At 69.4% G+C, this 57,671-nt stretch carries 51 protein-coding genes (2 of these 51 cut by a window edge); 26 read left to right on the top strand and 25 right to left on the bottom strand.

The window, feature by feature from the left end; translation table 11 throughout:
* Nucleotides 1-1,297, bottom strand: the 5' portion of a protein-coding gene (locus ON41_RS09050) for an acyl-CoA synthetase (RefSeq protein WP_083905228.1). It extends 365 nt beyond the left edge of the window; only the first 1,297 of its 1,662 coding nucleotides appear in the window; the start codon lies at nt 1,295-1,297; the stop codon falls past the left edge of the window.
* 171 nt (nt 1,298-1,468) lie between these two features.
* On the opposite strand from ON41_RS09050, the gene ON41_RS09045 reads away from it, so the two are divergent.
* Nucleotides 1,469-2,329, top strand: coding sequence for an oxygenase MpaB family protein (locus ON41_RS09045; RefSeq protein WP_051161123.1), 861 nt, complete (start codon nt 1,469-1,471; stop codon nt 2,327-2,329).
* Between the two features lie 9 nt (nt 2,330-2,338).
* Here ON41_RS09045 and ON41_RS09040 read toward each other — a convergent pair whose 3' ends face one another.
* Genes ON41_RS09040 through ON41_RS09030 form a run of 3 tightly spaced genes read right to left on the bottom strand, consistent with a single transcriptional unit; the run spans nt 2,339 to nt 5,182 of the window.
* Nucleotides 2,339-3,571, bottom strand: coding sequence for an MFS transporter (locus ON41_RS09040; protein WP_040746805.1), 1,233 nt, complete (start codon nt 3,569-3,571; stop codon nt 2,339-2,341).
* The gene (locus ON41_RS09035; RefSeq protein ID WP_040746803.1) at nt 3,565-4,206 is read right to left on the bottom strand and encodes a GntR family transcriptional regulator; all 642 of its coding nucleotides are present in this window, start codon (nt 4,204-4,206) and stop codon (nt 3,565-3,567) included. Before ON41_RS09035 ends, ON41_RS09040 begins: the two co-directional genes overlap by 7 nt.
* Nucleotides 4,207-4,240: 34 nt before the next feature.
* Nucleotides 4,241-5,182, bottom strand: a complete 942-nt coding sequence (locus tag ON41_RS09030) for an oxygenase MpaB family protein (protein ID WP_040746800.1) — start codon at nt 5,180-5,182, stop codon at nt 4,241-4,243.
* Between the two features lie 348 nt (nt 5,183-5,530).
* Between ON41_RS09030 and ON41_RS09025 the strand changes: the two genes are divergently transcribed.
* From ON41_RS09025 to ON41_RS08970, 12 genes are all read left to right on the top strand, one after another.
* Nucleotides 5,531-5,755 (top strand): hypothetical protein, encoded by a 225-nt coding sequence (locus ON41_RS09025; RefSeq protein ID WP_040746799.1) that lies wholly within the window; start codon nt 5,531-5,533, stop codon nt 5,753-5,755.
* Between the two features lie 2 nt (nt 5,756-5,757).
* Nucleotides 5,758-5,946: a hypothetical protein gene (locus tag ON41_RS09020; protein ID WP_040746798.1), complete on the top strand. Its 189-nt coding sequence runs from the start codon at nt 5,758-5,760 to the stop codon at nt 5,944-5,946.
* 43 nt (nt 5,947-5,989) lie between these two features.
* Nucleotides 5,990-6,826: an MlaE family ABC transporter permease gene (locus tag ON41_RS09015; RefSeq protein WP_040746914.1), complete on the top strand. Its 837-nt coding sequence runs from the start codon at nt 5,990-5,992 to the stop codon at nt 6,824-6,826.
* 1 nt (nt 6,827) lies between these two features.
* A complete protein-coding gene (locus ON41_RS09010; RefSeq protein WP_040746797.1) occupies nt 6,828-7,691 on the top strand; it encodes an ABC transporter permease in 864 nt (287 codons plus the stop codon).
* A gap of 8 nt (nt 7,692-7,699) precedes the next feature.
* Complete coding sequence (locus ON41_RS09005) at nt 7,700-9,082, top strand: MlaD family protein (RefSeq protein ID WP_040746796.1); 1,383 nt, start codon at nt 7,700-7,702, stop codon at nt 9,080-9,082.
* Nucleotides 9,079-10,101, top strand: coding sequence for an MlaD family protein (locus ON41_RS09000; RefSeq protein WP_040746794.1), 1,023 nt, complete (start codon nt 9,079-9,081; stop codon nt 10,099-10,101). Before ON41_RS09005 ends, ON41_RS09000 begins: the two co-directional genes overlap by 4 nt.
* On the top strand, nt 10,098-11,108 hold the full coding sequence (locus ON41_RS08995; protein ID WP_040746792.1) for an MCE family protein: 1,011 nt from the start codon (nt 10,098-10,100) through the stop codon (nt 11,106-11,108). Before ON41_RS09000 ends, ON41_RS08995 begins: the two co-directional genes overlap by 4 nt.
* Before the next feature lie 50 nt (nt 11,109-11,158).
* Entirely contained in the window at nt 11,159-12,211 is a 1,053-nt protein-coding gene (locus tag ON41_RS08990) for an MCE family protein (protein WP_051161150.1), read from the top strand.
* A 2-nt stretch (nt 12,212-12,213) separates the two neighbouring features.
* A complete protein-coding gene (locus ON41_RS08985) occupies nt 12,214-13,368 on the top strand; it encodes an MCE family protein (protein ID WP_040746913.1) in 1,155 nt (384 codons plus the stop codon).
* On the top strand, nt 13,365-14,543 hold the full coding sequence (locus ON41_RS08980; RefSeq protein WP_040746789.1) for an MCE family protein: 1,179 nt from the start codon (nt 13,365-13,367) through the stop codon (nt 14,541-14,543). Before ON41_RS08985 ends, ON41_RS08980 begins: the two co-directional genes overlap by 4 nt.
* A 16-nt stretch (nt 14,544-14,559) precedes the next feature.
* The gene (locus ON41_RS08975) at nt 14,560-15,192 is read left to right on the top strand and encodes an Rv1363c family protein (RefSeq protein WP_051161121.1); all 633 of its coding nucleotides are present in this window, start codon (nt 14,560-14,562) and stop codon (nt 15,190-15,192) included.
* A gap of 160 nt (nt 15,193-15,352) precedes the next feature.
* Nucleotides 15,353-16,576: a TetR/AcrR family transcriptional regulator gene (locus tag ON41_RS08970; protein ID WP_040746787.1), complete on the top strand. Its 1,224-nt coding sequence runs from the start codon at nt 15,353-15,355 to the stop codon at nt 16,574-16,576.
* 71 nt (nt 16,577-16,647) lie between these two features.
* Here the strand turns inward: ON41_RS08970 and ON41_RS08965 are convergent, their stop codons facing one another.
* The 4 genes from ON41_RS08965 to ON41_RS08950 all read right to left on the bottom strand — a co-directional run bounded on the left by ON41_RS08965 (nt 16,648) and on the right by ON41_RS08950 (nt 20,248).
* Nucleotides 16,648-17,556, bottom strand: a complete 909-nt coding sequence (locus tag ON41_RS08965; protein ID WP_246829477.1) for a cutinase family protein — start codon at nt 17,554-17,556, stop codon at nt 16,648-16,650.
* A 28-nt stretch (nt 17,557-17,584) separates the two neighbouring features.
* Nucleotides 17,585-18,826, bottom strand: coding sequence for an oxygenase MpaB family protein (locus ON41_RS08960; protein WP_040746909.1), 1,242 nt, complete (start codon nt 18,824-18,826; stop codon nt 17,585-17,587).
* A 271-nt stretch (nt 18,827-19,097) separates the two neighbouring features.
* Nucleotides 19,098-19,490, bottom strand: coding sequence for a helix-turn-helix transcriptional regulator (locus ON41_RS08955; protein ID WP_051161120.1), 393 nt, complete (start codon nt 19,488-19,490; stop codon nt 19,098-19,100).
* 98 nt (nt 19,491-19,588) lie between these two features.
* Nucleotides 19,589-20,248: an MBL fold metallo-hydrolase gene (locus tag ON41_RS08950; RefSeq protein ID WP_040746786.1), complete on the bottom strand. Its 660-nt coding sequence runs from the start codon at nt 20,246-20,248 to the stop codon at nt 19,589-19,591.
* A gap of 107 nt (nt 20,249-20,355) precedes the next feature.
* Between ON41_RS08950 and ON41_RS08945 the strand changes: the two genes are divergently transcribed.
* Nucleotides 20,356-20,976, top strand: a complete 621-nt coding sequence (locus tag ON41_RS08945; RefSeq protein WP_083905227.1) for a TetR/AcrR family transcriptional regulator — start codon at nt 20,356-20,358, stop codon at nt 20,974-20,976.
* Here the strand turns inward: ON41_RS08945 and ON41_RS08940 are convergent.
* The 6 genes from ON41_RS08940 to ON41_RS08915 form a co-directional block, all read right to left on the bottom strand.
* A complete protein-coding gene (locus ON41_RS08940) occupies nt 20,954-21,550 on the bottom strand; it encodes a dihydrofolate reductase family protein (RefSeq protein ID WP_040746785.1) in 597 nt (198 codons plus the stop codon). The genes ON41_RS08945 and ON41_RS08940 overlap by 23 nt on opposite strands.
* A gap of 150 nt (nt 21,551-21,700) precedes the next feature.
* A complete protein-coding gene (locus tag ON41_RS08935) occupies nt 21,701-23,380 on the bottom strand; it encodes an AMP-binding protein (RefSeq protein ID WP_040746783.1) in 1,680 nt (559 codons plus the stop codon).
* Complete coding sequence (locus tag ON41_RS08930; RefSeq protein ID WP_051161118.1) at nt 23,377-24,279, bottom strand: SDR family NAD(P)-dependent oxidoreductase; 903 nt, start codon at nt 24,277-24,279, stop codon at nt 23,377-23,379. Before ON41_RS08930 ends, ON41_RS08935 begins: the two co-directional genes overlap by 4 nt.
* 4 nt (nt 24,280-24,283) lie before the next feature.
* Nucleotides 24,284-24,907, bottom strand: a complete 624-nt coding sequence (locus ON41_RS08925; RefSeq protein WP_040746781.1) for a TetR/AcrR family transcriptional regulator — start codon at nt 24,905-24,907, stop codon at nt 24,284-24,286.
* Nucleotides 24,908-24,973: 66 nt separating this feature from the next.
* Nucleotides 24,974-25,591 (bottom strand): pyridoxamine 5'-phosphate oxidase family protein, encoded by a 618-nt coding sequence (locus tag ON41_RS08920; protein ID WP_040746903.1) that lies wholly within the window; start codon nt 25,589-25,591, stop codon nt 24,974-24,976.
* 20 nt (nt 25,592-25,611) lie between these two features.
* A complete protein-coding gene (locus ON41_RS08915) occupies nt 25,612-26,199 on the bottom strand; it encodes a TetR/AcrR family transcriptional regulator (RefSeq protein ID WP_040746779.1) in 588 nt (195 codons plus the stop codon).
* A 173-nt stretch (nt 26,200-26,372) separates the two neighbouring features.
* Between ON41_RS08915 and ON41_RS08910 the strand changes: the two genes are divergently transcribed.
* Nucleotides 26,373-27,029, top strand: coding sequence for a maleylpyruvate isomerase N-terminal domain-containing protein (locus tag ON41_RS08910; protein WP_040746777.1), 657 nt, complete (start codon nt 26,373-26,375; stop codon nt 27,027-27,029).
* Here ON41_RS08910 and ON41_RS08905 read toward each other — a convergent pair whose 3' ends face one another.
* Nucleotides 27,030-27,605 (bottom strand): TetR/AcrR family transcriptional regulator, encoded by a 576-nt coding sequence (locus ON41_RS08905; RefSeq protein WP_040746775.1) that lies wholly within the window; start codon nt 27,603-27,605, stop codon nt 27,030-27,032. It abuts the gene before it with no gap.
* 113 nt (nt 27,606-27,718) lie between these two features.
* Between ON41_RS08905 and ON41_RS08900 the strand changes: the two genes are divergently transcribed.
* On the top strand, nt 27,719-28,561 hold the full coding sequence (locus ON41_RS08900) for an alpha/beta fold hydrolase (RefSeq protein ID WP_040746773.1): 843 nt from the start codon (nt 27,719-27,721) through the stop codon (nt 28,559-28,561).
* On the opposite strand, the gene ON41_RS08895 is transcribed toward ON41_RS08900, so the two are convergent.
* Entirely contained in the window at nt 28,551-29,489 is a 939-nt protein-coding gene (locus tag ON41_RS08895; protein WP_157185411.1) for a serine/threonine-protein kinase, read from the bottom strand. The two genes, ON41_RS08900 and ON41_RS08895, sit on opposite strands and share 11 nt — an antisense overlap.
* A 142-nt stretch (nt 29,490-29,631) precedes the next feature.
* Between ON41_RS08895 and ON41_RS08890 the strand changes: the two genes are divergently transcribed.
* Genes ON41_RS08890 through ON41_RS08875 form a run of 4 tightly spaced genes read left to right on the top strand, consistent with a single transcriptional unit; the run spans nt 29,632 to nt 33,865 of the window.
* Nucleotides 29,632-30,996, top strand: coding sequence for a glutamine synthetase family protein (locus ON41_RS08890; protein ID WP_040746771.1), 1,365 nt, complete (start codon nt 29,632-29,634; stop codon nt 30,994-30,996).
* Nucleotides 30,977-31,693 (top strand): gamma-glutamyl-gamma-aminobutyrate hydrolase family protein, encoded by a 717-nt coding sequence (locus ON41_RS08885; protein ID WP_040746769.1) that lies wholly within the window; start codon nt 30,977-30,979, stop codon nt 31,691-31,693. Before ON41_RS08890 ends, ON41_RS08885 begins: the two co-directional genes overlap by 20 nt.
* A 17-nt stretch (nt 31,694-31,710) precedes the next feature.
* Nucleotides 31,711-33,069 carry an aldehyde dehydrogenase family protein gene (locus ON41_RS08880; RefSeq protein WP_040746768.1) on the top strand — a complete coding sequence of 453 codons (1,359 nt, stop codon included), beginning with the start codon at nt 31,711-31,713 and terminating at the stop codon, nt 33,067-33,069.
* A 16-nt stretch (nt 33,070-33,085) separates the two neighbouring features.
* Nucleotides 33,086-33,865: a 3-oxoacyl-ACP reductase gene (locus ON41_RS08875; RefSeq protein WP_373281328.1), complete on the top strand. Its 780-nt coding sequence runs from the start codon at nt 33,086-33,088 to the stop codon at nt 33,863-33,865.
* 50 nt (nt 33,866-33,915) lie between these two features.
* On the opposite strand, the gene ON41_RS08870 is transcribed toward ON41_RS08875, so the two are convergent.
* The 5 genes from ON41_RS08870 to ON41_RS08850 form a co-directional block, all read right to left on the bottom strand.
* Entirely contained in the window at nt 33,916-35,433 is a 1,518-nt protein-coding gene (locus tag ON41_RS08870; protein ID WP_040746900.1) for an amino acid permease, read from the bottom strand.
* A 97-nt stretch (nt 35,434-35,530) separates the two neighbouring features.
* A complete protein-coding gene (locus ON41_RS08865; protein ID WP_246461003.1) occupies nt 35,531-36,934 on the bottom strand; it encodes a lipase family protein in 1,404 nt (467 codons plus the stop codon).
* Between the two features lie 164 nt (nt 36,935-37,098).
* Nucleotides 37,099-37,929: a helix-turn-helix domain-containing protein gene (locus ON41_RS08860; RefSeq protein ID WP_040746764.1), complete on the bottom strand. Its 831-nt coding sequence runs from the start codon at nt 37,927-37,929 to the stop codon at nt 37,099-37,101.
* Nucleotides 37,926-38,453 carry a DUF6879 family protein gene (locus ON41_RS08855; RefSeq protein WP_040746762.1) on the bottom strand — a complete coding sequence of 176 codons (528 nt, stop codon included), beginning with the start codon at nt 38,451-38,453 and terminating at the stop codon, nt 37,926-37,928. Before ON41_RS08855 ends, ON41_RS08860 begins: the two co-directional genes overlap by 4 nt.
* Nucleotides 38,434-38,757 carry a hypothetical protein gene (locus tag ON41_RS08850; RefSeq protein ID WP_040746899.1) on the bottom strand — a complete coding sequence of 108 codons (324 nt, stop codon included), beginning with the start codon at nt 38,755-38,757 and terminating at the stop codon, nt 38,434-38,436. The genes ON41_RS08855 and ON41_RS08850 overlap by 20 nt, the downstream gene beginning before the upstream one ends.
* Before the next feature lie 231 nt (nt 38,758-38,988).
* On the opposite strand from ON41_RS08850, the gene ON41_RS08845 reads away from it, so the two are divergent.
* Together ON41_RS08845 and ON41_RS08840 are read left to right on the top strand one after the other, a co-directional pair.
* Nucleotides 38,989-39,222, top strand: coding sequence for a hypothetical protein (locus tag ON41_RS08845; protein WP_040746760.1), 234 nt, complete (start codon nt 38,989-38,991; stop codon nt 39,220-39,222).
* Nucleotides 39,219-39,524, top strand: a complete 306-nt coding sequence (locus ON41_RS08840; protein WP_157185410.1) for a hypothetical protein — start codon at nt 39,219-39,221, stop codon at nt 39,522-39,524. Before ON41_RS08845 ends, ON41_RS08840 begins: the two co-directional genes overlap by 4 nt.
* Before the next feature lie 42 nt (nt 39,525-39,566).
* Here ON41_RS08840 and ON41_RS08835 read toward each other — a convergent pair whose 3' ends face one another.
* From ON41_RS08835 to ON41_RS08825, 3 genes are read right to left on the bottom strand one after another with little or no spacing between them, the layout of a single operon-like run.
* On the bottom strand, nt 39,567-40,190 hold the full coding sequence (locus ON41_RS08835) for a TetR/AcrR family transcriptional regulator (protein ID WP_040746755.1): 624 nt from the start codon (nt 40,188-40,190) through the stop codon (nt 39,567-39,569).
* Nucleotides 40,191-40,224: 34 nt separating this feature from the next.
* Nucleotides 40,225-40,848 (bottom strand): TetR/AcrR family transcriptional regulator, encoded by a 624-nt coding sequence (locus ON41_RS08830; RefSeq protein WP_040746754.1) that lies wholly within the window; start codon nt 40,846-40,848, stop codon nt 40,225-40,227.
* Between the two features lie 5 nt (nt 40,849-40,853).
* Nucleotides 40,854-42,203: a cytochrome P450 gene (locus tag ON41_RS08825; RefSeq protein WP_040746753.1), complete on the bottom strand. Its 1,350-nt coding sequence runs from the start codon at nt 42,201-42,203 to the stop codon at nt 40,854-40,856.
* Between the two features lie 145 nt (nt 42,204-42,348).
* Here ON41_RS08825 and ON41_RS08820 point away from each other — a divergent pair, with 145 nt between their 5' ends.
* Nucleotides 42,349-43,206, top strand: a complete 858-nt coding sequence (locus ON41_RS08820) for a cyclopropane mycolic acid synthase family methyltransferase (protein WP_085995643.1) — start codon at nt 42,349-42,351, stop codon at nt 43,204-43,206.
* A 6-nt stretch (nt 43,207-43,212) separates the two neighbouring features.
* Here the strand turns inward: ON41_RS08820 and ON41_RS08815 are convergent, their stop codons facing one another.
* Nucleotides 43,213-43,500, bottom strand: coding sequence for a hypothetical protein (locus ON41_RS08815; RefSeq protein WP_040746750.1), 288 nt, complete (start codon nt 43,498-43,500; stop codon nt 43,213-43,215).
* Between the two features lie 299 nt (nt 43,501-43,799).
* Here ON41_RS08815 and ON41_RS08810 point away from each other — a divergent pair, with 299 nt between their 5' ends.
* The 3 genes in view from ON41_RS08810 to ON41_RS08800 are tightly spaced (at most 25 nt apart) and all read left to right on the top strand, a layout consistent with a single transcriptional unit that may run on beyond the window.
* Nucleotides 43,800-44,186, top strand: coding sequence for an AMP-binding protein (locus tag ON41_RS08810; protein WP_051161116.1), 387 nt, complete (start codon nt 43,800-43,802; stop codon nt 44,184-44,186).
* A gap of 25 nt (nt 44,187-44,211) precedes the next feature.
* On the top strand, nt 44,212-57,312 hold the full coding sequence (locus ON41_RS08805; RefSeq protein ID WP_040746748.1) for a non-ribosomal peptide synthetase: 13,101 nt from the start codon (nt 44,212-44,214) through the stop codon (nt 57,310-57,312).
* Nucleotides 57,309-57,671, top strand: partial view of a daunorubicin/doxorubicin resistance ABC transporter ATP-binding protein DrrA gene (locus ON41_RS08800; RefSeq protein ID WP_051161115.1) — the start only. It continues 606 nt past the right edge of the window; the window shows 363 of its 969 coding nt (coding positions 1-363); it begins with the start codon at nt 57,309-57,311; the stop codon falls past the right edge of the window. Before ON41_RS08805 ends, ON41_RS08800 begins: the two co-directional genes overlap by 4 nt.

Below are 57,671 nucleotides of genomic sequence, written 5' to 3'. Positions count from 1 at the left end.
CCACGATCTCCTTGTTGCCCCCGTCGGTGTACCCGGTGAAGCTGAGCCCGCTGGAGACGAAGATCGTGCCGATCCGCCCGGGTTCGGTGATCCGCCTGCGCCTGTCGTCGTAGACGGCGACCCGGCAGCCGACCGGCGGCCGCCCCACCGTGCCGGGCGCCTCGCGCATATCCTCGGGCGTCGCGACCGCGGCCACCGCGACCTCGGTCGAGGCGTACAGGTTGTAGAGCACGTCACCGAACGCCTCCGCGGTCCGGCGGCCGAGATCCGGCGACACCGAGGACCCCGCGGCGAAGATCACCCGCAGCGACGACGTGTCGTATCCGGCCAGTACCTCGTCCCCGAGATCGACGATCCGCTGCAGCATCGTCGGCACCAGAACCAGCGACGCCGCACGGTATTTCGCGATATCGGCCAGTACCCGCCGGGGATCGAACTTGCGCTGCTGGAACACGACCGTATTCCCCAGCGCCCACCCGAGCGTGAACTGCGACAGGCCCGTCCCGTGGAAGATCGGTGCCGCCATGATCATCGTGGCGTCCCGCGGCAGCGGGATCCGGTCCAGGAACTGCGCCGACTGCAGCGGCGACACCTTGTCCCGCGGAGCGCCTTTCGGCATGCCCGTGGTCCCGCTGGTGAGGATGACGGTGCCGCCCGGACGCCGCGGCGGGGACACCGCGGCGGCGGAATGCGCGGCGATGAAGGTGTCGATCGAGGGTGGCAGGGCGGCGCGCGTATTCGGATCGTCCACCCAGGTGAGGATTCGCGGCACCGCCGCCGGGACACCGTCGAGCAGCCCGAGGAACTCCTCGTCCAGCAGGATCGCGCCGACCCGCTCGCGCTCGGCGACGGCGGCCAGCTGCGGCCCGGCGAATCCGGTGTTCATCAGCACGACGCGCGCGCCGAGCTTGCCCGCCGCCAGCAGTGTCAGCACCATCCCGCGATGGTCGCGGCACAGCGCGGCGATGACGGTGCCCGGCCCGATTCCGGCCGCCGCGAGACCCCGCGCGAGCGCGTTCGACCGCGCGTCGAGCTGATCGAAGCTCAGCGCCCCGCGCGCGTCGACGATCGCGGCCGCCGGTCCCCGCTGCCGCCGGGCGTGCCGCAATACCGTGACGAACGGCCCGTACACGCCCGCGTCCCGCATCGTGCGCACGGTGTCGACGGGACGCAACGGATCCACCATGCCGCGCCTGCGCAGGACGGCGGCGGCCGAGAACGAGTCGGACACCGAGCGGAAGGCCGTCACGAGTGAGTGAGATCGTTTCCTCACATACCACCTCTGTAGAGAACTCATCATCGAGTCAATAGTCCTGCATTACAGCAGATTTGCCAGATAAGCGAGCAGATCTGTCGTACAATCAGACTAGAATATACATTAACTTAGCAGCGTCCGGACGACATTGCGCCACCCATCAACGCCTGACATGATGGGATTAGAACCTTCTCATCGACTCGCGGAGTAGTCATGGACCACAGCGCCCGTACCCTGCCGCCCGACGACGCCGCGTCGTCCGGTCCGGATCGCCGCCGGCGCTACATGTCCGGGCCCGCGGCCCTGCTGGGCGGACCGGCCAATGTGATCATGCAGCTGAGCATCGCCCCGGTCGGCCGGGGCGTCGTGGAGAGCACCGTCGAGCGCGGCCGCTTCGATCTGCATCCGCGCAAACGCGGCCGCACCACCCTCACCTACCTGGCGGTGGCGATGCTCGGCACCGACGACGATCGCGACGCGTTCCGGGCGGCGGTCGACACCTCGCATCGCCACGTCCGGTCCACCCCGGACAGCCCGGTGAAGTACAACGCCTTCGACCCGCACCTGCAGCTGTGGGTGGCGGCCTGCCTCTATCGCGGCACCGCCGATTCCCTGGAACTCCTGTACGGCGGCGTGGACGACGATCTCGCCGACGAGTTGTATCGCGACGCCGCCCGGTTCGGGACCACGCTGCAGATGCGCCCGGAGCTGTGGCCGCCCGATCGGGCCGCGTTCGCCGCCTACTGGGACGAGAAGGTGCGCGAGATCGCGATCGACGACGAGGTCCGGCGCTACCTGCTCGACCAGGTGGTCGATCTCGGGCCGTACCGCCCGTTCGAGCGGATCGCCTTCCGGCGGGTGAACCGGTTCTTCACGACCGGCTTTCTCCCCCAGCGGTTCCGGGACGAGCTGGGCCTGCCGTGGGACGCACGCAGGCAGCGGGCGTTCGAGCTGACCATGCGCGCCATCGGCCGCGTCACCGCGGTCCTGCCCCTGCGCTGGCGGCTGCACCCGTTCGAAACCTACCTGTACGACATGCGTCAGCGCCGCGCGCAGGGCAAAAACCTGGTGTGACAACCACTTTCACGCGACACGCAGCCGGCGGTGCCGCACCACGACCGTCAGGCACGCGATCGCGACGAGCGCACCGGCCACGAGCATCACCGGATATCCCGCCCCGGTCGACTGATGCAGGAAGGCCAGCAGCGCGGGCAGTCCGAAGCCGAGATAGCTCACCGAGTAGAAGACCGCCGTCAGCCCGGCCAGATCGTCGGGCCCGGCGAGGCGCTCGATCTCCTGTAGCCCGGCCACCAGGCCGATACCGTTCCCGGCGCCGAGCACGGCCGCCGCGATCAGCGCGAGCCACAGCGCCGGCGTGGCCGCGGCGCAAGCCGCGAGCACCATGCCCGCCGACACCAGGATCAGCGCCAGCACCGCGATCCGCGCCGTACCGGGCCGATCGATGCGCCGGGCGACCGACTGGATGGCGAATCCGCATCCCAGCGTGAGCACGGTGAGCAGGGCCGAGAACGCGATCGCCACGCCGCGCGCCTGCGCCGCCAGCAGCGTCGGCAGCACCGCGTAGGCCGTCCCGACCGAGGCGAACACCCACAGCGCGACCGGCAGCACCACGCCGCGGAACCGGCGGTGCCCCGCCATCGGGATCCGCAGATCGTCGACTAGCCGTCCCGGATTCCGCTGCGGGGCAACCGTTTCCGGCACGCGCAGCACCCAGGCCGCCGCACCCACGCACAGCACGACATTGATCAGGTAGGCGAGCGTGGACGGCAGCGGAGCCCACTGCGCCAGCACTCCGGCGACGCCCGCGCCCAGCGCGAAGCCCGCGGTCAGGCTCATGGCCGAGCGGCGCGCCCCGGTCCCCGCGACCGCCTCCGGCGCGTACGGCGGCTGCGACAGCTCCTTCACCCAGCTGCCGCCCACCGCCATCGCCAGGCCCAGCGCCACCCCGCACAGCACGCGGCCCGCCGACAGCAGGGCCACCGACTCGGCGCCGAACGCCAGCAGCAGCGATCCGGCCGCCGCGACGAGCGGGGCGGGACGCATCAACCGGCGTCGCCCGAACCGGTCGGACAGTGGGCCGCCGATCAGCAGGGCCGGGACAATACCCAGCACGTAATCGAACAGCAGCAGATCCACGGTGGTGACCGACAGCCCGTGGTCCTTGTACATCACCAGCAGCGGCGTGAATTCGTTTCCGCCCCAGGCGATCGCGAACATCGCGGCGGCCACGCCCCACCAGGTGCGGGTGGAGGCCGCCGGCCGGGTCGCTCTCGTGTCGACCGCCGCCGTCACCATCCGGCCGCCTCCACCTGGTGCGCGGTGGACAGGTGCTCCCGCAGCAGGGCGGCGAACCCGTCGGCGTCACCGGCCGCGATCCGGTCGGCCAGCCGGCCGTGCTGTTCGACGATCTGCGCCGCATTACTCGAATGTCGATGCACCACAACGCTGTTCATCCGGCGCTGGCGCTCCCGCAGCGAATCGTAGAACCCGGTGAGCAGCGGATTGCCCGCCGCGACCACGGCGCCGCGGTGGAATTCGGTGTCCAGCGCGGCGAACTCCTCGAGATCACCCGCCTCGGCCAGTTCGCGCTGCCGCTCGATCACCGCGCGCAGGGTCGCGGCCACCCGGTCACGATCGGCGGCGGGCACGGCGCGCGCGGCGGCCGTCTCCACCACATACCGCGCGTGCACGACGTGCTCGGCCTCACCGGCGGGCACCGGAACCACCAGCGCGCCCCGCTTGGGATACAGCTTCATCCACCCCTCGGCCTCGAGCCGCAGGAACGCCTCCCGCACGGGCGTGCGGGACATCCCGAGACCCCCGGCGATCTCCCCCTCGCTGATCAGCTCGCCGCCCGGCAGCGCCCCGCCGAGTATGCGTTCCTTGACCTCGCGATAGGCCCGCTCAGCAGATGAATACGTCTTAGACACAAGTTGTAGACTAGCAACTCCGCCGGTGGCCCCTTCACACGAGCGCCTTCTGCTTGCGGATCCGGCGCTGCACGTCGCGCATCATGGCCTTGGTCCCGGCGAAGCGGATGAACTTGGGGATGAAGCGGTTGACGAATCCCACGAACAGGAAGAGATTCTCGAAACGGCGCTGATCGGCGGCGCTCCACTCCACGCCCATCTGCGCGCGGAAGTGCGGCGGCAGGAATCCGGCGGTCAGGAATCGCAGCAGGCCGCCGAAGGCCACCCGGAAGTACCAGGCGATCATCCGCAGGTGCAGCAGGTCGCCGACGTAGGCGCGGAAGTCGTCGTCGACGATGACCTCCCGGCATGCCGCCACCCAGTACTCGTCGAAATCGGCCCGGGTCTTCGGCCACATGTCCGGATGTACCTGCAACGTGGTGCCGAACGTATCGGCCCCCTGGTAGAACGCCTCGCGCTCCTCCTCGGACATCTTCCCGTGGATGAGCTGGTGCGAGTCCTCGAAGCCGATGTAGATGCAGGCCGCCACGTACAGCTGCAGATTCCGGTCGAAGGCGTTGTACTTCACCTTCGACTCCGGCCGGGACCGGACCTGGCGATGCGCCACGTTGACGGCCTCGCGGAACTCCTTCTTCTCCTCCGGCGTGCCGAGGATGGCCACCGCCAGATACGACGCCGTGGTCCGCAGCCGCTTCCACGGATGCACCATCAGCGCACCGGATTCCACGGTGCTCTCCATGACGCCGGCGGCCACGCCCGGATGGGCGAACTGCATGGCGACATTGGCCGCGGCGCCGGCGAACATCCAGAAGTCGAGCGAGTCCGGCAGTTGCGCCGGGCGGCGGCGCGGGGACCGGTAGGTATCGGGAATGTGGATGCGGGTCTGCTCCAGCGTGAGCGCCGTGCCGCCGGTTGCGTACGAAACGCTCTGCGGCTCTTCGTGGTTCGGCTCCCTGGGCTGCGTCGCCGTGGTCATAGGAGTCCTTTCTCGATACGTCTCGGGCCCCGCGCCGGATCCGGGCACCGGCTATGTTACTCGAAATTCTCGCTTCAGCGGAAGCCATACGCGCGAACTATCCGTAACTTACGACCGCTCCGGCCACGCCGTGTCAGCGGCAAATCCAGGACACATACCGGTTTACCGCACCAGACCTCCTCGCGGAACGACTTCACAAATCAAGAATTACGCGTAACATACGCTGTCGCGGCTCCCGGGGAATCAACGGTGGGGGCGGTGGTCATCAGGCAACGACGCCGGCGTGGGCTCGGCTCGCCGGACGCACGTGCCGGATGCCCTTCCGGTAGGTGAAAGGACTTGCGCCACATGCTCAAACGGCTGGACCGACTCCTCAGTTACGAGATGAAGGTGTCCGAATTCCTGGGCACGCTGATCATCATCGGCATTCCCTACGCCGTCGTCGGGGTGATCTGGACCCTCACGCACACCTCGCACCTGAAGAATCTGCACGGCATCGACGTCGTGATCTCGTTCCTCGGGTCGATCGTGTGCTGGCCGGTGCTGACCTTCTCGAACGTCTGCATGACCTAGTCATGATGGCTCTGGTGTGGCTCATCGACATCCTGGTGATCGGGGTCAAGATCCTCGGTGGGCGGACGAAGGTCAATCCGGTGCTCCGATACGGGCTCTGGGTCGCCGTACTCAGCGTGCTGGTCGCGGGTTTCGCCGTACTCGGCCTGCTGCTGGTCCTGCTGCAGCGCTATCTCGAGGGGCTGGACTGATATGCGAGTGGAGCAATCGACCCGGTCGGCGCAGCCGTGGCAGGTGCACGACGAAGGCGAACTCGGCAAGGTCACCGAGGCGATCGGCGGGCTGTGGCGGCGGCATCCGCAGCGGTCCCTGGAGACCCTGGGGCGGCAGGTTGCGCTGGGCCGCGACGCCTTCGTGCAGCTGTTCGTCTCCCTGGTGCGGGGCAGATTCCCGTACCAGGAGTTCATCAAGCAGTGCGCGTTCATGGCCAATGTGTCCGCCGCGCCAACGGTTTTCGTGGCCATCCCGATCGCGGTCGTGGTGTCCATCCAGGTCGGCGCGCTCGTGAATCAGGTCGGCGCGACGACCTTCATCGGCGCGGTCGCCGGTCTCGGCATCATCCGGCAGGGCGCGCCCCTGGTGTCGGCGCTCATGATCGCGGGCGCCGTCGGCTCGGCGATCACGGCGGACCTCGGCTCGCGCACGATCCGCGAGGAGATCGACGCCATGATGGTGATGGGCGTCGACCCGGTGCGGCGCCTGGTCGCGCCGCGGCTGGCGGCGGCCGTGCTGGTGAGCGTGCTGCTGTGCGGATTCGTCGTCTTCGTCGGCTTCGCGACCGCGTACATGTTCAACGTCTACGCGCAATCGGGAACGCCGGGCTCGTTCATCGGCTCCTTCGCCTCCTTCGCGGTGGCGAACGACCTGATCATCGCGCTGCTCAAGGCGGCGATCTTCGGTGTGCTCACCGCGATCATCGCCTGTGACGTCGGACTGCACACGCACGGCGGCCCGGCGGGGGTGGCCAATTCGGTCAACTCCGCGGTGGTCACCTCCGCGCTGATGCTGTTCGCCACCAACATCATCCTGACCCAGCTGGCCAATACCTTCTTCCCGGCGAAGGTGGTGTGAGGTGGCCAGCTCCTACACCCCGCCCGCGGCCCGGCCGCTGCGCGCCGTCGGGAATGCCGCCCTGGTCCCGGTCCATGCCAATCAGCGCCTCGGCCACCAGGCCGTCACCTTCTTCCAGGCGCTCGCGGCGATTCCCTTCGTCCTGAAGCACTATCGCAAGGAGGTCGCGCGGCTGATCGCCGATGTCAGCTGGGGCAACGGCTCGCTGATCGTCGGCGGCGGCACCGTGGGCGTCGTCCTGGTGCTGTGCACGTTCGGCGGAATCATCGTCGGGATGGAATCGTTCACCGCGCTGAACCTGCTCACCATGAGCCCGCTCACCGGCGCGATCTCCGGCTTCGCCACCACGCGCGAACTCGGCCCGATCCTGGCCACGCTGGCCTTCGCCATCCAGGCCGGCTGCCGGTTCACCGCGCAGCTCGGCTCGATGCGGATCTCCGAGGAGATCGACGCGCTGGAGTCGATCGCGATCCGGCCACTGCCCTACCTGGTCAGCACCCGGATGATCGCCGCGACGATCACCATCGTCCCGCTCTACAGCGTCGGCCTGGCCGCGGCCTACCTGGCCACCAAGATCTCCGTCCTGTTCCTCGGCGGCACCACGACCGGCACCTACGACCACTACTTCTTCCAGTTCCTGCTCGGGCCGGACGTGTTCTACTCGCTGTTCAAGGTGGTCGTGTTCACCCTGCTCGCGACCTTCATCCAGTGCTACTACGGCTATATCGCGACCGGTGGGCCGGAGGGTGTCGGCGCGGCCGCCGGCAAGGCCATCAAGATGGTCATCGTCGTCATGGTCTTCGCGAATCTGTTTCTCACACTGGCCATCTGGGGCATCGACCCCGGCTTCCGGATCTCGGGATAGGGGCGCTCGTGATTCTCGATCCTCGTGGCAGGGGCGCCACCGCCCGCCAGCTGGGCCTGGCGGGTATCGCGATGCTGCTCGCCTTCGCCGCGCTGCTGTACCTGCTGATGCTGCGCTATACGGGCCATTTCACCGAGAAGGTGCCGGTGACGGCGATGCTGACCAGTACCGGCGACGGACTGCCCACGCGCGCCGACGTGAAGTTCCGGGGCATGGTCGTGGGCACCGTCGACACCGTGCAGGTGATGGCCGAGGGTGAACGGCAGCGCGCGGACATCGCACTGAAACCGACTGTTGCGCATACGATCCCGGCCAACGTCACCGCGCGGGTCATCCCGAACAACATCTTCGGCGTGACGGCGATCGAACTGGTCGACAACGGTCCCGCCGCGGCGACGCTCTCCTCGGGCGCCACGATCGCCGAGGACACCTCCGCCGCGACCATCCAGCTCCAGACCACGCTCAACGTATTACGCAACGTGCTCGACAACATTCAGCCGGAGAAGCTCGGACGGGTGCTGGCCACGCTGTCGGCGGCGCTGGATCCGTCGGCGCGAGCGCCCGGCTCCACCATCGAGCGGCTGGACAACTGGCTCACCCAGATCCACGACATCCCCGAAATCGGCGGGCTGCTGGGCAATCTCGGCAATGCCATGACCGCGCTCAGCCGGTCCGCACCCGAACTGGTCGGAGTGCTGTCGGATTCGGTGACCACGGCCCGCACCCTCACCGAGCGCCGGGACAATCTCGTCGCGCTGCTGACGAATGCCGGCGGTGCGGTGGATTCGGTCAACGCGCTGTTCGCCCGCAATCCCGACTCCGGCAAGTTCCTGGTGGGCGGCCTGGACGACCTGTTCGGCGGCCTGGCCAAGGATCCCGACGCGATCCCGTTCACCGCCGCGAACCTGAACACGGCCCTGCACCGGTTGAAGACGATCTTCCGCTGGGGCCCGAAGCGCCAGATGGCGTGGGCGATGGACGTCTCCTTCACGCCGTTCCAGCAGTACACGGCGAAGGACTGTCCCCACTACGGCGACTTGGCGGGCCCGCGTTGCGGCGGGCCGACGGTGCCGGATCAGGCTCCGCCACAGCAGTTTCCGGCCCAGCAGCAGTACCAGTGGCTCGATGCGGCCGGTCCCCCGCCCGCACCCGCACCACCCGTGCCCCAGTCCCTGCCCGGACTGCCCCTGATTCCCGGAATCACCGCACCCGCGTCCCACCGCAGCACACCCGCCGCACCAGGCGCGGCCGCCGAGCTGCGCGGGCCCGATGCAGTGGCCGCGGTCGTGGGGGCGAAACCGAATATGGCGCAGCTCATGCTGCTCGGCCCGGTGCTCTCCGGCGGCCACGTGACGGTGACGAGTGATACGGCAGGCGGTGCGGCACAGTGAAATCCCGTAGCGCATTGATCGGGTTCAGCCTGTTCGCCGTCGTCGCGATCGGGCTGACCTACACCATCTACTCGACCCTGCAACGGACGGTATCCGGTGCGACACAGGACTATTCGGCGGTCTTCTCCGATGTACTGGGCCTGCGGGTCGGCGACGACGTGCGGATGGCCGGGGTCCGGGTGGGCCGCGTCGACAGGATCGACTTCGCCGACGAGTACAAGGCCCGGGTCGACTTCCGCATCGAGGATCGCCAGCACCTGACGACCACGACCAAGGCCATGGTGCGCTACCAGAATCTGATCGGCCAGCGCTATATCGCCCTCGCCCCGGGCACCGATCCGGGCGAGCGGCTGCGGGCGGGCGGCGAGATACCGATACAGCACACCGAGCCGTCGTTCGATGTGTCCGCGCTGCTGTCCGGCTTCGAGCCACTGTTCTCCGTCCTGCAACCGGACCAGGTGAATTCGCTGTCGGAGACCCTGGTGCAGGCCCTCCAGGGCAATCAGGTCTCGCTGAGCAGCCTCATCACCCAGGCCGCCCAGCTGGCCACCACCTTCGGTCAGCGCGATCAGATCCTCGGCGACGTAGTACACAACCTCAGCAGCGTGATCTCCGGTATGGCGAATCGCAGCAACGAGCTGGAAACCCTGATCACGCAGGCCCATTCGCTGGTCGAGGGCCTGTACGCGCAGGGTGAGGCACTGAAGTCGTCGGTCGATCAGGTCGCGGCCTCCACCGACTCCCTGGTCGGGCTGATCGGCCAGGTGAAGCCGGGGGTGGCCGGTGCGCAGGACAAGGCGAGCACCGGCATCGCGCTGCTGCTGCTCAACGGCGCTTCCCTGGACAGGGCGGCGGTCGAACTGCCCGACGTCCTCAACCGCGTGGCCCAGTTCTCGAGTTACGGCACCTACGGCAACGCCTACTTCTGCAGCCTCGACGTATCGCTGTGGGGTGTACTGCTGCCGCCGGGCCTGTTCTCGCAGATCGGCGGCCCCGAACATTCGGAGGTCTGCCGATGACGCCGCGACTGCCCGGCTTCCTGCGCAACCGCTACCTGCGGCTGGGCCTGCTCGCCTCGGCGACGGTCCTGATTCTGCTCATCGGATCCAGCGTGCTCACCCAGGCGCGGCTGGGCGACAAGACGATTCAGGCGGAGTTCGCGCAGGCCGCGGGCGTGCGGGCCGGCGCCACCGTCGACGTGTCCGGGATCGAGGTCGGCGCGGTGCGCGCCGTGCGACTCGAGGGCAACAAGGTGGTCCTGGACCTGAAGGTACGCAAGGACATTCGGCTGGGCTCCGACGCCCGCGCCGCCATCAAGATGTCCACCATCCTCGGCCGCATGCACATCGACCTCGTCCCGGGCAACGGAAAGGGATTGCCGGGCAACCGTATTCCGCTGGACCGCACCGACGTCCCGTACAACCTGAGCAAGGTGATCCAGGACCCGCAGTACAAGCAGTCGTTCCAGCGGGTCGAGAGCATCGATCCGCAGAAGCTGCGCGACGCACTGGACACCCTGAACCGGCAGATGGGCGATTCGCCGCAGCTGGCGGTCCAGGCCCTCGACTCCGTCGGCGCGCTGGCCAAGGTGATCAACGACCGCCGCGGCGAGGTCGACACCCTGCTGAAGAGCATGGATGTGGTGTCGCAGCTGGTGGCCGACAACCAGAACAGCGTGCTGCTGTTGCTGACCCGCGGCGAGGCCATCGGCACCGCGGTGCAGAAGCGGCAGGACCTGCTGAGGCAGTTGCTCGACAATGTCGCGGCGCTGTCGAAACTGTTGCAGGACATGGGGTTGGAGAACAACGCGCAGCTGGGCCCCACGATCCAGAGCCTGAACACCATGTCCGAGGGCCTGGAGAAGAACAAGGAGAACCTCGACCGGCTCTACGAGATCATGCCGGTGACGCTGCGGCAGTTCGACAACGTGCTCGGCAACGGACCGTACGGCGAGGTCTACGTGCCGTGGGGTGTCTTCCCCGACAACTGGATCTGTTTCGCGCATGTCATCGAGGGGTGCAAGTGAGGAAATTCCGGACGCTCGCCACACTGGCCGCGCTGTGCGCGGTCGCCGCGATGGGATCGAGCTGCTCGCTGCTGCCCGGTTCGATCGGCACGGCCGCGAATCAGTATCTGGGCGAACATCTGCGCATCAGCGCCGATTTCGAGAATGTCGCGGGCCTGTACGCCGGTAACGAGGTCGATGTGCTCGGGGTCCCGGTGGGGACGGTCGAGTCGATCGAGGCCAAGGGCAGCTATGTGCAGGTGGTCATGCTGCTGGACAAGGGCGTCAAGGTCCCGGCCGACGCCATGGCGGCCCTGGTGAATCCGCAGCTGATCACCAACCGGCACATCGAACTCGCGCCCGCCTACGACGGCACCGGGCCCGCCATGACCGACAACACCCATATTCCGTTGCCGCGCACCAGGACTCCGGTCGAACTTGACCGGATCCTGGAGACCTTCGACCAGATCGGCGCGACGCTGAAGGGCGACAACCAGACCGGGCCGATGGCCAGCCGGGTCCTGTTCCCGCTGCTCGACGGTAACGGCGACCGGCTCCGCGAAACCCTCGACGCGCTGTCGTCCGCCTTCGAGACCACCTTCGCCAACAAGGACCAGATCTCCAACACCATCGTCAAGCTGAACGACATCACCCAGGTGATCGCCCAGAACGACCAGACCGTCCGCGATTTCAGCGGCCGGCTCACCGAACTGGTGACCCTCATGGGTCAGCAGGCCCCGGGCTTGCAGGCGGTACTCACCCAGCTCAACGACTTCGTCACCAACACCGCGACGGTCGTGGGCGACAACAAGGACCAGCTTGCGGGCGCGCTGACCCGGTTCGTCGAGATCAGCAACCAGATGCGCGCCAACGCACGCAATCTGACCGAGATCGTCGACGTGGGCCCGCTGCTGTTCCAGAACCTGGCCAATGCCACCAGCTACGAACACCAGGCGCTGCGCCTGCACGGCCTGCTGGACAAGTCGGTGCTCGACGGCGAGGCGCTGTCGACGTTCTGCGAGCGCGTGATGAACCGGCCCGACGGCTGCCGCACCGGGAAGATCTCCGACCTCGGCCCGGACTTCGGGCTCACCGCCGCACTTCTGGGGATTGCAGGACGATGATGATGCCCTCTCGCAGAACACTCGCCGCGCTGCTCACCGCCGCGGCGGTCGGCGGCGCAAGCGGCTGCGCCGTCACGGTGAACGATCTGCCGCTGCCCAAACCGGGACTGAACGATCCCGGTTACACCATCCACGCGGCGTTCCGCGACGCGCTCAACCTGCCCGACAACGCGCACGTCCGCATCGGCGGCACCGATATCGGCACCGTCACGAAGATCGAGACCACGAATTTCGTCGCCGATGTGGAAATGCTGATCCACGAGGACATTTCGCTGCCGCACGGCACCACGGCCGAACTGCGCCAGGGCACGCCCCTCGGCGATATGTTCGTGGCGATCACGCTGCCGTCCGTGCCGGAGTCCGGGCCGCCGCTGCGAACCGGCGACATCATCGGCACCGACCACACCGGCACCGCCGCCTCGGTCGAACAGCTGATGATGTCGGTGTCGATGCTGATCAACGGCGGCGGCATCAACCAGGCCGCGCAGATCACCACGCAGATGAACTCCATGTTCGCCGGGCGCGGTCCGCAGCTGTCACACCTGCTCGGGGAGCTGACCCAGGTCATCGACGCCCTCAACCAGCGCACCGGCGATATCGACGCCACCTTGCAGGGGCTGAACACGCTGTCGGGCGAATTGGCCAGGCGCAAGGCCGAACTCGGCGCCGCCGCCGATACGTTCCCGCAGCTGCTCGGCCTGGTCAACGACAACAATCAGCGCATCGTGGACCTCACCACCAAGGTGTCGACGACCATGGCCGCGCTGGGCGACTTCACCGACACCTCCAGCCCGCAGTTCCTGAGCCTGTTCGACAGCATCCAGAAGCTGATGTCCGGGTTCACCGATATGGGCGACAACTTCACGCAGGCGCTGAACACCCTCCACGAGATGTACCCCGGCCTGATGAACAGCCTGCGCGGCCCGGTCCTCGCGGTCGCGGCGACGGTGTCCTATCTGAGCGTCGGCGCGCTCACCGACCCGAAGGGCAGCCGGCTCTGGGAACTCGGCGACGTGCCGAACTTCGTCGGCAGCCTGGCCCAGGTCTTCGAGAAGATCTTCGGCCGGGTGATCAGTCCCCCGCAGGCGGTGCCGGGCAGCACACCGCCTGTGCCGGGCACACCGCAGGGCACGCCCGCAGACGGAGGCGACCGATGAACATCCCGCTCTGGAACTGGGTGGTCGGCCGCCGCGTCGCCCTCGCCAATATCGGCCTGGTGGTCGTGCTGGTGGTCGGCGCCGGCTATCTCGCGCAGTATGTGTTGCGGTTCAACCCGATTCCGCATGTCTTCACGGTCACCGTCGAATTGTCGACCTCCGGCGGCATCCTGCCGGGCAACGACGTCACCTTCCGCGGCACCCGGGTCGGCAGGGTCTCCGATGTGCGGGTGTCGGGCGACGGTATCGCGGCGGTCGCCGAAATCGAGGACAGCGCGAAGATTCCCGTGGGCGGCGCTGTGCACGTCGGCCGGCTGTCGGCGGCCGGTGAGCAGTACCTCGACTTCCGTCCCGACACGGACACCGGCCCCTACCTGTCCGACGGCGGGCTGGTCGAGCGCGCCCGCACCAGCGTCCCGATTCCGGTGCAGAACGTGCTGACCGATCTGAGCGGGTTCATCGGCGGCATGAATCCCGACCGGCTCACTGTCATCATCGACGAGCTGGACAAGGCGCTGGCGGGCGGCCCGGATCGGTTGCGCAACATGGTGTCCGGCATCAGCCGCGCCATGGCGGGGCTCACCGATCTGCTGCCGCAGACCCGGCAGCTGATCGAGAACCTGGAGATCATCGCCGAGACGACCTCGCACGCGCAGCCCGATCTGAGCACCCTGACCGCCGCGGGCAGCACGCTGTTCCAGCAGGCCACCGCCGCCGATCAGGAGATCCGCGCCTTCCTCGACCAGGGTCCCGGGCAGCTGAGCACGCTGGGCGGCGTCATCGCCGAGAACCAGGATCCGCTGACCGATCTGGTCACCAACTTCGTCGCCATCACCAAGGCCGCGAAGCTGCGCCAGCCTGCGGTGGAGGCGCTGTTCCCCGCTCTGCGCCAGGGCATTCAGGCGCTCGGCGTACCCGCGCACGACGGCGCCTATCACACCCTGGTCGACTTCTGGCCCCGGCCGACCTGCGAATACGACACCATCCCGGTCGCGCCGCAGCGCCCCGTCACCGACACCCGCGTGCGGCTGTACAACTACTGCCTCACCAACGACCCCGCCCTGCAGGTCCGCGGAGCGGCGAACGCCCCGCGTCCCGCGGTGCCCGACAACGGATCCGGCCCGCCACCGGGCGTCTCCGGTAACGAACTGTCCCGACCGACCTCCGGAAACTAGGCAGGAGCGAGAACTTATGAGCAGCAGCGACATCGAGGACGCGGACGAGGCACAGGCCCACCCCGAGGGTGACGCCCAGCCCGAAAGCGCACGGGCACAGCGGGTCTCACGCCTTTCCGCCCTACGCCTCCCCCGGTTCGGCGGCCGCCGCACGGCGATTGCTCTGCGGGCAGCGGCAGCCGTCCTGCTCGGCGCGGCCGTCGGGTCCAGCATCTTCTTCTACCTCCAGGACCGGGACCACCGGGCGACCCTGGACGCGCACGAGGACGCGCGGCGGGCCGCCTGCGCCTACGGCCCGGTCGTATCGACCTACGACGCCGATCACCTCGACCAGTACGTCACGAACGTTCTCGCCGGCGCCACCGGCGACTGGCGCAAGCAGTTCGAGTCCAGCAGCAAGGACCTCGGCGAGGTCTTCACCAAGGGCCAGGTCGTGTCGAAGTCGACCGATGTGCAGTGCGCGATCCGCGGCGGCGACCGGACCTCGGCCGAGGCGATCGTGGTGATCGGCCAGTCGATCACCAGCGTCGGCACCCAGGGCAAACCCGAGCCGGGTCAGCTGTCGATGATCATGCGCCTGGAGAAGGACGGCGACCGCTGGCTGGTGAACAAGATCAACACGCCGCTGGGCGCTCCGCCCCAGCCGTGACACGCGAGGCGGACCCGCGCATCCGGACCGGCTACCATCACGGCGATAATAGTTGTCAACAAATCCCGGGCGTATGAGCGATTGTGCCGGGTGAACCCGCTGGCCACCCCTGGGCCGACATCTCCCCGCCCACCGGGACAACAGAGAACAGGCGACAACTTTGAGTCGAGGACAGAACGGCGCGGCGGATACGCCCGACCGCGTGGTCCGCCGCCGTCCGAAGAACCGTCGCGCGCAGATCGCCGCCGTCTCCGCGGCCGCGTTCGGCTCGCTCGGCTACCACGGCGTCAGCATGGACGATATCGCCGCCAAGATCGGCATCTCCTCGACCGCCCTGTACCGGCACTACCCGAGCAAGTACGCCCTGTTCCGCGAGGAGCTGCTGCGGCTGGGCGCCGCCACGGTGGCGGCGGTGTCGCTGCCCGACCACGCCGCCGCGTGGACCCCCGAACAGCGGCTCGACCACGTGATCGACTCGATCGTCGCGGGCACCGTCGCCAACCGCGCCACGGTGGCCCTGGTCCGCTGGGAGGTGCGATACCTCGACGAGACCGACTACGCGACCCTCGACGAGCAGTTCACCACCGCCCTGAGCGCGCTGCGCGACGTGATCGGCGAGTTCCGGCCGGACCTGTCGCCGCGTGGGCGCGTGGTGCGCTCGGTCGCGGTGTTCAGCGTGATCAGCAGCGTCGGTGACCATCACGCCACGCTGCCGGTGAAAACCCTTGCCGCCGTGCTGAAGTCGGCGGCCATGTCGCTGGTGCACGCCGATCTGCCGAGTTCCGGCACGACCCCGCGGCCGCCACGGGCGGTCGAGATCCCGCAGTCGTTCAAGCACGAACTGCTGCTGAAGAAGGCCGTCGAACTGTTCCACGAGCACGGCTATCCGAATGTGAGCGTCGAGGACATCGCATCGGCCGCGAATCTGTCGGCCGCCTCGGCGGTGTACCGGTACTACCGCAGCAAGGGCGAACTGCTGGCGGCCGCGTTCCGGCGGGCGGCCGACCGGATGTCGGGGGCCATCGGCCCGGCGGTGGCCTCGTCGGGGACGGCCGCGGAGGCCCTGTCCAAACTCATCGACCTCTACGTCGCGGGATCCTTCGCCGAACGCGAGCTGACCTTCGTCTACTACGCCGAATTCGGCCACGTACCCGCCGACCAGCACACCATGATCCGCAACATCCAGCGGCTGATCGTCGCCGAATGGGCGAACCTGCTGGCGGAGGTCCGCCCCGACCTCCCGGAGGCGCACGCCCGCATCGTCGTCCACGCGGCCTTCGGCCTCGTCGTCGACCTCGGCCGCCTCTTCGGCAACGATCAGCGAATCTGCCCGCCGGACCAGGTGAGCCGGCTGATGGAGGTCACCCTGTTCGGCCCGCGCTGATCCGGCGGCACTCATTCCCCGGCCTCGAGTAGTCACACGATCGGTCCCGGCCTCCGCGCGCAGTCGGCCACTCATTCCTCCGCCCCCTCGAGCAACTTTCGCCGCAACCACGTGAACGGAGTCATCGCGCCGGGGCCGACGACGTATTCCGGATAGCTCTGGTGCACACCGGATTTCAGGAAGTCGTCCAGTTGGCGGGCGCGTTCCTCGTAGGCGGCGCCGCCGAGTTGGTCCGACAGCAAGCCGAGACCGCCCGCGGATATCGCGTCGCCGAGCAGGTCGGCTCCCTCCCGGTGATAGCGGTCGATCTTGCCCGGATCCGGATTCGACAGCTCCACCACGAAACCCGCGATCCGCCCGGCGAAGTCGCCGTCGGGCATCGCGCAGTACAGATCCCCTGCGGCGCAGAAGGTATAGGTCCGCGGGGTGAGCCATCCGAAACCACCCGGGCGGGGTCCGCCCGCCCCGGCACCGAGGACGGGCGGACCTATGAGGGTGTCGGCGGGCGAGCGGCGCGGGTCGGCGACCAACCCGACCAGCGCCACGCGATCCGCCGGCACCACGCCTGTTCCGCTCCCGATCTCGGCCGCGACGTCACCTGCCGCGTCCGCGCCCTGGCTGTAACCCAGCAGCGCGATCCGGGTCACCGGGCAGGAGCGGGCCGCGTCGGCGACCAGGGCACGCGCCTTGGTCACCGCCTCCTGCTTCGAACGGCCGTAAACCTCGCCCTCCCAAGGGAATGCGGTCGCGGCGTACCCGACGTAGTCCACCCGGACGTCGCCGGGCAGATCGTTCAGGCTCAGCGCGAGCACGCCCTCGCGAGGATCGTCGGCGGATGTCTCCCAGGTCCCGGGAATCGCCACGACCGACAGTGCGGGGCAGTCCCGCGGCGCGCTCGCCGCGACGGGCGCACCCGTCGACGGCAACACCGCCGCGAGCACGCAGGCCGCGGCGAACTTCCATATTCTGTGCGGATACACGAGGGTCCCCCGACCGACTATTCCGTGATCAGCGCGGCGGCTGGCTCATGTCCCGGTTCGCCGTCGGCAGTTCGATACTGATCGGCATCCGCAGCTGGGCCAGATAGAGCAGGGCCGACTGGCGGAGGAACTCGTCGAACAGCCAGTACGCGTCCGGCGCCAGCGGCACGACGGGCAGCAGCCCCTCGCGCACCGCGATGAACGGGCCCCAGCTCACCCGCAGCAGCGGATCCCAGACCGGCTCCCGCGCGATGGCCAGTTCGTCGGCGATCTTGTCACCGAGCAGGAAGCGGGTGAACGCCCCGAGCACCCCCTTGCTGAGGATGGCGAGGTCGAGATTGGCGCCCAGGCTCAGCAGCCGGTCGGCGAGTTTGGCGCCCTCGGGCGTCGCGGCCAGGATCGGGTCGAGGACCTGCGCAGCCTGAGAGTTGGCCTCCGGCCACGAATTCGGGATGTACTCGTCGCGGACGCCGAGCAGATGCCCGGCCAGCTGCCAGGAGTACAGGAACGCCTCGGACTCGTGCGCCGGAATGGGCACCCGCCACGCGGTCAGATGCTTCATGACGGTCGTGGGCAGGCTGTGCCAGGTGACCATGATGTCGTTCTGGCTGATGGGAATCCGCTCCTCGGCGACCTGCGCCCAGCCCGGCGAATTCGGCAGCAGGTGCCGCACGGCCGCGTGGACGATCCGGGTCTTCACGCACGTCACGACCATCTCGCCGTCGGGCCCGTAGGCATTGGCGGTGCCGATGTCGTAGCCGAGTTTGGCGGTCTTGGAGATGCGGTCCTTCAGATCCTGGCCGCCCTTGGAGTAGTAGACCGCCCGCGCCTCCTTGGGGATGACCGTGCTCATCATGCCGCTGGCCAGCCCGTACAGCACGCCCAGGTACAGGCCGCGCTTCTTGTTGAATTCGACCGCGGTGGCGAGCTTGCCCTGATCGACCCACTGCGGCATGCGGCGGGCGTACTCCATGAAGTCCCGCAGATCCGGCGGCAGGCCGTCCGGCAGCGGCTGGCCGTTGCGGGTCCAGGTCCGCAGCAGGGTGTTGACCTGCGGCGCCTCACCCCGGTCGAGTACCGCGGCGACCACCGGATCGGCCTCCGGGTCCCATATCGTCAGCGGGTCGGCGCCGGCGCCGGACCCCGCGACCGATCCCTCCGGCGACCACGACCAGGGCTCGGCCCGGGCCGGGGTCACCATCGCCAGCGCACCGGCCGCGCCCAGCGCGCCACCGGCCACCATCGCCTTACGTCTGCTGAGTCGATCCATCTCCGCCACTCCTCGTCGAGCTCGAGCGCGTCGATGAGCACGCTCGCGGGTATTCGTGAAGAATAAGCATTAACTTAGCAAGCGCTTGGGGACGCCGCGGCGTTTTCGGGATTTCGGTGGAACAGGTTCCGCACGCGAGCGGATATCAGCAGGAAAACACAGCAAAGCAGGGTTGTTCCAGGAGGTTTCGATCGGAGATCGCGGTAGGCAACGGACCCGGGCCCCTTCGCGAGCCGAGGACGGAGCGGCACGCCGACCCCTCCGTTACCGATCAAGAATCGTTAGTTACTTCAAGGGTTTCGGCCGCCCGCCGATACATGCTCGGCGACATCCCGACCAGCTCGGTGAACCGGGTGCTGAACGCCCCCAGCGACGAACAGCCCACCGCGAAGCACACTTCGGTGACGCTCAGATCTCCCCGCCGCAGCAGTGCCATGGCCCGTTCGATCCGTCGCGTCATCAGATACGAGTACGGCGACTCGCCGTAGGCCGCACGGAACTGCCGGCTCAGATGTCCCGCCGACATGTGCGCGCCGCGCGCCAGCGCCTCGACATCCAGCGGCTGCGCGTACTCCCGATCGATCCGATCCCGCACCGCACGCAGCAGAGCGAGATCGCGCACATGCTGCGCGGCGGCAGCACCGAGTCCCAGGCACATGGTCATATCTCCTTGACGAGGTGAACTACGACGAGAATGCCCGCCTCGCCCCACGCGCCGCTTCTCGATTCCTGATCACCCGGGGCGGAGCGAACGACCGGGGCTCAGGAGAGTGCGCTCGCGAACTCCTCCAAGCGGCCGGACCCGTGCAGCGGGCGGCCGTGGCCGAAGCAGACGGTCCTGGGGTTCAGGGCGGCCAGGCGGCGGATCGACGCCCGGTTGCGGGCCGGGTCGAGGCAGAACGCCGGTGGCGCCTCGGCCACGTCGCCGCCCATGATCTTCGGGCGGCGGTTCAGAACGTCGCCGACTATCAGCAGCCGGTCGGACTCGCGCCACAGCGAGAGGGAACCGTGGGTGTGGCCGGGGGTTTCCAGCACCTCGAAGCCGGCCACGTCATCGCCCTCGGACAGGCGCCGATCGACCGGATGCGGCGGGCCCGCCCAATGTTTCAGCTGCCAGCGGACCACCGGATGGTCGGGCGCCGCCTCCGCGAGACGGCCCTGCTCCAGCACGTCCGCATCGGCCGCACCGCAGGCCAGCGACAGCCCGAGCCGCTCGCACACGGCATGGCTGGACCCCTGATGGTCGGGATGCGCGTGGGTCACCACGTGCGAGCGCATCCGCCGACCGGCCAGTTGCCGCAGTATGCGGCGCGCGGCATGTCGCGATCCCGCGTCCACCAGGACGTCCCCGACCACATACACGTTGTAGGCGTACCGCGGCCTGCCGTCGAGCAGATACACCTCGTCAGCGATCTTCTCCATGTCGATCCCCTCTAACATACGCTTCCGTATCCATACGCTACCGTATCAATACGGCACCGTATGTTACCGCTCGAGGGTCTGTCAATACGGGGCCGTATCCTCGGAGGATGGCTGCGGATCCGGGCGCGAAGGAGTCGACGCGACTGTCGGCGCACGACTGGGTGTGGGCGGCGTTGCGGGCCATCGCCTCCGGCGGTCTGGCCGCGGTCGCGGTGGAACCGCTGGCCAAACAGCTCGGCGTCACGAAGGGCAGCTTCTACGCGCATTTCCGCAACCGCGACGAACTCGTCGCCGCCGCACTCGATCAGTGGGTGCGCCACGGCCACGAAACCCTGGCGCCCTTCTCGGAGATCGACGATCCGGCCACGCGCCTGCGCCGCCTGATCGACGGGATGGTGGCCGCCGGGGAGAGCGGACCACCCTCGGTGCAGCTCAGCCTGATCGGCGAAGCAGGCGACGAGCGGGTCCGCTCGGCGGTGCAACGCGTGGACCGGACACGCCTGGACCTGCTGGCCCGCACCTACCGCGAACTCGGCGTGCCGCCGGCGCAGGCCGAGCACCGCGCGCGCATCGTCTACGCGACCAACCTCGGCCTGCTCCACCTCGCCGAGCACAACGGCGACGACGACGCCTCCGACGAGCAGCGGGCCGCCTTCCACGCCGAGGCCGTCTCGATCTTCCTCCCGGACGACCCGGGGCCCGACGTCAGCGCAGGACTCGATAGCTGAGGTGGGTGGCGCGGTTGCCGGGCCGGATCACCGGGTTGTCCAGGCGCACGGGCGACGAGGCCAGCTTCTCGAAATACGGTGTGCCGGAACCGAGCAGGTAGGGCACGAGGTCGACGGTGACGACGTCCAGCAGTCCCGCGTCGAGCGCCTGCTGGGTGATGCTCGGGCTGGCGATCACGACGTCCTTGTCACCGGCGGCCTCCTTCGCCCGGGCGATCGCCTCCGCGACGCCGCCGGTGACGAAGGTGAACGGCGCGTCGGGATGATCCCACTCCTCCGTCGTCGGAACACGGTGCGTGACAACGAAAACCGGCAGCCCGGTGGGATGAGCGCCGTTCCACCCGCCCGCGGTGTCGAACAGCCGCCGGCCCGCGATGAGGGCTCCCACCGCATTGATCGACCGCTGAACGTGCTCGGTGTCCTCCTCCGACTGCTGCCACGGCAGATCCTCGTTGGCGGATTCGGTGGCCACGGGCCCGGCGGTGTACCACTCGAACAGCTGGTCCACGCCCCCGTCGGAATCCTCGATGAACCCGTCCAGCGACATCGACATATTCGAAACAACCTGCCCCATGACCTTCTCCTCCTGTGCGTGCCCCCGTGCCGGGGTGCGTGTGCCCTGTGGTCGGAGCCCATGCGAAGCTCTCGACATGGTTTCACATGATGTGATGTGGATCACACATCGACGACCGGGGTCGGCGCACAGGTGACGTCGTAAGGGGTGTCAGGCGGCGCCGGAGGGGTGGGTCAGGGTGCGGAGGGCCTTGCGGTCGATTTTGCCTGTGGGGTTGCGGGGGATTTCGGGGACGAGGGTGATGTCTCGGGGGCGTTCGTGTCGGGAGACCTTGTCTCGCAGGTATTCCCGGAGGCCCTCAGCAGTGGGTTGCTGGTTGCGGGCCGGGACCGCGAAGGCGGCCAGGCGCTGGCCGAACTCGTCGTCGGGTACGCCGATGACGGCGGCGTCGGCCAGGGACGGGTGGGCGGCCAGGACGTTCTCGACGGACTGGGGGTAGACGTTCTCGCCGCCGGAGACGATCATGTCGTCCTCGCGGCCGACGAGGAAGAGGCGGCCGCGGATGTCGAGACGGCCGAGGTCACCGCTGCTGATCAGGCCGCCGACCCGGGTCTTGTCGCCGCCGCCGGAATAGCCGGTGAATCCCAGTCCGCCGCCGACGAAGATACGGCCCACCCGGCCGGGCGGCAGTTCGGATCCGGTGTCGTCGAGGACGCGTATCTCGACACCGGTGACCGGGCGGCCCACCGTTCCGGGAGCCGAGCGCAGGTCCGCCGGGGTGGCGAGGGTACCGATACCGACCTCGGAGGAGCCGTAGCCGTTGTAGAGGAGTTCGCCGAATTCAGCGGTGAAGCGTTGCGCGAGAGCAGGACTCAGCGGAGCCGCGCCGGACAGAACCACCCGCAGCGAGGACAGGTCGTGGCCACGGCGGACCTCGCCGGGCACGGCCAGGAGGCGCTGCAGCATGACCGGCACCCCGGCGAACATCTCGACCCGGTGCGCGGCGACGGCGGCCGACGCGGCTTCGGCATCGAAACGCCTGCGCAACACCAGCTTCCCGCCCAGCGCGATGCCGAGCAGGACGATGCCCAGCCCGAAGCCGTGGAACATGGGGATCCCCGCCGCGATGACCGCGCCGGTGCGCAGGCGGGTGCGGCGGATGATGGCCGCGGCGGTGCCGCCGACCATCGATAGTTCCGGCCGGCGGGGCACGCCCTTCGGCGTTCCCGTCGTCCCCGATGTCAGGAGCACCAAGCGTCCCACGGGCATTCGGCCCAGCGGTGCGTAATCCCGGCGCACCCATTCGGAGACAGTGTGCGTGGAGGACGCTGGTGCGGCCGTGGTCTCACCCCGGGCCGCAAGACCTGGTGCCGTGGTGGCTTCGTCGAAACAGTAGACCAGCGGACCGGTGTAGCCGGCCGCTCGTACGGTCGAGGCGAACTCCTCGTCGCAGAGGATCGCGCGAATCTCCTGCCGTGCCAGCGACTTCTGGAGCACCTCGGGGTGGAAGTCGGTATTCAGAAGCAGAGCGTCCGCGCCGGTCGACATGACGCCGAAGACGCCCGCTACGGCGTAGCGGCTGTTGCGGCACATTATGGCTACCGAATCGCCTGTGGTTGTGGCCAATTCGTGGTGCAGCCCGCCCGCTATCGCGTCGGCGTAGGTTGCCAGTTCTGTGTACGTCAGCTCGCCGAGGTCATCCACCAAGGCGGTGCGGTCGGGCCAGCGTGCTGCCGAAACCGCCAGTAGCAAAGGCATATTGGCGGAGTTACCGACGATGGCGCGAGCGATGCGGACGGCCGGCCCCGGACCGACGGGCCGCAGCAGCCGCGATTCGGTCAGCGCCGCGCCCACCGCGACGGCCGTCTCCAGGATGACAGGCGTCTTCATCGCGCGCCTCCCGCCGTCGCCGCGTCGGTATCGCGGGTCACGCGCGCCCACACCCGCATGAAGCCGTCGACCGGGCCGGGCAGGGCGGCGGACACCACGTCGGCGGGCAATGCCCACCACGGCGCCAGCGAACGTGGCCGCTGCACAATGGCTTTGGCGACGATATCGGCGGCCTCGCCGGGATGCAGGCCGGGCAGCATCCGCATGATCGGCGTCGGCGCGCTCATCCGGGTGTACAGCAGCGCCATGTAGGCGGTCGACACCGTGACCCCGTCGGCGCGCAGCTCCGGGCTGACGCTGCGCAACCACGTATCGAACGCGCCCTTCGACGCCTGATACGCGCCCCAGCGCGGGCCGGGAGCGATGCGGACGCCGATGGTCGAGATGTTCACGATATGCCCGCGCCCGGCCGCCCGCATCGGCGGAAGCAGGCCCAGGAGCAGGCGGATCGGGCCCAGGTAGTTGACGCCGATGGTGCGCTCGAAATCGTGGAACCGGTCGTATTGCAGATGCAGCGAGCGGCGCATGGACTTGCCCGCGTTGGTGACGATCACATCCAGCGCGCCATACCTCTCGGTAACAGTTTCGGCCAGTTCCTCCGTCGCCGCCGCGTCGGTCAGGTCGGCCGGATACGCGACGGCGCTGCCGCCGAGCGAATTCAGCTCCGCGGCAAGCTCTTCCAGCCTGTCGGCGGTGCGCGCCACCAGCAGCACGGTCGCTCCCGCCGCGGCGAGTGTGCGCGCGGTCGCCTCCCCCAGCCCGTACGAAGCGCCGGTGACCAGCACGGTCTTGCCGGATACGGCGCGCCGCAATGCCTTCGGATCGGACAACCGCGGCGGATTCACCACCCGGTCGACGGCCACCCGCGTGACACGGGCGGCGGGCCGCACGACATCCATTCGTCTACTCCTCTTCGAGCTCGCGACGCAGACCGGCGATCAGCGTGCGCGCGGTGAACCGCACCGTCTCGTCCCACCCGCGCCGGCGCAGGTAGTGCCGGACACTGGTGAAGTGATCGGCCAGACCCGTCACGACCGCCCACAGCATGGTCACGACCATGTCCGAATCCACCTCGGCGGCACCGGGTTCCGTCAGTCGCAGGCGATCGACCGCGGTCAGCACGAGGTCGTAGACACGGCCGGCCGCGATCGCCAGCTGCCCGCCGACGTCCTGTTCCACGTCGACCTCACCGGCCAGGACCGCCCAGATGTTGAGCTCCTGCCCGTACACCTGGTACATCCGCAGGTATTCGGTACAGATGGCGACGAACAGTTCCTCGGGATCGGCCGATTCCGCGCACAGCGGTTCGACCTTCGCCGCGAATTCCGTGAGCCGCTCCGCGTACAAGGCCGCGTAGAGCGCCTCCTTGGTCGTGAAGTACGTGTACACGGTCCCGGGGCTGATCCCTGCACCCTTGGCGACGTCGCGCATCTGTAGCGCCGCGTAGCCGCGATCGGCCAGCAGGCGGCGGCCGGCGTCGAGGATATCGCCCCGGCGCGCTTCCCGGTCGCCCCACTTCGTGGCCATGCACCCACCATTCTGAACACGGTTCAAATTGAACGAGGTTCAGAATGCGTCACCCGCGGCGCGCTGTCAACCCGTGAGCCGCGCGCGCAGGCGCGCGTTCTCCTCCTCCAGCGCGGTCAGCCGGTCCCGGAGAGGCCCGAGGGCGACTTCCAACTCGACCGCGGAGTAGCGAGGGGTGATGTGCTGGTGGCAGTTCCAGTTGGTGCCCTCCACCCGGATGATCATCAGCCGCTCCGGCCGCCCGTCGGTGCGTACCGCGCACAGCCGCTCGGTCAGCGCGGGATCCTCGGTCAGCGACAGAGTTTCGGCCCGACCGAAGATCTTGAGCCGCGCCCGTTCCGGATAGTCCATGAGGAACAGCGCCACCCGGCCGTCGGCGCGCACATTTCCCGTGGTGATGTACTGCCGGTTGCCGCGCACATCGGCGAATCCGAGGGTGCGCTCGTCCAGCACGTGCACGAAACCCGGTGGGCCGCCGCGGAATTGCACGTACGGCCAGCCGGTCTCGCTCACGCTGGCCAGGTAGAAGCCGTCCCGCGATTCGATGAACGCCGTGTCGGCGTCCGACAGCGTCTCCGGGTCCGAACCCTGCCGCAGCGCCCGCGCGACCGCGGCGGCGCTGCCCTGTTCCTCCTGCACCAGGCGCACGGAGTCGGTATAGGCCAGGTGGGCGTAGCGTCCCATGGTCGCGATTCCCTTCTCGCTCAATGATTCAGCGCCGCGTCGAGCAGCGTCTCGGCCGCCGCGCGGGCATCGGCGCCCGCCGCACCGGCGCCGTCGATCTGGGTGACGACCGTCGCCCCCTCGATCAGCAGCAGCAGTTGCCGGGCCAGGGGCGCGGGCGCGGTCACGCCGGCCTCGGTCAGCAGTCGTTCCAGCAGGCGCCGGTACCGCGCCAGATGCCGGCGGGTGATCTCGTGCACGGTCTGCCCGCCGCGGCTGTCGGCGGCGTAGTTGACCACCGCGCAGCCGTGAAATCCCTGGTCGGAGAACCAGAGTGCCAGCAGGTCGAACAGGGCGACCACGCGATCGCGGCCCGCGGGGACGTCGGCCAGGCCCGCCAGCAGCCAGGCGTGGGTGCGGTCGCTGCGCTCGCGCACCACGGCCGCGGCCAAGCCCTCCTTGGAGTCGAAGTACCGGTAGATGGTCAGCTGCGAGGCATTACAGGCCGCGGCGATCTCGCGCATCCCCACCGCGGCGAGGCTGCGCTCGTAGAACAACCGCGCCGCCGCGTCCAGCACCCGCGCACGGGTGGCGTCGGGGTCGATCGCCGACCCGGAGCCGACCGGCATAGCTCACCTCATCTCTGCCTACCCCACGAGAGTAACGATCGTTACCATCCCCGTCAACAGCGTGCGCCCACGATCCGAAAGCCGCTGCGATGCACCCGATCTCCCCCGCGCCCGACGTGCCGCCCGCGCCGAAAGCAGTCGCGGCGCGGGCCGCACGCTGCTAACTTGCGGCCGTGGATCTCTTCTCGCGCTCCTGGGCAGCGCTGCGCACGGCGGTCGAGGATCTCTCCGGTGAGGACTTCGGACGGCCGACGGGCTGCCGCGGCTGGCTCGTGCGGGATCTGGTGTGCCACTTGATCATCGATGCGCAGGACGTCCTGATCACCCTCGTCACGCCGTCGGATTCCGAGCCGACGTGCGATGCGGTGACCTACTGGGACGTGGCCACCACGCTACCCAGCGGCAACGATCCGCTCGACGCGCTGATCGTCCGGCTCGCCGCCGCCTACCAGGAGCCCGAACTGCTGCAATTCCACCTCGACGACGTCGGCGCCGCCGCCGGGCGCGCGGCCGAGCTGTCCGATCCGTACCTGCGGGTCGGCACCCAGAACAAGGTGCTCACCGTCGCGGACTACCTGGACGCGTACGTGCTGGAGTGGACCCTGCACCACCTGGACCTGGTGGCGAACCTCCCGGACGCGGTGCAACCGCCCGCCGACGGCCTCGCCCGGACCCGCGAGATGCTGGAGCGGATCGCCGGCGCACCCTTCCCCGCGACGCTGCCGGACCGCGACACGCTGCTGATCGCCACGGGCCGCCGCGCCCCGACCGAGGCCGAACGGGCAGACCTGGGCGACCTCGCGGAGAAACTCCCGCTGGTCCTGGGCTGATCAGCGCACCGCGGCGGCGTCCAGCAGGGTCCGCGCCGCGGCCTGTGCCTGCCGCGCCGGATCCGGTGTGCCCGCGATCGCGGCGGTGGTCTGCGCCCCCTCGGCGAGCAGCGCGATCTGCGGCGCCAGCTCCGGCGGGCCACCCGCCTCGGCGACGAGCCGGGCGACATAGTCGACGAACGCCTGCTTGTGCGCCCGCACCGCCTCGTTCAATGCCACGGAGGCGGAACCCAATTCGCCGAACGCGTTGATGAACGCACAGCCCCGGAAGTCCGGCGCGCGGAACCACGCGTCGAGGAAGTCGAAGATCGCGAGCAGCCGCTCGCGGGCGGTCGTCCCCGGCTGCGCGGTCGAGGCCAGGCCCCGGTCCCAGACCTCGGTCCGGTGCCGCAGCACCGCCAGGACCAGATCGTCCTTCGAGCCGAACAGTGAATAGATGCGCTTGAGCGAGACACCGGCGGCCGACCGCACGGCATCCATGCCCACCGACTGGATCCCCCGCTCGTAGAACAGTGCGTCCGCGGCCTCGATGACCCGTACACGCACATCGGCCGCCGCCGGCGCTGCGTGACTCACACCATACCTCCTAGGCACTTGCGCTGAGAACGCGCGTTCTCTAGCGTATCAGTCATCGAGGAGAACGACCGTTCTCCCGATCATCCACTCGAACGAGTCGCGAGGAGTCAGTCATGGGATTCGTCACCGTAGGCACGGAGAACAGCACGGATATCGAGCTGTATTACGAGGACCACGGTGCCGGGCAGCCGGTCGTGCTCATCCACGGCTACCCGCTGAACGGCGACAGCTGGGAACTGCAGGCACGGGAACTGCTGGACGCCGGTTTCCGGGTCATCACCTACGACCGCCGCGGGTTCGGCCGGTCGTCCAAGGTCGGCGCGGGGTACGACTACGACACCTTCGCCGCCGATCTGAACGCGGTCCTGACGACGCTCGACCTGAACGACGTCATTCTGGTCGGCTTCTCGATGGGCACGGGCGAGCTGGCCCGCTACGTCAAGAACTACGGGCCCGCGCGGATCGCCAAGCTGGCGTTCCTGGCGTCGCTGGAACCGTTCCTGGTGCAGCGCGACGACAATCCGGAAGGCGTGCCGCAGAAGGTGTTCGACGGCATCGTCGCCGCCGCGCGGGCCGACCGCTACGCCTGGTACACCCAGTTCTACAAGGACTTCTACAACCTCGACGAGAATCTCGGCACCCGGATCAGCGAGGAGGTCGTGCGGGCGAGCTGGAATACGGCCACCGGCAGCGCGCCGGTCGCCGCCTACGCGGTCGTGCCGTCCTGGATCGAGGACTTCCGCCCGGATGTCGAGGCGGTGCGCGCCGCCGGGCTGCCGACCCTGATCCTGCACGGCACCAAGGACAACATCCTGCCGATCGACGCGTCGGGCCGCCGGTTCGCGGCGCTCGTCCCGGACGCCGAATACGTCGAGGTCGACGGCGCGCCGCACGGCCTGCTGTGGACCCACGCCGAGGAGGTCAACACGGCACTGCTGCGGTTCGTCAGGGCCTGACGCCGCCGGAGACCCGTCCCGCGCGGCGCCGCGCGGGACGGCCGAAGGCCGCGTTGAGACGGCTCAGCAAGGGACCGAGCAGACGCGGATCGACCCCGTGCAGGACCTCGGTGAGCAGGTGGACGGGTTCGGTGCACGACGGATAGCGGTCGGCGGGGTCCTTGGCGAGCGCGCGACGCAGGATCGCGTCGGCCTCCGGCGGAATCCAGTGCCTGCGGTCGGACAGCGCCGGCGGCGTGGCGTCTAGCTGGGCCTCGGCGGTCGCCATGAGCGTCGGCCGTGGGAACGGCGTGCTGCCGGTGAGCAGTTCGACGGCCGAGCAGGCCAGCGCGTACTGGTCCGTCGCCGGCGACACCGTGCCCGCACGCAGCAGTTCCGGCGCGGCGTACGGCACCGAGACGACGACGAAACCGTCGGTGGCCAAGGGCGGTTCGGACCGGTGCAGCCAGCGGCCCTGATCGAAGTCCGAGATCTTCACCGTCGCGGGCTCATCCGTCCCGACCAGCACGTTCGCCGGTTTGATATCGAGGTGCACCACATCCGCGGCGTGCGCGAAATCCAGTCCGGCCGCGATACCGGCCAGCACCTCGAGCACCCGGCGCAGGTGGGGTCGCTGATGCGGCGTGGGCACCAGACTCACCCCCGTCGCGCCCGCCACGTACTCGTGCGCCGACCACAACCGCCCGCCGGTCTCCCCGTGCGCGTACATCCGCACGATATTCGGATGCCGCAGCGCGGACAGCAGATCGAACTCGTGCACGAAGCGCGCCCGCGCCTCCGGCGACCGCCCGGCCTCCGGCCCCAGAATCTTGAGCGACACCAGCCGCGCTCGTCCCGGATCCTCGGCCAGGTAGACCTCACTGCTCCCACCGTGCCCGAGCAGCCGTTTCACCACGAATCCCGCGAACCGATCACCTGGACCGAGCAAATCACCGCACCTCCTCCGGGAGAATGCCACGGCCGGAATCGGCCGCTGTTCTCAGTATGGAGAAGACGGCGGGCGCGGGTAAATCGCGCGCGGCCCCCCGGTGGTCGCATAGCGTGGGCACTTCGATGCGAAAGGGGTCGTGATGCGTGCCGGGATGCTGAGTGTGGCCGAGCTGGTGCGGCTGGTGGAGGCGGGGGAACTGGACACGGTCGTGGTCGCGATGACCGATATGCAGGGGCGGCTGCAGGGAAAGCGGTGTTCGGCGCGGTACTTCGTGGACGTGGTGCTCGGCGAGGCGACCGAGGCGTGTAACTACCTACTCGCGGTCGACGTCGAGATGACCACGGTCGACGGTTACGAGATGTCCTCCTGGGACACCGGATACGGCGACTTCGTGCTGCGGCCGGACCTCGCCACGCTGCGGCGCGTCCCGTGGCAGCCCGGCACCGCGCTGGTGTTGTGCGATGTCGAACGGGTGGAGCCGCACGGCACGCCGGTCGCGGCCTCCCCGCGACAGGTGCTGCGCGCTCAGCTCGACCGGCTGGCCGAGCGCGGGCTGCGCGCCTACGTCGGCACGGAACTGGAATTCCTGGTTTTCGACGACACCTACGAGGCGGCGTTCCGCGGCGGTTACCGCGACCTGACGCCCGCCAACCAGTACAACGTCGACTATTCGGTCCTGGGGACCTCCCGCGTCGAACCGCTGCTGCGCCGCATCCGCACCGAGATGTCCGGCGCCGGAATGTATGTCGAGTCGGCCAAGGGCGAGTGCAATCCCGGTCAGCACGAGATCGCGTTCCGGTACGACGAGGCGCTGGTGACCTGCGACAACCACAGCATCTACAAGACCGGGGCCAAGGAGATCGCCGCCCAGGACGGGCGCAGCATCACCTTCATGGCGAAATACGATGCGCGTGAAGGCAATTCGTGCCACATCCATATCAGCCTGCGCGACGAGGCGGGCGATCCGGCCTTCGCCGGTGACGATCCGGACGGCTGGTCGCCGCTGTTCCGGCACTTCGTCGCCGGGCAGCTGCACTGCCTGCCCGAGCTGACCTATCTGCTGGCCCCGAATATCAACTCCTACAAGCGTTTCCAGGACGGCAGCTTCGCGCCCACCGCCGTGGCCTGGGGCCGGGACAACCGGACGTGCGCGCTGCGGGTGGTCGGCCACGGGCCGTCGCTGCGGGTGGAGAACCGGGTGCCGGGCGGCGACGTGAATCCCTATCTCGCCGTGGCGGCCGTGATCGCCGCCGGACTGCACGGCATCGAGCACGGCCTGCCCCTGGAACCGGAATTCCGCGGCAACGCCTACCGGTCCGACAGCCCCCGGGTGCCGCGCACCCTGCGGGACGCGGCCCGGCTGTTCGGCGACAGCGAGATCGCCGAGGCGGCCTTCGGGGCCGAGGTGGTGCGGCACTACCGCAACGCGGCACGGGTCGAACTCGACGCCTACGATGCCGCCGTGACCGACTGGGAGCGAATCCGTGGCTTCGAGCGACTCTGAGCGGCGGCCGCTGATCGGCCTGCCCACCTACTCCGAGCGCACCCGCTTCGGCCACTGGGACGTCGACGCCGCGGTGCTGCATCGGACCTACGTCGATATGACCGTCCGGGCCGGCGGCATCCCGGTCCTGCTGCCGCCCACCGGATCGGCGCCGCCGGAACTCGTGGACCGGCTGGACGGGCTGGTGCTGACCGGCGGCGCCGACCTCGAGCCGTCCCGCTACGGCGCCACACCGCATCCGGCCACCCGCGGCACCCGCCCGGACCGGGACGAATGGGAGTTCACGCTCTTCGAGCACGCGCGCGGCGCGGGACTTCCGGTGCTGGCGATCTGCCGCGGGCTGCAACTGGTGAACGTCGCGCTGGGCGGCACGCTGCGGCAGCACCTTCCGGATGTCCTCGGGCACACCGATCACTCGCCCTCCCCCGGTGCCTTCGGCGTCACCACGATCCGCACGCTGGCGGGCAGCCGGGTGGCGGCGATCGCGGGGCCGGAGGTGAAGGCGCACTGCCATCACCACCAGGCCATCGATACGCTCGCCGCGAGCCTGGTCGCCACCGCGCACGCGGCCGACGGCACCATCGAGGCGGCGGAGGCCGGGACGGGCCCGTTCCTGGTCGGCGTGCAGTGGCATCCGGAGGAGAACGCGGCCGACCACCGGCTCGTGCGGGCCCTGGTCGAGCAGGCGACAACGTAGGGAAGGGAGCGTATCCGGTGACATCGACGCAGGTCGTCAACCCCGCGACCGAGGCGGTCGTGGCCACGGTCGAACTGGCCGACGAGGCAGCCACGGATGCCGCCATCGAGCGGGCGGCGCGGGCGCTGCCCGCCTGGCGCGCCGTCGCGCCGGGCGATCGGGCGCGGCTGCTGCGCCGGTTCGCGGAGGAGGTCGACGCCGACCTCGAGAATCTGGCGCGGCTGGAGGTGAGCAACTCCGGGCACACGATCGGCAACGCCCGCTGGGAGGCCGGTAACGTCCGCGACGTCCTGCACTACAGCGCGGGACTGCCGGAACGGTTGCTGGGCAACCAGATTCCCGTCGCGGGCGGGGTGAATGTCACGTTCCACGAGCCGCTCGGCGTCGTCGGGATCATCGTGCCGTGGAACTTTCCCATGCCGATCGCAGCCTGGGGCTTCGGGCCGGCGCTCGCCGCCGGAAACACCGTGGTGCTCAAGCCCGCGGAACTCACCCCGCTGACCGCGATCCGGCTCGGCGAGCTGGCACAGCGAGCGGGGTTGCCCGAGAACGTCTTTCAGGTGCTCCCCGGCAAGGGCTCGGTGGTCGGCGCGCGGTTCGTCACCCATCCCGCCGTGCGGAAGGTGGTGTTCACCGGTTCCACCGAGGTGGGCAAGCGGATCATGGCCGGGTGCGCCGAGCAGGTGAAGCGGGTGACGCTCGAGCTGGGCGGTAAGAGCGCCAATATCGTCTTCGCCGACGCCGATGTGGAGCGGGCCGCCGCCACCGCGCCCTACGGCGTCTTCGACAACGCCGGGCAGGACTGCTGCGCGCGGTCCCGAATTCTGGTGCAGCGCGGTATCTTCGACCGTTTCCTCGAACTGCTGGAACCGGCTGTGCAGGGTGTGCGGGTCGGCGATCCGGCCGAGGCGGAGACCGAGATGGGCCCGCTGATCTCGGCGGCGCATCGCGAGCGGGTCGCCGGATTCCTGGACTCGTCGACCACGGTGGCCTTCACCGGGTCCCGGCCGGAGGGTCCGGGCTTCTGGTTCCCGCCGACGGTCGTGCTGCCGGCGGGGGCCGGGGACCGCGTGCTGACCGAGGAGGTGTTCGGGCCGGTCGTGACGGTACAGCCGTTCGACGACGAGGCCGACGCCCTTCGCATCGCCAACGACACCGACTACGGCCTGTCCGGATCCATCTGGACCTCCGATGTGGGCCGGGCCCTGCGCGTCTCGCAGGGCGTCGAGGCGGGAAACCTGTCGGTGAACTCGCACTCCTCGGTGCGGTACTGGACCCCGTTCGGCGGATACAAACAGTCGGGGCTCGGGCGGGAACTGGGCCCCGATGCGGCCCGCGCCTTCACCGAAGTCAAGAACGTCTTCATCGCCACCTAACTTCCCTTTTCCGAGCATCGAAGGAGATACGTTGCAGCGCTTACAGGATCGGGTAGCGGTCGTCACCGGCGGCGGGAGCGGCATCGGGCTGGCCACCGTGCGGCGGTTCGCGCAGGAGGGCGCGAAAGTCGTTGTGGCGGATATCGATACCGCCTCCGGGGAGGCCGCGGCGGCCGAGGTCGGGGGTCTGTACGTGCAGGCCGATGTGACCGACGAGGCGCAGGTGGAGGGGCTGTTCCAGACGGCGGTCGACACGTTCGGCGGGCTGGATATCGCCTTCAACAACGCGGGAATCTCACCGCCCGACGACGATTCGATCCTCACCACCGGGATCGACGCGTGGCGGCGCGTGCAGGAGGTGAACCTGACCTCGGTGTACCTGTGCAGCAAGTACGCCATCGGGCATATGGTCGAGCGCGGCAAGGGCTCGGTCATCAATACGGCCTCGTTCGTCGCGGTGATGGGCGCGGCCACCTCCCAGATCTCCTACACCGCTTCCAAGGGCGGCGTCCTGGCGATGAGCCGGGAACTGGGCGTGCAGTTCGCCCGCCAGGGGATACGCGTCAACGCCCTCTGCCCGGGACCGGTGAACACTCCCCTGCTCCAGGAACTGTTCGCCAAGGATCCCGAGCGCGCCGCCCGCCGCCTGGTCCACATCCCTCTCGGCCGCTTCGCCGAGGCCGACGAGATCGCCGCCGCCGTAGCCTTCCTCGCCAGCGACGACTCCTCGTTCATCACCGCCTCACAGTTCCTGGTGGACGGGGGAATTTCGGGGGCGTACGTCACTCCCCTGTAGGGCAGTCGCGCCTCGCCCACCTCATTTTTCCGGCACGCTTTCGGCCGGAATCAGTCGACCGTGCGCTTGGGTCCCGTGAACCACCGCCGAGCCGAGGCGAACCACCAAATCGCGATCGCGCCTACGACGCCGACTAGGGTCAGAGGCGCATAATTCACTGCGGTCCAGGTGAATTCGTCGTTCCATGGATACCCCCGGTCGTCCATCGGGAGGATGAACAGCAGGCTGATCACGACGATCCAGATCAGGGCGACGAGGCCGATCGGGCGGTACCAGGCGCCGAGCGTCCATGGGCCCGTCCGGAACCGGCTGCCGTGCCGCTGCCGCAGCAGCACCGGGATGCCGTAGGCGATATACAGGCCGATGGTCGCCACCGAGGTGGCCGCGGCGTACGCGGTCGGCGCGTTCGCCGCGGGCACCAGCATGGACGGGATCAGCAGGACGAAGGCGAATACCGAGATGAACAGCACCGCGTTGACCGGCACCCGGCGCGCCGACAGAGTCGACCACAGCGCCGATCCCGGCACCGCGCCGTCGCGGGCGAAGGCGAACAGCATCCGGGAGGCCGAGGTGACCGAGGCGTAGCCGCAGAACAGCTGCGCGGCCGCGGCGATGACCAGCAGCAGGCCCGACCAGAACGAATTCAGCGAATTCTCCAGGATGTAGATCACCGGATAGCCGCTGTTCTGCTCCGGATCCAGCGCGGCGTTCAGATCGGGAATCGCGAAGGTCACCGCCAGAATCAGCAGATAGCCGGCGATCGCCGAGACGACGATGGTGTTGATGATGCCCTTGGCCGCCATCCGGGAGGCGTCGTGGGTCTCCTCGGACATGTGCGCCGAGGCGTCGTACCCGGTGAAGGTGTACTGCGCGTGCAGCAGTCCGAGCAGGAAGCTGAACGCGACGCCGCCGAACCCGATGGCGCTGTTGTCGACGGTCTCGGTGAAGACGAACCCGACGCTCTGATGGTGCCGCGCACCGATTCCCAGCACCAGCACGAAGATCGCCACACCGCCCACGTGCCACCACGCCGACACGTTGTTGATCACCGCGGACAGGTGCGGGCCGATCACGTTCAGCACCGCGTGCAGCACCAGGATCACGGCGAACACCAGGAATATCGCGGTGCGATCGGTGCCGATGTCCAGACCGATGACATTGAGCACGGCGGTGGTGAAGATGGCGGCGCCGTAATCGATCGACGCCGTCACCGCGATCTGCCCGATCAGGTTGAACCAGCCGGTGAACCAGCCCCAGATCGGCCCGCCCAGCTCCGCCGCCCACCAGTACAGGCCGCCGGAGGTCGGATAGGCCGAGGCCAGCTCGGCCATCGCCAGCCCCACGAACAGCACCATCACCGACACCAGCGGCCAGCCCCACGCCATGGTGATCGGCCCGCCGTTGGACAGCCCGATGCCGTAGCTGGCCAGCCCGCCGGTGAGGATCGAGACGATGGTGAAACTGATGGCGAAATTGGAGAATCCGGACCAGGAGCGGGCCAGCTCCTGTTTGTAGCCGAGTTCGGCGAGACGGCGTTCGTCGTCGGACGGTGATCGGGTCTCGGTCATGACTACTCCCACCTGAGAACGCCGCCCTCACACGGCGTTCGATAAGTGATCAGTGTGGGGTAAACACCCGTAAACCGCAGCGCAACCTCGAAACGCGTTACTTACCGACGCCGATCGGCTTGCCGAAGAACGACGCGAAGGTCTCGCCGAAGGTCTGTGCCAGCAGCTGGAAACCGTTGGGGTCCAAGGCGAGCCAGCCCGCGTCGGCGGTCGAGCAGCCTCGTTGCGCGGGAACGCCGTCGAGCCTGTCCTTCATCCACAGCAGCGCCGGGGCCACACCCGAGACCTCCGTGGCGACGTGTTCGGCGAAATGCTCGCGGGTGTACCGGACATCGGCGGCCGGGTCCTGGCAGTAGGTGTTCACCAGGTCGTCGACCTGGCCGACCGGGATGACCTCGTCGGGATTGCCCTGCCAGATGTACATCGGCAGATCGGGCACCGCCTTGCCCATGCGCGTCTTGTCGAGCACGTCGGCGACCGCCGGATCGCGCATCGGATCGCCCTGGGTCTGGAGCATTCCCTTCAGATTCAGGAACGGGAACGACGACAGGTACTGCACGCACAGCCCGCTCTGGACGGTCGAGACGACCCGGCCGGTGAGGTCCATCCGCTCGTTGAGGAACTTCGCGAAATCCGGGTACTCCCGCGAGATACCCATGACCGCGCCGAGAACCAGGCCCGCGGTGGCTTGGCCGTTGGCGACGTTCAGCACCGTGCCCAGATCGGCGGGCACCCCGCCCTCGGCCGCGCCGACGATAGTCAGTTCCGGTGCGTAGCTCTGCCGCAGCTCCGCCGCGTGGCCGGTCGCGATGGCCCCGCCGGAGTAGCCGTACAGGCCGATCCGGGCGTCGGGGGTGATGCGCATCGGATCGAAATCGCGGGCCGCGCGGATGCCGTCGAGGGTGATCCGCCCGGCGAGCGGACCCGCCGCGTAGGCGTTGTTCGGGCCCTGGTGGTCGGGAATCACCACGCCCCAGCCCTGTTGGAGCGCGCCCTGGGCGATGACGAACTCCGCGGGGGCGACGATCTGCCCGGCGATCGGGGCGACCGACCACTGCTGCATCGCGTACGACGGCGAGCAGTATCCGGCCAGCGAGTCCTCGGCGATCTGCATCGACAGCAGCTTGTCGGGGGCCTTGCCGCGCGGCTTCAGCACGGTGGCCACCGCCGGGATCGGCTCGCCGCGGGTATCGGTCGACCGGTAGGACAGCAGCCACGCGTCGACATTGACCGGGATCAGGCCGAAGTTCGCCACCGAGATCTGCCGGGCGGCGATGATCTCCCCCGGGGCCTTGTCCGCGAAGGCCGCGGCCGGCGGGTAGTAAAACCCCCGGTCGAACTCCGGCGGCAGCGGAATCGGCGCACCGGCCTGCACCGGAACGGGTTCGGGAGCCGGCTCGGCGAATGCCGCTGCCCCCGACGTGAATATCAGCGCGAACACCGCGACCACGGCCGCCCCGAGCGCGCCCCGGCGCCCCCGACCCCTGCTGAGTGTCGACAACTCGACCCCTTCCTTGTGAGACTGCTCCGTCCCACATTGGATCGGACTATGGCACAGCAGTGACCCAGATCGCAATAGAGCGGCCGGACCTCCTATCGAGAACATCCGGTTTCACTGTTGTCGAGCAGGCCCACACAGTGCACAGCCACCGTGAATTCACATGGTCAACTCCTGTCGAGGGCACGCGTGATCAGGTGACGTGCGCCGTCGCCGTAGACCGCTTGCCGCCGGAGTCGATCCCACGCCTTCTCGTAGTAGGCAAGCTCGGACGGCGTGCTCACGGTCAGCTCCGCACTTAGCGTTTCGACCAATGCCATCCGTGTGTCGTAAATGACGAAACTCGTTGTTGTGTAGACAAACTCGTAGTCGGTGGGCACGATCCCCAGAATGAGGCGGGGGTTTCCGAAACTGATGTCGAGCAGGTGCCGCAGCTGGCCGACTCGGATCTGATCGTCACCGACACGCATGGACAACGTCGGCTCGTGGATGAGCATGTGAAAGTGAGTCCGACCGTCTTGGAGCGCCTTCTGGCGGGCAAGTCGCGCAGAGACCGCGTCCTCGAGATCGTCGTAGGTGCCGAGAAACTCGATACAGGTCGACAGGACAGCGCGAGCGTAGTCCTCGGTCTGCAACAGCCCCGATATGATCACCGGTGAGTAGACGCGCACCGCGGTGGCACGCGAATCGAGTTCCACGCCGCGGCGTTGACGACGGGCGTGACCGGCGGCGGCCACCCGCTTCCATTCGGCCCACTGCGCCCGCACATTCCGCAGAGAGGCCACCAGGTCCGGTAGCGCCAGTTGGGCATTACAGAGGCTGCACCATACGGCCAGATCTCCCTCGGAGGGCTGGCGTTCACCTCGTTCGATTCGACTGGTCTTGGACCAGTGCCAGCCCGCCTCGGTGGAGAACTGCCGGCCGTTGAGCCCTGCGTCCCTGCGTAGTTCACGCAGACGGGCACCGAGGGCTCGCCGGGCTCGGTCGACCGATGTCACGTCCTCACGTACTCCTCGTACCGCGTCGCCACTGTCCACACCCGATCGCGGATCGAGCAGGCGTACGCAACGATCGTCGGGTCGTCGGTCAGTGCCGCTCCGATCCAGTATTCGTTCTCGTCGAATACGCTGAATGCCACGCGATCGTCATCGAGAACCCAGAAGTCTTCCGACCGCGAGTCGGCCGGATCTGCGTTGCGCCGGGGCAGGTAGCGGATGTCTTCGCCCGCGGCGGTGTTGTACTTGGCCAGCGCCAGCAGGTACCGCGTGTAGAGAGTGTGCGGCTCGGTCACGATGCGGACCCGCTGCACTGCGATACCCCGTGCCGTGGTCTCACGAATCAGGTTGGACCAGTTGGCGAACCAGTCGCCGCCGACATCCGTCGACTCGTCGGCGCGGAACCGCGTCAGCGATTCGTTCTCGCTCGCCGACAGGTAGTCGTCGCGGGTTTCCAGGTGGAAGGCACGGGCCTGCACCGTGGCGAAAAGATCGGGGAAGGAGGCGTTACCGGAAATCAAGTGCATCTGGGAACACCTCCTGACTCACCGGAACCTCCACGGCGGTTTCGTGACCTGGAATAGCCATGACCGCCAGCGCATCCCGGTCCGTCACCGGCGTACCGCGCAGCAGGAAGGTACCGTGGCCCGTGTCCATGAGCCCGGTCAGGCAGGTTCCAGGTTCCATCCAGCGCAGCAGGCGATGCGGAATCTCCACCTGGCCTGGTTGCTCTGTCTTCCATCCCTGAACGAGGTCGGTTTTACGGTCGGTCGCGTAGAGACGCGGCGAGCCGCCCTCGCCGGTCGGGCCTCCGAGCAGTCTGATTTCCATGATGGCGACCTTCGATGTGTGCGGACAATGGTGTGAGTAGTGCCGTGAGCCCTCTGCTTACTACCTGCACATTATGCGATTCGACCACTTCAGTTGGCACTTTCTGGCACTTTTCTGGTGCTTCATACGGCTCGGCTCTTAGCGTTCGAACTGGCCCGCCGCCGGATTTCAGCTGTCGCACCTATCCGACACCCCGGGCGGTGGACGCTTCCAACGACGGGAGGGGACGTGATGGACCAGGCGAACAGCGGGCTTCCGCAACGGCAGGTACAGGTGGATTTCCGTGGGGCGAGGTACCCGGCGATCGTGTACACCGCACGGCCCGACGTCATCGTGAGACTCCTTCGAGCACTGCGCGATTGGAACCCTGACTACTGTGCGGAAGTCGAATCGGTCGCGATCGAGGACGACGAGCAGGTGCCACCGCTGCCGCTGTGGCGCCTGCGGGCATGGACCAACCGATGAGCGTCACGGTGGCCTGGGCGGCGATGGCGATGTTGGTCATGATCTGCGGAGGCGCGGTATACCTGCTGCTTCGCCCCGACCACGAACACAAGAGTGACGACGGAGAAGTCCCCACGCAGACCCTGTGGACCGAGAGATACACGCACGAGGCGCCGACTTACCCGCTGACGGTCACGGGCGCGCACCGGGAAATGCAGCGGCACCGGGGGTGCGACCGCGAGGACTGCCCCCGCAAGGCGGTCGCCTATCGGGTGCTGGTGGAGGCCCGGCACATCAAGCCGGACGCGGGCCGAACCTACTGATCGGGGGTGTGCGGCTGTCAGCGGTGTGGGAGCGGGCCGCCGTTACTCGATGAGGGAGAGCGTGACCGGGACCAGCACGTCGACCAGGTCGCTGACGGGGGGACGGGGGTCCATCAGGAGCCACTCGTGGGCCATGCCGTTGACCGCGCCGATGACGGCGCTGGTGGCGAGGGCTGTTCCGCCTCGGATGTGGGCGCCCTGGCCGCCGACCGGGGCGACGGCCATTTCGATGACCATGGCCCAGACGTGGCGGCGTTCCCGGCGGTGGCGTTCCATGCGGTCGCTCACGCCGACCACCTCGATGAAGGCGAGTTTGGCGCGGTACGGGTCGGATTCGATGGAGTTGAGGTAGGCGGACAGTACGGCCGTGAGCGCCGCCTGCGGATCGCCGCCGGGCGGGAGGGCGCCCAGCGTCCGCGTCACCGCGGCCGCGGCCTCGTCCTGGACGCGGTCGTAGGCGGCGACCAGCACGTCTTCCCGGGTCTCGAACTCCTCGTAGAACTGCCGCTTGGACAGGCCCGCGGCGGTGCAGACGTCGGCGAGCGAGCTGTTCGCGTAGCCGCGCTCGGCGAAGACGCGCGTCGCGGCGACGATGAACCGATGCCGGCGCTCGGCCTTGCGCTCGGTGACGGCACGCCCGCCGTACTGCCTGTCCACGCTCGTCACCCATCAACCGTATCCCGCGCGGGCCCGCGGTGGTTCAGAGGTCGCGGCGGGGACCGATCAGGGCGAGCGCGGCCTCGACGGCGACATCGATTATGTCGGTGATGTCACCGCCGGTCTCGACCGTGGAGGCGATGAGTTCGCGGTAGCCGCCGTAGAGGATGGTCGCCATCTGCCGGGACGGCGGGTGCAGTTCGGCGGACTGGAATTCCGGTGTGGCGGTGAGGTTCCGGATCAGGGTGACGAACGCGTCGGCGGTCTCGCGGTGCAGGCGCTGGGCGGCGTCCCCGAGGCCCGGGATATCGCGGATCCAGGCGAGCGTGACGCTGGTGTCGTGCTGCGAGGCGGCGATCCACGCCTCGATCGCCTGGCGCACCTGGGTGCGCCAGGACGCCGTCGAGTCGACCGCGGCGTAGATCTGCCGGATGGTGTCGCTGTTGCGTTCGGCGAGCAGCGCCACGAAACAGTCCTGTTTGCCGGTGAAGTGCTCGTAGAACGTCCGGCGGGAGGTGCGGGCGTGCCGGACCACATCGGCCACGGTGGCGTCGCGGTAGCCGCGCTCGCGGATCGCCTCGGCCATACCGTCGAGCAGCCGGCGCCGGAAACCCGAATCCGGCGCGGCCTCGGCGGCGGAACTGGAGGCGGGCTCGGCGCGGGTCACGACGTTCAGCCTAGTTTCGCCTCCGCGGCGGGCGCGGCGACCCCGGTGGCCGGCCGTGCGGCGCGGCGGTGGACCACGGCCCGGCCCTTGCGCCCGGGGGCCAGGGCGACGCCGCGGAAATGGTTGCGCTCGCCGGGGGCGTCGGTCGGCTCCAGGGTGAAATCGCGCAGCAGCGTGCGCAGCACGACGTTCATCTCCATGGTGGCGAATGCCGCGCCGATGCAGCGCCGGGCGCCGCCGCCGAACGGAATCCAGGTGAACGTGCCGGGCCGCACGCCGAGGAAGCGGTCCGGATCGAACGCGCGCGCGTTCGGGAACAGCTCCTCGTTGTCGTGCAGCAGCCGGATGCTGACCAGAACGTTCTGGTTCGCCGGCAGCGTCCAGCGCCCCAGGCGCAGCGCGTCGGCGCGCACCTTGCGCACGGTCGAATCGATGACCGGGCGGACCCGCTGCACCTCCAGCAGGGTGGCCTCGCGCAGCGCCGAGCCGCCCTCGTCGACCTCGGCGACCAAGCGCCGCAACACATCCGGGTGGCGGCGCAGGCGTTCGACGGTCCACGCCAGGGTGGTCGCCGTCGTCTCGTGCCCCGCCGTGAGCAAGGTAAGCAGTTCGTCGGCGATCTCCTGGCGGGTCATGGCCGATCCGTCGTCGTAGCGGGCCTGCAACATCATCGACAGCACGTCGTCGCGGTCCGCGAGCGCCTTGTCGGCCGCCGCGCGGTCGATCAGCCGACCGACGACCTCGTCGTACTGCCGGCGGTATTCCGCGAATCGGGACCAGGGACCGAAGCGGCCCAGGAGATTTCGCGGCACCGGCACGGCGGCCAGCGCCGACGCGACCAGCACCAGCTTCGGCAGCAGCGCGCGCAGCCGATCGAATTCCGCTCCCTCGGCGCCGAAGACCGCTCGCAGGATCACATTCAGGGTGATCCGCATCATCGAATCCATCGTCGCGAATTCGCGCCCCGACGGCCACGACGCCGTCTCCCGGACCGTCTCCTCCTCGATGAGATCCTCGTACACCGAGAGGCGGCGGCCGTGGAAGGGCGGCGTCAGCAGTTTGCGGTGTTTGCGATGCTCGTCGCCGGTCAGCGAGAACAGCGAGCCCGGGCCCAGGAACTGCCCGAGGTTCACGTCCACCGTGTCGACCGCCTCGGTGCCCGCGGTGAACAGCGCCTTGACCTCCGCCGGATCCGAGAGCACCACCATCGTGCCGAACCGGGGCATCTGCACCGTGAACGCCGAGCCGTACCGGGCGTGCATCCGCCGCCACGCGCGGGTGCGCCCCGCCAGAATCTCCACGTTCTGCACGAGGCGCGGCGTGTCCGGGCCATCGGGCAGTCGCACTGCGGTCATAGAGCCCTCCCAAAGCTGGTACGTCTATGTACCAGCAGTACGGTACGCCGGTGTACCGAGCGTGGCAAGGGTCACATCTCCGATGAACCACGGGCGGCCCGGCTCCGTAGCTACAGGTGCAGGCACGCGCACAGGGGTGATGATCGTGGCCGAACTCGCGCCGTTCTATCAGGATGTCCAATCGCACTACGACGTGTCGGACGACTTCTACCGGCTGTTCCTGGATCCGTCGATGACCTACAGCTGCGCTTATTTCGAGCGCGAGGGTCTAACTCTGGAGCAGGCACAGCAGGCGAAAATCGAGCTGGCACTAGGGAAACTGGACCTACGACCGGGGGCGACGCTGCTCGATATCGGGTGCGGATGGGGCGCGACCATGCGGCGTGCGGCCGAGCAGCACGGGGCGCACGTCACGGGACTCACATTGAGCCGCAACCAGTTCGAGCATGTCACCGCGGAGATCCACCGTCTCGGGCTCGCGAATGCCCAAGTGCGGCTGCAAGGTTGGGAGGAGTATCACGAGCCGGTGGATCGCATCGTCAGCATCGGCGCCTTCGAGCACTTCCGGCGCACCCGCTACGAGGAGTTCTTCCGGCGCTGCCACCGGCTGCTGCCGGACGACGGAAGGCTGTTGCTGCACAGCATCATCGGCTATCCGCTCGCCGATCTGCGCCGCATGGGTATCGAGGTGACCCGCGAGGACGCCCGCTTCCACGTGTTCGTCAAGCGCTACATCTTCCCCGGCGGACAGCTCCCGAACCCGGGTGAGATCACGAATCTGGCCCGGGCCGCCGGATTCGAGGTGGCGCGGATCCATTCGCTGCAGCCGCATTACGCGTACACGCTCGACCGGTGGGCGGATGCGCTGCGGAATCGTCGCGACGAGGCCGTGCGGCTCACCGACCAGGAGACCTATGACCGTTACCAGCGCTATCTCACCGGATGCGCGGACCGGTTCCGCCGGGGACTGCTCGACGTCATGCAGTTCACGCTGGTGAAGTAGGCGTGGTCACCGCTCCCGGGCGAGATAGGCCGCCACCCATGATTCCGCCGCGGCCTTCGCCTCCGCGACCGACGCCGCGGAGGCCTCGCGCAGCAGGCGGCCGTCGGGCCTGCCCACCCACCAGGAGCACGAGGTGGGGGTGGTCGTCCTGATGCGTGCGCGCACCGCCCCGAAGTCCTTGAGCAGACGGCGATCGCCCGCCGCGCCGGACAGCTCCCAGCCGTCACCGGCGTGCTCCGACAGCACGAGCACGGAGGTCGCGGCATCGGTCCTGGCCCCTGTGTGGTCGGCCACCTCATCCCTTCCGATCCCTCGCCGGCGCGCTGGGCCGCTGGTCGAGAATCGGTCGGTGAGCGCCGGGGAATGCTTTGGTCGCGGCGCTGCGTCGCCGGCAATTCTAGGTTACCGCCCAGCAATCCTCCAGCGGTTCCGGCGATCCCGCGCCGAGTGCGACACACCACCTAGGGGTGGAAAATACCTACCCCTTGGTTGGTCCTCCCTTAGCACTGAGGTCGCTGTCGCGCCGAATCCGTAGCGGGGACAGTGAATTCATCAACAGAAACGATGAACACGACATCGAGGGGACGGACATCATGCGGCAGTTCGAAACGACCACCGTCGCCGTCACGGCCGACGACTGCGAGCTCACCTGGGCCGATCTGGATCGCTGGTCGAATCGGTTGGCGCGGATCCTGGTCCGGCGCGGTGCGCGGCGCGGCAGCCGGATCGCCATCGCGGTCACGGCGCCGATGGAGGCGGCCGTCACCCGCGCGGCCATCGCCAAGGCCGGTGCCACAGCGGTCCCGGTGCGGGGCGAAAACCACTCTCCGGCAGCCGATCTCGGCGTCACCACCGAGGAACTGCTACACGGTCTCGACGACGCGGTCCGCTGGGTGGTGCTCGACGACCGGTCGACGCTGCTGGAGTACCTCACCGGATCGGACGCGCCGCTGCGCGCACCCGTCGACCAGGCCGCTTGACACTCGAACAGACCAGGACTCCTCTATGTCTCAGCGCCCCGTGACGGCGCCCGCCGACGCACGCCCGCATGCCGACGCCTTCCCGCTGTCCGCGGCCCAGCGCGGCATCTGGTTCGCCCAGCACTTCGCCGGCGCCACCCCGATCTCCATCGCGCAGTACGTCGAATTCCAGGGCGCGGTGGACGTCGCGCTGCTGTCCGCCGCGGCGCGGCAGGCCGGTCGCGAATTCGGCACCGGCTACCTGCGGCTGCTCGAGGCCGACGGCCTGCCGTATCAGGTGGTGGACACCGCTCTCGACGACCGCATCGACACCGTCGACCTGCGCGGCGAGGCCGATCCCGAGGCGGCCGCGCACGCGTGGATGCGCGCCGAGTACTCGGCGCCGCTGGATCTCGTGACCGACCGGCTGGTCGAGGTGGCCATGCTGCGCGTCGGCGACGACCGCTGGTTCTGGTACTCCCGGATCCATCACATCGTGCTGGACGGCGTGGGCGCGCTGACGATGATGCAGCGCACCGCCGAGATCTACGACCACACCCTGCGCGGCGAGGACGTCCCGCCCCCGCGGGCCGAGAGCTTGCGCCGGATCGTGGAAGACGATGTGGCATACCGTGATTCGAGCCGCCTGCACAGCGACCGCGAGTACTGGCGCACGCACCTGGCGGGGATGGCGCGCCCGGTCACGCTGGCCGGGCGGGAGGCCGCGGTCGACGCCCAGCCGAATCTGGTCTCGGGCGCACTGCCCACCGCCACGGCCGGTTTGCTCGACGCCGTCGCGGAGCGGCAGCAGTCGAGCGCGGCGCCGATCATCGTGGCGGCCTTCGGCGCGTATCTCGGCGCGATGACCGGTGCGGGCGATGTGGTGCTGGGCCTGCCGGTCTCGGGTCGCACGACCGCGACGCTGCGGCGGTCCGGCGGGATGGTCGCCAATGTCGTTCCGCTGCGGCTGCGGCTGGATCCCGCGCAGACGGTCGGCGATCTGATCCGCGCCACCCAGGGCGAGCTGACCGGGGCGCTGCGGCGCCAGCGTTACCGGCAGGAGGACATCGTCCGCGATCTGGGCTGGGCGATGGACGAGGTCACCTCGTTCGGGCCGACGGTGAATCTGATGATGATGGACAGCCGGATCGCGCTCGGCTCGGTCACCGGGCGGCTGCACGTGCTCACCTCCGGGCTGATCGACGACCTGTTCGTCAACGTCTATCCGGGCGTGGGCGGCGAGAGCACGCATATCGACTTCCAGGCAAACCCGAATCTCTACGGCGAGCCCGAGCTGGCCACGCAGCACGAGCGCTTCCTGGCCTACCTGTCCCGGTTCCTCACCGCGGGCCCGGACACGCCCGTGGCCGCGATCCCCGCGACGTCGGACGCCGAGCGAGCCGATCTGGCGCCGGCCCGGGGCCCGGTGGGCACGCCGGTGCGGACGCTGCCCGGCATTCTGGCGGACGGCGCGGGACTGCGGCCCGGCGCGATCGCCGTGCGCGCCGGCGACACCCGCCTCACCTATCGCGAACTCGACGAGCGGACCAACCGGCTGGCACGGCTCCTCGTCGCCGCCGGTGCGGGGCCCGAACATCCGGTGGCCGTATCGATTCCGCGGTCGGTGGAATCCGTGGTGGCGATGTGGGCGGTCGCCAAGACGGGTGCGGCCTTCGTGCCGATCGATCCGACGTATCCGGCCGACCGGATCGAGTACATGATCGCCGACAGCGGCGTGGTCACCGGCGTGACCGTGGCCGCCGCGCGGGGTTCGCTGCCGGACCGGATCGGCTGGCTCGTGCTGGACGGCGAGAACGGTCGCGCCGCCGGTTACGACGCCGCGCCGATCACCGATGCGGACCGCCTGGCGAACATCCATCCGGACCAGACCGCCTATGCCATCTACACATCCGGCTCGACCGGCCTGCCCAAGGGTGTGCTGGTATCGCATCGGGGACTGGCGAATCTGGTGGCGAGTTCCGGTCCCGGCTTCGGCGTGGACACCGATTCCGTGGTGGCGCACGCCGTCTCGCCGAGTTTCGACATCTCGGTGGAGGAACTGCTGGTGGCGTTCGCGGCCGGCGCGACGGTCGCGGTGGTGCCGCCCGAGGCGTACGCGGGCGAGGAGATGGCGCGGGTGCTGCGGGATCACGGCGTCACGCATCTGAATGTCACTCCGGCGGTGGTGGATTCGCTGGATCCGGCGACACTGCCCGCGCTGCGCACGGTCGTAGTGGGCGGTGACGCGTGCCCGCCGGATCTGGTGGCGGCGTGGTCCGGCCGCACCGTCCTCAACGGGTACGGGCCGACCGAGACGACGGTGACCGTCACGCTGAGCCCGCCGCTGGCACCGGAGGATCCGGTCACGATCGGCGGTCCGGTGCGCGGGGTGGCGGCGCTGGTCCTCGATCCGTGGCTGCGGCCCGTCCCGCCCGGTGTCACGGGCGAGCTGTATCTGAGCGGCGACTGCCTCGCCCGCGGGTACCACGGGCGCACCGGGCTCACCGCCGCGTGCTTCGTGGCCGATCCGCACGCGTCCGGGCGGCGCATGTATCGCACCGGCGATCTGGTGCGCTGGCGTCGCGGCGGCGACGGCTGGGGCCTGGAGTACGCCGGACGCGGCGACGCGCAGGTGAAGGTGCGCGGGTTCCGCGTCGAACTCGGTGAGATCGACGCCGTGCTGCACGGGCTGCCCGGCGTGGACTTCGCGCTCACCCTCGGGGCCGAAACCGATTCGGGCGCTACGGCGCTGGTGTCGTATGTCCTGCCCGCGTCCGGGACCACCCTGGATCCGGAGGCCCTGAAAGTCGCCGCGGGCGAGAGGCTTCCGGCGTACATGGTGCCGTCCGCCGTGATGGTGCTCGATCACGTCCCGCTCACGCCGGTCGGCAAGGTGGACCGGCGGGCGCTCCCCGCACCGGTCTTCGCCACCGCGTCGAGCACCGGGCGCGCGCCGGAGACGCCGCGCGAGCGGACGGTGGCGGCGGTGTTCACCGATGTGCTCGGCGTGGAGTCGGTGGGGGCCGACGACGACTTCTTCGCCCTGGGCGGTGACAGCATCATCGCCATCCAACTGGTGTCGCGGGCGAAGGCGGCCGGGCTGAACTTCACGGCGCGGGAGGTGTTCGAGCGCCGGACCGTCGCCGGGCTCGCCGCCGTCGCTACCGAGGCCGCCACCACCGTGGCCGAACTGCCGGGTGGCGGCGTCGGGGCCGTTCCGCTCACGCCGATCGCGCACGCGATGGTCGAGGACGGCGCGTGGGGGCGTTTCGCCCAGGCGGCGCTGATCGGGCTGCCCGGGGACTGGGACCGCGCCCGGCTCGTGTCCGCGGTGCGGACGCTGGTCGACCACCACGACATGCTGCGCGGTTCGCTGCGGCGTGCCGGGGACGACTGGAATTGGGTTGTGGGCGAGCGGGGTTCGATCGATGCCGCGGCCCTCGTCGATGTGGTGTCCGGCGGGCCCGAGGAGGTCGAGCGCGAACTTCAGCGCGCCGCCGATCAGCTCGATCCGGCCGCCGGTGTGGTCGCCCGGTTCGTGGTGATCGACTCGCCGGACGCCGAGCCCCTGCTGTGGATGGTTGTGCACCACCTGGCGGTCGACGGAGTCTCGTGGCGAATCCTGCTGCCGGACTTCGCCGTCGCGTACTCCGGAGGCGACCTCGAACCCGTCGGCACCTCGTTCCGGCGGTGGGCGCACGGCCAGGCCGAGCAGGCTTCGGACCGGGAGCCGGAACTGCCGCTCTGGCAGGAGATTTCGGCCACCGCGGATCCCGCGCTGGGAGTGCGGGGATTCGATCCGGCCCTGGATGTCGTGGCCACCGAGGCGCAGCTGCGGACCACCGTCGACGCCGAGGTCGCGGAGGGCGTGCTGACGGCCGTGCCGTCGCGATTCCATTGCGGCACGGACGATGTCCTGCTCACCGCACTCGCCCTGGCCGTCGGCCGCTGGCGCGGGCGGCACACGACCTTGCTCACGCTGGAGGGCCACGGCCGCGAGGAGGCGATCCTGCCCGGAGCCGATGTCGCCCGGACCGTGGGCTGGTTCACCGCCGCGTATCCGGTGGGCCTGGACCTGTCGGGGATCGATCTCGACGATGCCTTCGACGGCGGCGCGGCCGCGGGTGTGGCGATCAAGACGGTCAAGGAGCAGTTGCGGCGGATTCCGGATCGGGGCGTCGGCTACGGGATGCTGCGATACCTCGATCCTGGTACCGCCGAATCCCTTTCGGCCGATCCGAGACCGCAGATCAGCTTCAACTATCTCGGGCGAGCGGCGACCGACTCCGACGGCGGCCCCTGGCTCCCCCGCCGCTTCGCCGCCACCCGGGACGACCGCGCGCCCTTGGCGGCCGTACTCGATATCAATGCCCTGATGGGGGCCGACGGACTCGAGGTGACGTGGGCTTACGCCACCGGCGTCCTCGGCGGGAACGACGTGCGCGAACTCACGGAACTGTGGAACACCGCGCTGAAATCGCTTGTCGCACATGCCGGATCCGTGGCGGCGGGCGGGCATACGCCCTCCGACTTCGGCCTGGTCGAGGTGTCGCAGGCGCGGATCGACGACTGGGAGCGCGACCATCCGGCGCTGTCCGATGTGTGGCCGCTGTCGCCGTTGCAGCAGGGCCTGCTGTTCCATGCCCGCTACGACACCGACACCGCGGACGACTACACCGTGCAGACCCGCCTGAGCCTGGCGGGACGAGTCGACGCGGCGCGGCTGCGGCAGGCCGCCCAGTCGGTGGTGGACCGGCACGACAACCTGCGGGTGGCCTTCACCGAAACCGCCGACGGGCCATACCAGCTCGTCTCCGAATCCGCCGAAATCGCCTGGCAGTACCTCGATCTCGCGACGACCGGCGACAGCGCGCGGGAGCTGGAGCGAGTGATCGCCGTCGACGCCCGCACCCGGTTCGATCTCGGGCGCGCGCCGCTGGTGCGGTTCGCGCTCGTGCGGACGGCGGCGGAGTCCTACACGCTGCTCATCACCAATCATCACCTGGTGCTGGACGGCTGGTCGACGCCGTTGCTGATCCAGGAACTGCTCGCCGGCTACGTCGCCCTGGTCACCGGCGGAACGCCCGACCGGACCGCGCCGCCCTCCTACCGGGAATTCCTGGGCTGGCTCGCCGAGCAGGACGATGCCGCGTCCCTCGCGGCCTGGACCGACTCGCTGTCCGGTATCGACACCCCCACCCGGGCGGTGCCGACCCTGGCGGGCATCGCGTCGGCCGAATCCGGCACCGTCGCCGTGGATTTCCCCGCCGAGGACCTCGCCCGGCTGGAGGCCACCGCACGGGACGCGGGCGCCACGGTCAATACCGCGGTGCAGGCCGCGTGGGCGCTGGTGCTGGCCATGCTGACCGGGCGCACCGATGTCGTGTTCGGCGGCACCGTCTCCGGGCGTCCGCCGCAGCTGCCCGGGATCGAGCAGATGGTGGGCCTGTTCATCAATACCGTGCCGGTGCGGGTGCGCCTCGATCCCGCCGAACGGGTCACCGACCTGCTCGCGCGCGTCCAGGCCGAACAGGCGCGGCTGCTGGATCACCAGCATGTCGGGCTGGCCGCCATCCATCAGGCGGTCGGGCTGCCCGAACTGTTCGACACGCTCACCGTCTTCGAGTCGTACCCGCTCGACCGGGACACGCTGTCGCGGGCGCCGGATATCGGCGGCATGCGGATCCTCGACGTCACCGGCACCGACGCCACGCCGTATCCGCTGAACCTCATGGTGATCCCGCAGCGCGACGGCCTGCGGATCAGCATCGAATACCTCGCCGACCATCTCGGCGCCGCAGCGGCACAGCGTCTGCTCGACAGGTTCGTGCTGCTGCTCGGGCAGATCGCCGCCGATCCGCTGCACCGGATCGCGCGAATCCAGCACTGCGACCGCGACGAGCGCCGGGCGCTGACGCCGGTGCGTGGCGCGGATCCAGCGCCGGCGCGGGTGCTGCCGGACATCCTGACCCACGGGGCCCGCATCGCGCCGGACGCGATCGCCCTGAGTTCCGGCACCTTGACCATGACCTACCGGGAACTGGACGCCTGGTCGAACCGGTTCGCCCGGGTCCTGCTGGGCCGCGGCGTGGGGCGGGAGGTCTTCGTCGTGCTCGCGCTGACGCGGTCGGTGGAATCGGTCGTCGCCGTCTGGGCGGTGGCGAAGACCGGCGCGGCCTTCCTGCCGCTGGATCCGAACCACCCCATCGAGCGGATCGAGCACATCCTCGGCGATTCGCGGGCGCCGATCGGAATCACCGTGCGCGCCACCGGCGAAACCCTGCCGGGCACCATCGACTGGCTGCTGCTCGACGACCTGAACACCATCCGCCGCGTGATGACCGTCTCCGACGCGCCCGTCACCGATGCCGAACGCGGCGGGCCGATCACGCTCGACCAGACCGCGTACCTCATCTACACCTCCGGCTCCACCGGCAAACCCAAGGCGGTCCTGCTCAGCCATCACGGTCTCGCCAACCTCGTCGCCACTCAGGCGGAGGAACTCGGGCTGGACGAGCGGTCCACCGTGCTGCAGGTCGCCTCGCCGAGTTTCGACGCCTCGGTGCACGAACTGCTGAACGCGCACGGCATGGGCGGGCACCTGGTGGTCTCGCCGCCGGAGGTGTACGGCGGCGACGCCCTCGAGGAACTGCTGCGCACCGAACAGGTCACGCACGCCGTCATCACCCCGTCGGTGCTGGCGACGATGGACCCGCGCGGCCTCACCGCGCTGCGCACGCTCTCGGTGGCCGGCGAGGCCGTCGGGCCGGATCTGGTGGCCGACTGGTCGGCCGGGCGGCGCATGGTGAACCTGTACGGCCCCACCGAATTCAGCGTCTGGGCGACCGGGCCCGGCGAACTGCGGCCCGGCGCGCGGATCACCATCGGCGGCCCGATCCGCGGCGCTTCGGCCATGGTGCTCGACACCTGGCTGCGGCCCGTGCCGGTGGGTGTCACCGGCGAGCTGTACCTCGCCGGGCCTGCCCTCGCGCGGGGATACTTCAACCGATTCACGCTCACCGCGGCACGATTCGTCGCGGACCCGTACGGCGCGCCGGGCGACCGGATGTATCGCACCGGCGACATGGTGCGCTGGGTGGAGACCGACGGCCGGTCGCTCGAACTGGAGTACCTGGGCCGCAGCGATTTCCAGGTCAAGATCCGCGGACTGCGGGTCGAACTCGGCGAGATCGACGCGGTGCTGGCGCTCGACGCCGACGTGGACTACGCGGTGACCGTGGGCCTTCCGGGCCCGGCCGGCACCACGGTGCTGGTGTCCTACATCGTGCCCGCCACGGGCCGCGCGGTCGATCCCGACGGGTTGCGCACGCGGGTCGCGGCCGCGTTGCCGGAGTACATGGTGCCCGCGTATATCGTTGTGCTGAAGGATGTTCCGCTGACTCCGGTCGGCAAGCTGGATCGCGCCGCGCTGCCCGCGCCCGACTTCTCCGCCCTGGACGATCGGTATCTGGCGCCGCGCACGGCGGTGGAACGCGCGGTCGCCGGGGTGTTCGCCGAGGTGCTCGAGCGCGAGCGGGTGAGTGTCGACCGGTCGTTCTTCGAACTGGGCGGCAACTCGCTCAGCGCGACCCGCGTTGTCGCACGGGTCAATGCGGCGCTCGGTTCGACGGTCGCGCTGCGCGACCTGTTCGACGCGCCCACCGTGGCGCGCCTGTCCGCCCGGATCGTCCCCGCCACCGGCGACGGCGAACGGGCGGCCCTGGCGCCGCGGATCCGGCCCGACCGGGTGCCGCTGTCGCCGGCGCAGCAGCGCATGTGGGTGCTCAACCGGATGGATCCGGCCTCGCCCGCGTACAACATCGCGGTCGCGTTGCGGCTCACCGGAGACCTGGACATCGCCGCCCTGCGTCATGCGGTCGCGGAGGTCGTCGCGCGCCACGAGAGCCTGCGCACCGTGTATCCCGGCGACGATCGGGGACCGCGGCAGGTGGTGCTCTCCGCCGATTCCGCGGTGCCCGATATCGCGGTCGCCGACACCGAAGACGGTGCGGCACTGCGTGATCGGGTCACCGCGCTCGCCGCGCTCGGATTCGATCTCGCCGAGCAGCCGCCGCTGCGGATCGGCGTCCTGCGGGTCGCTTCGATCCCCGTGCCGGTCCATGTCGTGGTGCTGGTCGTGCATCACATCAGCGCCGACGGGGTCTCGATGGCCCCACTGGCCACGGATCTGATGACGGCGTATGCGGCACAGACGCGGCTGCCCGCACTGCCGGTGCAGTACGCCGATTTCGCGCTGTGGCACCGGGAGTTGCTCGGCGCGGAATCGGATCCGGAATCGCTGGCGGCCAAGCAGATTCGATACTGGACGGACGCGCTGGCGGGAGTACCCGATGTCCTGGAGCTGCCCTCGGATCGACCGCGCCCGGCCGTGCAGTCGATGCGCAGCGCCACCATGCCGTTCGCCATCGACCCCGAATTGCACAGGCGGCTCGCCGAATTGGCCGCCGTATCCGGGGTCAGCCTGTTCATGGTCGTGCACGCCGCGCTGGCGGTCCTGCTGGCACGCCTCGGCGGCACCGATGACGTGGTGATCGGCACGGCCGTCGCGGGACGCGGGGAGCAGGCCCTCGACGGGCTGGTGGGCATGTTCGTCAACACCCTGGCGCTGCGGACCGAGGTCGACCCGGACCTGGAGTTCCGCCGGTTCCTAGCCCGGGTCCGGGAGACGGACGTGGAGGCGTTCGGCCGTGCCGACGTGCCGTTCGAACAGCTGGTGCAGAGCCTGAATCCGGCGCGGTCGACCGCGCACCACCCGCTGTTCCAGGTGTCGCTGTCGCTGCAGAACTTCGAGGAACCGGTGCTGGAACTGCCGGGGCTGCGGGTCGAGGTCGAGCCGGTCGACCGCGATTCCTCGCCGTTCGATCTCACCCTCGACCTGCGCGAGCGCCTGTCGGCGTCCGGTCCCGCGGGGATCGACGCGGTCCTCACCTTCGCCACGGATCTGTTCGACGAGGCCACGGCGGCGGCGTTCGCCCGGCGGTGGGAGCGAATCCTGCTGGCGGTCACCGCGAATCCCGAGCGGACGATCGCGGAGATCGACCTGCTCGACGAATCCGAAAGGGCCGCACTGGTTTCCCGTCGGCGGCCGGGAGGAGCGGTCGGCATCACACTCGCCGAACTGTTCGAGGCGGCGGCGGCCGCGTATCCGGAGCGCCCGGCCGTGGTCGCAGGCGGAGTCACGCTCACCTATCGGGAACTCGACACTCGCGCCGAGCGATTGGCCACGCTGCTGGCCGACGCCGGCGCCGGGCCGGAAAGCGTTGTCGCCCTGGCACTCACCCGCGGGGCGGACCTGCTCACCGGGATGTGGGCGGCGGCGAAGGCCGGGGCGGCGTTCCTGCCGATCGACCCGGCGCATCCGATCGATCGGATCGAGCACATGCTCGCCGACTCCGGGGCCGTCGCCGGTCTCACCGTCACCGCTCATCGGACGCCGCTGCCGGGTGGGACGCGCTGGCTCGTGCTCGACCAACCGGAGACGGCGCGGGCGTGGCGGGAGGCCCCGGTGCGGACGGCGCGGGCCGCGGTGCGCTCCGAGCAGCCGGCCTGGCTGATCTACACCTCCGGGTCGACCGGAACGCCCAAGGGCGTCTCGGTCACCCAGCGCGGGATCGCCGATCTGGCGGCGGCGCAGCGCGAGGTGCTGGGACTGGATCACACGGCCCGCGTTTTGCAGGTCGCTTCGCCGAGTTTCGACGCCTCGGTGTTCGAGGCGGTCATGGCGTTCGGCTCCGGCGGGACGGCCGTCGTCGCGCCGCCGGAGGCGTTCGGCGGCAGCGCCCTCGCCGACCTGATCACGGCCGAGGGTGTCACCCATGCGGTGATCACCCCGTCCGCGCTGGCCACGGTCGATCCGGCCGCCGTGACCGGGCTGCGGGTGCTCGCGGTCGCCGGCGAGGCGGTGAGCGCGGAGCTGGTTCAGCGGTGGGTGCCCGGCCGCACCCTGGTGAACCTGTACGGCCCGACCGAATTCACCATCTGGGCGACGAGTTCGGAGCCGCTGCGCGAGGGCGCTCCGGTCACGATCGGCGCGCCGATCCGCGGCGCGGCCACGCTGGTGCTCGACGAGCGCCTGCATCCGGTCCCCTTCGGCGTACCCGGCGAGCTGTATCTGGCCGGTGCGGCACTGGCCCGCGGCTACCACGCCCGGCCCGACCTCACCGCGACCCGCTTCGTCGCCCACCCGTTCGGCGAACCCGGCGACCGGCTCTACCGCACCGGCGATCTGGTGCGGTGGACCGGCTCCCTGGACGCGCCGGAACTGGAATACCTGGGCCGCACGGACTTCCAGGTGAAGATCCGTGGCCGCCGCATCGAACTGGGCGAGATCGACGCGGTCCTCACCCGCGCTCCGGGAGTGGATTTTGCCGTCACAGTGGGGGTTCCGACCCCGGCGGGCACCACGGCGCTGGCCGCCTACCTGGTGGCGGAGTCGGACCCCACCCGATTCGATATCGCGGCCGTGCGCTCGTACGCGGCGGAGATACTGCCCGGTTACATGGTGCCGGACGCGTTCGTGGCGCTCGAGGCGATTCCGCTCACCGCGGTCGGCAAACTGGACCGTAAAGCGCTGCCGCAGCCCGTATTCGACGATGTGGCGACCGAGTATCGCGCGCCGAGCACCCCGACCGAGGAGACGCTGGCGGCGCTCGTGGCCGAACTGCTGGGCCGCGAACGGGTCGGCGCCCTCGACTCGTTCTTCGCGCTCGGCGGCGACAGCATCCTCGCCATCCAGCTGGTGTCGCGGGCGCGGACGCACGGAATCTCGCTCACGCCGATGCAGATCTTCGAACACCGCACGGTCGAGGCGCTGGCCGAACTCGCGGACACGGCCGGCGCTGTGGTGACGCTGGAGGAACTGCCCGGCGGCGGTGTCGGCGAGATGCCCCTCACCCCGATCGTCCGGTACATGATCGAGCGCGGCGGCAACTTCGACCGGTTCGCCCAGACCGCGGTGCTCGACCTGCCGGTCGGCATCCGGCGCGACCACCTGGTGGCGACGGTATCGGCCGTGGTCGACCGGCACGACATGCTGCGGGCGCGGCTGTCGCGCACCGGCGACGGCGGCTGGTCGCTGCGCACCACCGAACCCGGCACCGTCGACGTCGACGCGCTCGTCCACCACATCGAGTACGCCGCGACCACCGACAGCGTGGAGGTGCGCGAATTCGCCCGCACCGCCGTGGATTCCGCCATGAACCGGCTGGACCCCGCGAACGGCACCGTGTTGCAGCTGATCTGGCTCGACCCGGTCGGCGACGCCGGCAGCCACCGCACGCCGGGGCGGCTCGTCATCGTCGCCCACCACCTGGCGGTCGACGGGGTGTCCTGGCGCATCCTGGTACCCGATCTCATGGCGGCCTGGGCACAGGTATCGTCCGGCGCCGCACCGGCACTCACCGGATCCGGCACCTCGATGCGCCGCTGGGCGCACGCGCTGGCCGACGAGGCCCACCGCGAGGGCAGGGTCGCCGAACTCGACTACTGGCAATCGGTTCTCGACGGGCCCGACCCGCTGCTGGGCGAGCGTGAACTCGATCCGGCCGTCGACCGGACGGGCACGCTGCGCACTGTCGAATTCACTCTGCCTCAGCAGGTTACGGACGATCTGCTCACCACCCTGCCCAGCCTGTTCGGCGGCGGCGTGGAGGACGCGCTGCTCGCCACCCTCGCTCTGGCCGTGCTGCGCCGCCGCGAGACGACGGACCCGGGCAGCGTCCTGCTGCGGCTGGAAGGCCACGGCCGGCAGGAGGAGATCGTGCCCGGCGCGGACCTGTCGCACACCGCCGGCTGGTTCACCAGCATCTATCCGGTCCGGGTCGATCTCAGCGGCATCGATCTCGACGAGGCGCTCGCGGGGGGCCCGGCCATGGGCGCGGCGATCGGCACGGTGCGACGCATGCTGGCGGAGGTGCCGGACAAGGGCATCGGATTCGGTCTGCTCCGCTATCTGAATCCGGAAGCGGCACAGCGTCTTCCGGAGCGGCTGCCCGGCCGGATCGCGGTCAACTACCTCGGCCGGTACGCCGAATCGGATATCCCGGCGGGCCTGGCGGGACTCGGCTGGCTGCCCACCGACGACCTCGGCGAGCTGGACGCCGACGAGGACCCGCGGGTGCCGGTGACGGCGGAGATCGATATCAACGCCGTGGTCCTCGGCGACCGGCTGCACGTCGGCATCCGATTCCCCGGCACGCTGCTGGACGACAAGGAAGTCGGCGCGCTGAGTGACCAGTGGAACGAAACACTGTGCCAGGCATCGCGTTTCGCGCACTCGCCCGAGGCGGCGCAGGTCGCCGCGGAGCAGCGGGCGCGCACCGCGCCGCCGGCCGCCTCCCCGTCGAGTCTCGGACTGGACGTCGTCCTGCCGATCCGCACCGAAGGCAGCGCACCGGCCCTGTTCTGCGTCCATCCCTCCTCCGGAATCGCCTGGACCTACCTGGGATTCGCCGAACTCCTGCGGCCGGGCCGCCCGATCTACGGGCTCCAGGCGCCGGATCTCGGCGGCGAACCCTCGATGCGGTCCATCGAGGAATTCGCCGAACGCTATGCGCGCGAGATCCGCCGCATCCAGCCCGACGGCCCGTACCACCTGCTCGGCTGGTCGTTCGGCGGCCTCATCGCGCACGCCGTCGCCGACCGGCTCGAACGGTCGGGGGCACGGGTGGGAGTGGTCGCCCTGCTGGACGCGGATACCGCGGATATCGACGGCGACAGCATCGATCGGCTCACCGCGGGCTCGTTCGTCAACGCCTTCGGCGCGGTCTTCGGCATCGACGACGTTCCGGCGACGGCCACCGCCGACGAGGCCGCGGCGCTGATCCGGGAGCGGATGGGCGGCGTCTCGATCGTCGACGCGGACACGCTGGAGCGAATGGCGCACTCCTACAACGCCTCCGCGCGCACCCGCACCGGATACCGGCGGCCGGTGTTCCACGGCGACGTCCTGTACTTCGCCGCCACCGTCGGGACCTCCGACATCTTCGGCTCCTCCGGCTGGCGGCCCTACGTCACCGGCGACCTCACCACCCACGAGCTCGAGGTCACGCACGACGAGATGACGGCGCCGCACGCGCTGCCGCTCATCGCGCGGGTCCTCGACGACAATCTGGAAGGCTGGCAGTGAACAACCCTGGCGGAGTCCTCGTCGAGGGCATCGAGAAATCCTTCGGACCCGTATCCGCCCTGCGCGGAATCCATTTCGAGGCGGCGGCGGGTGAGGTGCTGGGCGTACTCGGCCCGAACGGCGCCGGCAAGACCACCACGGTGAACATCCTGTCCACCCTGATCCCGCCCGACCGCGGCCGGGCGCTCGTCGCCGGGCACGACGTGGTCGCCGATCCGGCCGCGGTGCGCCGATCGATCATGCTCACGGGGCAGTTCGCCGCCCTCGACGACATGCTCACCGGCGCCGAGAATCTGGTGATGTTCGGGCGGCTGATGGGCCTGCGCAAGCGCACCGCCCGCGCCCGCGCCACCGAACTG

Origin of the sequence: Nocardia transvalensis NBRC 15921, assembly GCF_000308875.1 — a bacterium.
GTDB classification, from domain to species: domain Bacteria; phylum Actinomycetota; class Actinomycetes; order Mycobacteriales; family Mycobacteriaceae; genus Nocardia; species Nocardia transvalensis.
This window is presented reverse-complemented; position numbering and strand designations above follow the sequence as displayed.

Excerpts from the sequence above, each read along its gene's own strand:
- ON41_RS08900 (WP_040746773.1), top strand. The coding sequence starts at position 27,719 with ATGGGATTCGTCACCGTAGGCACGGAGAACAGCACGGATATCGAGCTG.
- ON41_RS08935 (WP_040746783.1), bottom strand. The coding sequence starts at position 23,380 with ATGAAGACGCCTGTCATCCTGGAGACGGCCGTCGCGGTGGGCGCGGCG.
- ON41_RS08925 (WP_040746781.1), bottom strand. The coding sequence starts at position 24,907 with ATGGCCACGAAGTGGGGCGACCGGGAAGCGCGCCGGGGCGATATCCTC.
- ON41_RS08805 (WP_040746748.1), top strand. The coding sequence starts at position 44,212 with ATGTCTCAGCGCCCCGTGACGGCGCCCGCCGACGCACGCCCGCATGCC.
- ON41_RS08825 (WP_040746753.1), bottom strand. The coding sequence starts at position 42,203 with ATGACCGCAGTGCGACTGCCCGATGGCCCGGACACGCCGCGCCTCGTG.
- ON41_RS09030 (WP_040746800.1), bottom strand. The coding sequence starts at position 5,182 with ATGACCACGGCGACGCAGCCCAGGGAGCCGAACCACGAAGAGCCGCAG.
- ON41_RS08975 (WP_051161121.1), top strand. The coding sequence starts at position 14,560 with ATGAGCAGCAGCGACATCGAGGACGCGGACGAGGCACAGGCCCACCCC.
- ON41_RS09045 (WP_051161123.1), top strand. The coding sequence starts at position 1,469 with ATGGACCACAGCGCCCGTACCCTGCCGCCCGACGACGCCGCGTCGTCC.
- ON41_RS08960 (WP_040746909.1), bottom strand. The coding sequence starts at position 18,826 with ATGGATCGACTCAGCAGACGTAAGGCGATGGTGGCCGGTGGCGCGCTG.
- ON41_RS08845 (WP_040746760.1), top strand. The coding sequence starts at position 38,989 with ATGGACCAGGCGAACAGCGGGCTTCCGCAACGGCAGGTACAGGTGGAT.
- ON41_RS08950 (WP_040746786.1), bottom strand. The coding sequence starts at position 20,248 with ATGGAGAAGATCGCTGACGAGGTGTATCTGCTCGACGGCAGGCCGCGG.
- ON41_RS08955 (WP_051161120.1), bottom strand. The coding sequence starts at position 19,490 with ATGACCATGTGCCTGGGACTCGGTGCTGCCGCCGCGCAGCATGTGCGC.
- ON41_RS08985 (WP_040746913.1), top strand. The coding sequence starts at position 12,214 with ATGCCCTCTCGCAGAACACTCGCCGCGCTGCTCACCGCCGCGGCGGTC.
- ON41_RS08980 (WP_040746789.1), top strand. The coding sequence starts at position 13,365 with ATGAACATCCCGCTCTGGAACTGGGTGGTCGGCCGCCGCGTCGCCCTC.
- ON41_RS08990 (WP_051161150.1), top strand. The coding sequence starts at position 11,159 with ATGGGATCGAGCTGCTCGCTGCTGCCCGGTTCGATCGGCACGGCCGCG.
- ON41_RS09040 (WP_040746805.1), bottom strand. The coding sequence starts at position 3,571 with ATGGTGACGGCGGCGGTCGACACGAGAGCGACCCGGCCGGCGGCCTCC.
- ON41_RS09025 (WP_040746799.1), top strand. The coding sequence starts at position 5,531 with ATGCTCAAACGGCTGGACCGACTCCTCAGTTACGAGATGAAGGTGTCC.
- ON41_RS08940 (WP_040746785.1), bottom strand. The coding sequence starts at position 21,550 with ATGGGGCAGGTTGTTTCGAATATGTCGATGTCGCTGGACGGGTTCATC.
- ON41_RS08840 (WP_157185410.1), top strand. The coding sequence starts at position 39,219 with ATGAGCGTCACGGTGGCCTGGGCGGCGATGGCGATGTTGGTCATGATC.
- ON41_RS08850 (WP_040746899.1), bottom strand. The coding sequence starts at position 38,757 with ATGGAAATCAGACTGCTCGGAGGCCCGACCGGCGAGGGCGGCTCGCCG.
- ON41_RS08945 (WP_083905227.1), top strand. The coding sequence starts at position 20,356 with ATGGCTGCGGATCCGGGCGCGAAGGAGTCGACGCGACTGTCGGCGCAC.
- ON41_RS08810 (WP_051161116.1), top strand. The coding sequence starts at position 43,800 with ATGCGGCAGTTCGAAACGACCACCGTCGCCGTCACGGCCGACGACTGC.
- ON41_RS08870 (WP_040746900.1), bottom strand. The coding sequence starts at position 35,433 with ATGACCGAGACCCGATCACCGTCCGACGACGAACGCCGTCTCGCCGAA.
- ON41_RS08920 (WP_040746903.1), bottom strand. The coding sequence starts at position 25,591 with ATGGGACGCTACGCCCACCTGGCCTATACCGACTCCGTGCGCCTGGTG.
- ON41_RS09020 (WP_040746798.1), top strand. The coding sequence starts at position 5,758 with ATGATGGCTCTGGTGTGGCTCATCGACATCCTGGTGATCGGGGTCAAG.
- ON41_RS08915 (WP_040746779.1), bottom strand. The coding sequence starts at position 26,199 with ATGCCGGTCGGCTCCGGGTCGGCGATCGACCCCGACGCCACCCGTGCG.
- ON41_RS08930 (WP_051161118.1), bottom strand. The coding sequence starts at position 24,279 with ATGGATGTCGTGCGGCCCGCCGCCCGTGTCACGCGGGTGGCCGTCGAC.
- ON41_RS08890 (WP_040746771.1), top strand. The coding sequence starts at position 29,632 with ATGCGTGCCGGGATGCTGAGTGTGGCCGAGCTGGTGCGGCTGGTGGAG.
- ON41_RS08855 (WP_040746762.1), bottom strand. The coding sequence starts at position 38,453 with ATGCACTTGATTTCCGGTAACGCCTCCTTCCCCGATCTTTTCGCCACG.
- ON41_RS08995 (WP_040746792.1), top strand. The coding sequence starts at position 10,098 with ATGACGCCGCGACTGCCCGGCTTCCTGCGCAACCGCTACCTGCGGCTG.